This is a genomic window from Ramlibacter sp. (assembly GCA_019635435.1).
Lineage (GTDB): Bacteria > Pseudomonadota > Gammaproteobacteria > Burkholderiales > Burkholderiaceae_C > JAHBZM01.
Genome location: JAHBZM010000001.1, coordinates 3995623 through 4048393, shown reverse-complemented (window position 1 = coordinate 4048393; position 52771 = coordinate 3995623). Strand labels below are relative to the sequence as shown.

The 52771-nt window shown below is 65.0% G+C and carries 70 protein-coding genes and 1 tRNA gene (2 of these 71 running past the window's edge); 26 read left to right on the top strand and 45 right to left on the bottom strand.

All coding sequences use genetic code 11. The features are described from left to right. The 9 genes from KF796_19700 to KF796_19660 form a co-directional block, all read right to left on the bottom strand. Window positions 1-110: the 5' end (the start) of a hypothetical protein gene (locus KF796_19700; protein ID MBX3588863.1), read on the bottom strand. It extends 118 nt beyond the left edge of the window; only the first 110 of its 228 coding nucleotides appear in the window; the start codon lies at window positions 108-110; its stop codon lies beyond the left edge, outside the window. Beyond that, window positions 107-298, bottom strand: a complete 192-nt coding sequence (locus KF796_19695) for a hypothetical protein (protein MBX3588862.1) — start codon at window positions 296-298, stop codon at window positions 107-109. Before KF796_19695 ends, KF796_19700 begins: the two co-directional genes overlap by 4 nt. Window positions 299-389: 91 nt before the next feature. Next, window positions 390-1169: a DNA adenine methylase gene (locus tag KF796_19690; protein MBX3588861.1), complete on the bottom strand. Its 780-nt coding sequence runs from the start codon at window positions 1167-1169 to the stop codon at window positions 390-392. A gap of 195 nt (window positions 1170-1364) precedes the next feature. Further along, complete coding sequence (locus tag KF796_19685) at window positions 1365-1826, bottom strand: hypothetical protein (GenBank protein ID MBX3588860.1); 462 nt, start codon at window positions 1824-1826, stop codon at window positions 1365-1367. Continuing rightward, window positions 1823-2446, bottom strand: a complete 624-nt coding sequence (locus tag KF796_19680; GenBank protein ID MBX3588859.1) for a hypothetical protein — start codon at window positions 2444-2446, stop codon at window positions 1823-1825. The genes KF796_19685 and KF796_19680 overlap by 4 nt, the downstream gene beginning before the upstream one ends. Continuing rightward, window positions 2439-3182, bottom strand: a complete 744-nt coding sequence (locus KF796_19675) for a hypothetical protein (GenBank protein MBX3588858.1) — start codon at window positions 3180-3182, stop codon at window positions 2439-2441. The genes KF796_19680 and KF796_19675 overlap by 8 nt, the downstream gene beginning before the upstream one ends. Window positions 3183-3189: 7 nt before the next feature. Next, window positions 3190-4842, bottom strand: coding sequence for a hypothetical protein (locus KF796_19670; protein MBX3588857.1), 1653 nt, complete (start codon window positions 4840-4842; stop codon window positions 3190-3192). Window position 4843: 1 nt separating this feature from the next. Continuing rightward, on the bottom strand, window positions 4844-5788 hold the full coding sequence (locus KF796_19665) for a hypothetical protein (protein MBX3588856.1): 945 nt from the start codon (window positions 5786-5788) through the stop codon (window positions 4844-4846). Beyond that, window positions 5785-10824: a tape measure protein gene (locus KF796_19660; GenBank protein ID MBX3588855.1), complete on the bottom strand. Its 5040-nt coding sequence runs from the start codon at window positions 10822-10824 to the stop codon at window positions 5785-5787. The genes KF796_19665 and KF796_19660 overlap by 4 nt, the downstream gene beginning before the upstream one ends. A 19-nt stretch (window positions 10825-10843) precedes the next feature. Between KF796_19660 and KF796_19655 the strand changes: the two genes are divergently transcribed. Next, entirely contained in the window at window positions 10844-11002 is a 159-nt protein-coding gene (locus KF796_19655; protein MBX3588854.1) for a hypothetical protein, read from the top strand. A 3-nt stretch (window positions 11003-11005) separates the two neighbouring features. Here KF796_19655 and KF796_19650 read toward each other — a convergent pair whose 3' ends face one another. The 19 genes from KF796_19650 to KF796_19560 all read right to left on the bottom strand — a co-directional run bounded on the left by KF796_19650 (window position 11006) and on the right by KF796_19560 (window position 25302). Continuing rightward, window positions 11006-11194: a DUF1799 domain-containing protein gene (locus KF796_19650; GenBank protein ID MBX3588853.1), complete on the bottom strand. Its 189-nt coding sequence runs from the start codon at window positions 11192-11194 to the stop codon at window positions 11006-11008. Between the two features lie 152 nt (window positions 11195-11346). Then, complete coding sequence (locus tag KF796_19645; protein MBX3588852.1) at window positions 11347-11724, bottom strand: hypothetical protein; 378 nt, start codon at window positions 11722-11724, stop codon at window positions 11347-11349. 60 nt (window positions 11725-11784) lie between these two features. After that, entirely contained in the window at window positions 11785-12720 is a 936-nt protein-coding gene (locus KF796_19640; protein ID MBX3588851.1) for a hypothetical protein, read from the bottom strand. Between the two features lie 46 nt (window positions 12721-12766). Next, on the bottom strand, window positions 12767-12913 hold the full coding sequence (locus KF796_19635) for a hypothetical protein (protein ID MBX3588850.1): 147 nt from the start codon (window positions 12911-12913) through the stop codon (window positions 12767-12769). Window positions 12914-13065: 152 nt separating this feature from the next. Continuing rightward, entirely contained in the window at window positions 13066-13539 is a 474-nt protein-coding gene (locus KF796_19630; GenBank protein MBX3588849.1) for a hypothetical protein, read from the bottom strand. Continuing rightward, the gene (locus tag KF796_19625; GenBank protein MBX3588848.1) at window positions 13536-14072 is read right to left on the bottom strand and encodes a hypothetical protein; all 537 of its coding nucleotides are present in this window, start codon (window positions 14070-14072) and stop codon (window positions 13536-13538) included. Before KF796_19625 ends, KF796_19630 begins: the two co-directional genes overlap by 4 nt. After that, window positions 14027-14728: a hypothetical protein gene (locus tag KF796_19620; protein MBX3588847.1), complete on the bottom strand. Its 702-nt coding sequence runs from the start codon at window positions 14726-14728 to the stop codon at window positions 14027-14029. Before KF796_19620 ends, KF796_19625 begins: the two co-directional genes overlap by 46 nt. A 138-nt stretch (window positions 14729-14866) precedes the next feature. After that, window positions 14867-17164: a hypothetical protein gene (locus KF796_19615; GenBank protein ID MBX3588846.1), complete on the bottom strand. Its 2298-nt coding sequence runs from the start codon at window positions 17162-17164 to the stop codon at window positions 14867-14869. A gap of 79 nt (window positions 17165-17243) precedes the next feature. Next, on the bottom strand, window positions 17244-17471 hold the full coding sequence (locus KF796_19610) for a hypothetical protein (protein ID MBX3588845.1): 228 nt from the start codon (window positions 17469-17471) through the stop codon (window positions 17244-17246). Window positions 17472-17853: 382 nt separating this feature from the next. After that, complete coding sequence (locus KF796_19605) at window positions 17854-18774, bottom strand: hypothetical protein (GenBank protein MBX3588844.1); 921 nt, start codon at window positions 18772-18774, stop codon at window positions 17854-17856. Continuing rightward, window positions 18749-20281 (bottom strand): hypothetical protein, encoded by a 1533-nt coding sequence (locus KF796_19600; GenBank protein ID MBX3588843.1) that lies wholly within the window; start codon window positions 20279-20281, stop codon window positions 18749-18751. The genes KF796_19605 and KF796_19600 overlap by 26 nt, the downstream gene beginning before the upstream one ends. After that, entirely contained in the window at window positions 20278-21945 is a 1668-nt protein-coding gene (terL, locus tag KF796_19595; protein MBX3588842.1) for a phage terminase large subunit, read from the bottom strand. The genes KF796_19600 and terL overlap by 4 nt, the downstream gene beginning before the upstream one ends. A 191-nt stretch (window positions 21946-22136) precedes the next feature. After that, window positions 22137-22643, bottom strand: coding sequence for a DUF1804 family protein (locus KF796_19590; protein ID MBX3588841.1), 507 nt, complete (start codon window positions 22641-22643; stop codon window positions 22137-22139). A gap of 6 nt (window positions 22644-22649) precedes the next feature. Further along, window positions 22650-22934 carry a hypothetical protein gene (locus KF796_19585; protein ID MBX3588840.1) on the bottom strand — a complete coding sequence of 95 codons (285 nt, stop codon included), beginning with the start codon at window positions 22932-22934 and terminating at the stop codon, window positions 22650-22652. Then, a complete protein-coding gene (locus KF796_19580) occupies window positions 22918-23547 on the bottom strand; it encodes a hypothetical protein (protein ID MBX3588839.1) in 630 nt (209 codons plus the stop codon). Before KF796_19580 ends, KF796_19585 begins: the two co-directional genes overlap by 17 nt. Beyond that, window positions 23544-24023 carry a glycoside hydrolase family protein gene (locus KF796_19575; GenBank protein MBX3588838.1) on the bottom strand — a complete coding sequence of 160 codons (480 nt, stop codon included), beginning with the start codon at window positions 24021-24023 and terminating at the stop codon, window positions 23544-23546. Before KF796_19575 ends, KF796_19580 begins: the two co-directional genes overlap by 4 nt. Window positions 24024-24188: 165 nt before the next feature. Continuing rightward, complete coding sequence (locus tag KF796_19570; GenBank protein ID MBX3588837.1) at window positions 24189-24491, bottom strand: HNH endonuclease; 303 nt, start codon at window positions 24489-24491, stop codon at window positions 24189-24191. 11 nt (window positions 24492-24502) lie between these two features. After that, window positions 24503-24697 carry a hypothetical protein gene (locus KF796_19565; GenBank protein MBX3588836.1) on the bottom strand — a complete coding sequence of 65 codons (195 nt, stop codon included), beginning with the start codon at window positions 24695-24697 and terminating at the stop codon, window positions 24503-24505. Between the two features lie 14 nt (window positions 24698-24711). Next, a complete protein-coding gene (locus KF796_19560; protein MBX3588835.1) occupies window positions 24712-25302 on the bottom strand; it encodes a helix-turn-helix transcriptional regulator in 591 nt (196 codons plus the stop codon). A 285-nt stretch (window positions 25303-25587) separates the two neighbouring features. On the opposite strand from KF796_19560, the gene KF796_19555 reads away from it, so the two are divergent. The 22 genes from KF796_19555 (at window position 25588) to KF796_19450 (ending at window position 37249) form a co-directional block, all read left to right on the top strand. Further along, window positions 25588-25893, top strand: a complete 306-nt coding sequence (locus tag KF796_19555) for a helix-turn-helix domain-containing protein (GenBank protein MBX3588834.1) — start codon at window positions 25588-25590, stop codon at window positions 25891-25893. Further along, the gene (locus KF796_19550; GenBank protein ID MBX3588833.1) at window positions 25890-28043 is read left to right on the top strand and encodes a transposase; all 2154 of its coding nucleotides are present in this window, start codon (window positions 25890-25892) and stop codon (window positions 28041-28043) included. The genes KF796_19555 and KF796_19550 overlap by 4 nt, the downstream gene beginning before the upstream one ends. 67 nt (window positions 28044-28110) lie before the next feature. After that, complete coding sequence (locus KF796_19545; protein MBX3588832.1) at window positions 28111-28872, top strand: ATP-binding protein; 762 nt, start codon at window positions 28111-28113, stop codon at window positions 28870-28872. Further along, window positions 28873-29514, top strand: a complete 642-nt coding sequence (locus tag KF796_19540) for a hypothetical protein (protein ID MBX3588831.1) — start codon at window positions 28873-28875, stop codon at window positions 29512-29514. It abuts the gene before it with no gap. Next, window positions 29511-29930 (top strand): hypothetical protein, encoded by a 420-nt coding sequence (locus KF796_19535; protein MBX3588830.1) that lies wholly within the window; start codon window positions 29511-29513, stop codon window positions 29928-29930. The genes KF796_19540 and KF796_19535 overlap by 4 nt, the downstream gene beginning before the upstream one ends. Then, window positions 29927-30226 carry a hypothetical protein gene (locus KF796_19530; protein ID MBX3588829.1) on the top strand — a complete coding sequence of 100 codons (300 nt, stop codon included), beginning with the start codon at window positions 29927-29929 and terminating at the stop codon, window positions 30224-30226. The genes KF796_19535 and KF796_19530 overlap by 4 nt, the downstream gene beginning before the upstream one ends. Then, window positions 30223-30816: a hypothetical protein gene (locus KF796_19525; GenBank protein ID MBX3588828.1), complete on the top strand. Its 594-nt coding sequence runs from the start codon at window positions 30223-30225 to the stop codon at window positions 30814-30816. Before KF796_19530 ends, KF796_19525 begins: the two co-directional genes overlap by 4 nt. Further along, the gene (locus KF796_19520) at window positions 30813-31061 is read left to right on the top strand and encodes a hypothetical protein (GenBank protein ID MBX3588827.1); all 249 of its coding nucleotides are present in this window, start codon (window positions 30813-30815) and stop codon (window positions 31059-31061) included. The genes KF796_19525 and KF796_19520 overlap by 4 nt, the downstream gene beginning before the upstream one ends. Beyond that, the gene (locus tag KF796_19515) at window positions 31054-31320 is read left to right on the top strand and encodes a hypothetical protein (protein MBX3588826.1); all 267 of its coding nucleotides are present in this window, start codon (window positions 31054-31056) and stop codon (window positions 31318-31320) included. The genes KF796_19520 and KF796_19515 overlap by 8 nt, the downstream gene beginning before the upstream one ends. Window positions 31321-31328: 8 nt before the next feature. After that, a complete protein-coding gene (locus KF796_19510; protein MBX3588825.1) occupies window positions 31329-31649 on the top strand; it encodes a hypothetical protein in 321 nt (106 codons plus the stop codon). Between the two features lie 11 nt (window positions 31650-31660). Next, a complete protein-coding gene (locus tag KF796_19505; GenBank protein MBX3588824.1) occupies window positions 31661-32281 on the top strand; it encodes a DUF3164 family protein in 621 nt (206 codons plus the stop codon). Beyond that, entirely contained in the window at window positions 32278-32442 is a 165-nt protein-coding gene (locus KF796_19500) for a hypothetical protein (GenBank protein ID MBX3588823.1), read from the top strand. The genes KF796_19505 and KF796_19500 overlap by 4 nt, the downstream gene beginning before the upstream one ends. Before the next feature lie 64 nt (window positions 32443-32506). Next, entirely contained in the window at window positions 32507-33016 is a 510-nt protein-coding gene (locus KF796_19495) for a hypothetical protein (protein MBX3588822.1), read from the top strand. A 1-nt stretch (window position 33017) separates the two neighbouring features. Continuing rightward, complete coding sequence (locus KF796_19490; GenBank protein MBX3588821.1) at window positions 33018-33395, top strand: hypothetical protein; 378 nt, start codon at window positions 33018-33020, stop codon at window positions 33393-33395. A gap of 17 nt (window positions 33396-33412) precedes the next feature. Beyond that, window positions 33413-33697 carry a hypothetical protein gene (locus KF796_19485; GenBank protein MBX3588820.1) on the top strand — a complete coding sequence of 95 codons (285 nt, stop codon included), beginning with the start codon at window positions 33413-33415 and terminating at the stop codon, window positions 33695-33697. Further along, window positions 33697-33990: a hypothetical protein gene (locus KF796_19480; GenBank protein MBX3588819.1), complete on the top strand. Its 294-nt coding sequence runs from the start codon at window positions 33697-33699 to the stop codon at window positions 33988-33990. Before KF796_19485 ends, KF796_19480 begins: the two co-directional genes overlap by 1 nt. Then, window positions 33990-34331 carry a hypothetical protein gene (locus tag KF796_19475; GenBank protein MBX3588818.1) on the top strand — a complete coding sequence of 114 codons (342 nt, stop codon included), beginning with the start codon at window positions 33990-33992 and terminating at the stop codon, window positions 34329-34331. The genes KF796_19480 and KF796_19475 overlap by 1 nt, the downstream gene beginning before the upstream one ends. After that, a complete protein-coding gene (locus tag KF796_19470) occupies window positions 34318-35010 on the top strand; it encodes a hypothetical protein (GenBank protein ID MBX3588817.1) in 693 nt (230 codons plus the stop codon). The genes KF796_19475 and KF796_19470 overlap by 14 nt, the downstream gene beginning before the upstream one ends. Beyond that, window positions 35007-35705 carry a DUF2786 domain-containing protein gene (locus tag KF796_19465; GenBank protein ID MBX3588816.1) on the top strand — a complete coding sequence of 233 codons (699 nt, stop codon included), beginning with the start codon at window positions 35007-35009 and terminating at the stop codon, window positions 35703-35705. The genes KF796_19470 and KF796_19465 overlap by 4 nt, the downstream gene beginning before the upstream one ends. Beyond that, window positions 35702-35950 carry a hypothetical protein gene (locus KF796_19460; GenBank protein ID MBX3588815.1) on the top strand — a complete coding sequence of 83 codons (249 nt, stop codon included), beginning with the start codon at window positions 35702-35704 and terminating at the stop codon, window positions 35948-35950. The genes KF796_19465 and KF796_19460 overlap by 4 nt, the downstream gene beginning before the upstream one ends. Then, entirely contained in the window at window positions 35947-36333 is a 387-nt protein-coding gene (locus KF796_19455; GenBank protein MBX3588814.1) for a hypothetical protein, read from the top strand. Before KF796_19460 ends, KF796_19455 begins: the two co-directional genes overlap by 4 nt. A gap of 1 nt (window position 36334) precedes the next feature. Beyond that, window positions 36335-37249 carry a DNA cytosine methyltransferase gene (locus KF796_19450; GenBank protein ID MBX3588813.1) on the top strand — a complete coding sequence of 305 codons (915 nt, stop codon included), beginning with the start codon at window positions 36335-36337 and terminating at the stop codon, window positions 37247-37249. Between the two features lie 32 nt (window positions 37250-37281). Here the strand turns inward: KF796_19450 and KF796_19445 are convergent, their stop codons facing one another. Beyond that, a complete protein-coding gene (locus tag KF796_19445; GenBank protein ID MBX3588812.1) occupies window positions 37282-37518 on the bottom strand; it encodes a hypothetical protein in 237 nt (78 codons plus the stop codon). A gap of 29 nt (window positions 37519-37547) precedes the next feature. On the opposite strand from KF796_19445, the gene KF796_19440 reads away from it, so the two are divergent. The 3 genes from KF796_19440 to KF796_19430 all read left to right on the top strand — a co-directional run bounded on the left by KF796_19440 (window position 37548) and on the right by KF796_19430 (window position 39032). Continuing rightward, window positions 37548-37979: a regulatory protein GemA gene (locus KF796_19440; protein ID MBX3588811.1), complete on the top strand. Its 432-nt coding sequence runs from the start codon at window positions 37548-37550 to the stop codon at window positions 37977-37979. Then, window positions 37976-38374: a hypothetical protein gene (locus tag KF796_19435; GenBank protein MBX3588810.1), complete on the top strand. Its 399-nt coding sequence runs from the start codon at window positions 37976-37978 to the stop codon at window positions 38372-38374. Before KF796_19440 ends, KF796_19435 begins: the two co-directional genes overlap by 4 nt. 581 nt (window positions 38375-38955) lie before the next feature. Next, window positions 38956-39032, top strand: a tRNA-Arg gene (locus tag KF796_19430). Window positions 39033-39510: 478 nt separating this feature from the next. Here the strand turns inward: KF796_19430 and KF796_19425 are convergent. The 16 genes from KF796_19425 to KF796_19350 all read right to left on the bottom strand — a co-directional run. Next, a complete protein-coding gene (locus KF796_19425; GenBank protein MBX3588809.1) occupies window positions 39511-39825 on the bottom strand; it encodes a hypothetical protein in 315 nt (104 codons plus the stop codon). Between the two features lie 3 nt (window positions 39826-39828). Further along, a complete protein-coding gene (locus KF796_19420) occupies window positions 39829-40365 on the bottom strand; it encodes a hypothetical protein (protein ID MBX3588808.1) in 537 nt (178 codons plus the stop codon). A 2-nt stretch (window positions 40366-40367) separates the two neighbouring features. Continuing rightward, window positions 40368-41525, bottom strand: a complete 1158-nt coding sequence (locus KF796_19415; GenBank protein MBX3588807.1) for a hypothetical protein — start codon at window positions 41523-41525, stop codon at window positions 40368-40370. 316 nt (window positions 41526-41841) lie between these two features. After that, complete coding sequence (locus tag KF796_19410; GenBank protein ID MBX3588806.1) at window positions 41842-42084, bottom strand: hypothetical protein; 243 nt, start codon at window positions 42082-42084, stop codon at window positions 41842-41844. Between the two features lie 3 nt (window positions 42085-42087). Next, complete coding sequence (locus KF796_19405) at window positions 42088-42468, bottom strand: hypothetical protein (GenBank protein ID MBX3588805.1); 381 nt, start codon at window positions 42466-42468, stop codon at window positions 42088-42090. A 10-nt stretch (window positions 42469-42478) separates the two neighbouring features. Then, window positions 42479-43738: a hypothetical protein gene (locus tag KF796_19400; GenBank protein MBX3588804.1), complete on the bottom strand. Its 1260-nt coding sequence runs from the start codon at window positions 43736-43738 to the stop codon at window positions 42479-42481. Window positions 43739-43750: 12 nt separating this feature from the next. After that, window positions 43751-44344 (bottom strand): DUF2313 domain-containing protein, encoded by a 594-nt coding sequence (locus KF796_19395; GenBank protein MBX3588803.1) that lies wholly within the window; start codon window positions 44342-44344, stop codon window positions 43751-43753. Then, on the bottom strand, window positions 44341-45429 hold the full coding sequence (locus tag KF796_19390) for a baseplate J/gp47 family protein (protein ID MBX3588802.1): 1089 nt from the start codon (window positions 45427-45429) through the stop codon (window positions 44341-44343). Before KF796_19390 ends, KF796_19395 begins: the two co-directional genes overlap by 4 nt. Further along, window positions 45430-45774, bottom strand: a complete 345-nt coding sequence (locus tag KF796_19385; GenBank protein MBX3588801.1) for a phage GP46 family protein — start codon at window positions 45772-45774, stop codon at window positions 45430-45432. 35 nt (window positions 45775-45809) lie between these two features. Beyond that, window positions 45810-46343 carry a phage baseplate assembly protein V gene (locus KF796_19380; GenBank protein MBX3588800.1) on the bottom strand — a complete coding sequence of 178 codons (534 nt, stop codon included), beginning with the start codon at window positions 46341-46343 and terminating at the stop codon, window positions 45810-45812. Next, window positions 46340-47473, bottom strand: a complete 1134-nt coding sequence (locus KF796_19375) for a phage tail protein (protein MBX3588799.1) — start codon at window positions 47471-47473, stop codon at window positions 46340-46342. The genes KF796_19380 and KF796_19375 overlap by 4 nt, the downstream gene beginning before the upstream one ends. Further along, complete coding sequence (locus tag KF796_19370) at window positions 47463-48758, bottom strand: DNA circularization N-terminal domain-containing protein (GenBank protein MBX3588798.1); 1296 nt, start codon at window positions 48756-48758, stop codon at window positions 47463-47465. Before KF796_19370 ends, KF796_19375 begins: the two co-directional genes overlap by 11 nt. 31 nt (window positions 48759-48789) lie before the next feature. Next, entirely contained in the window at window positions 48790-50832 is a 2043-nt protein-coding gene (locus tag KF796_19365; protein ID MBX3588797.1) for a phage tail tape measure protein, read from the bottom strand. A 144-nt stretch (window positions 50833-50976) separates the two neighbouring features. Next, window positions 50977-51339: a hypothetical protein gene (locus KF796_19360; GenBank protein ID MBX3588796.1), complete on the bottom strand. Its 363-nt coding sequence runs from the start codon at window positions 51337-51339 to the stop codon at window positions 50977-50979. A gap of 3 nt (window positions 51340-51342) precedes the next feature. Next, window positions 51343-51717, bottom strand: coding sequence for a phage tail protein (locus tag KF796_19355; protein ID MBX3588795.1), 375 nt, complete (start codon window positions 51715-51717; stop codon window positions 51343-51345). A gap of 24 nt (window positions 51718-51741) precedes the next feature. Further along, window positions 51742-52771 carry the 3' portion of a phage tail sheath subtilisin-like domain-containing protein gene (locus KF796_19350; protein MBX3588794.1) on the bottom strand. 392 nt of this gene lie beyond the right edge of the window, so 1030 of the gene's 1422 nt are visible here — the last part of the coding sequence; its start codon lies off the right edge, out of view — the gene reads right to left on this strand; the stop codon is at window positions 51742-51744.

Genomic DNA, 52771 nt, shown 5'->3' with positions numbered 1-52771 from the left:
GGCTCTTTGGCCGCATGGCTGGCATGATTGGCCAGGGCGGCCTTCACCCGGTCGACCAGCTGGTCGCATAGCTGATTCGTCTCCTGGTAGGTTTGAGCGGCCGTTTTCATGCCGCACCCCCTTGGGCTTGCCCCTGCGCCTGGCCGGCTTCGTAGGCCGCCTGCAGGGCTCTGCGCAAGCCCACCACGCCGACCTCATGAAAGTCCAGCCCGTCCATACGTCGCTCGACCAGGGTCTCGATGTCCAAGTGCTGGCGGGCGATGGCGGTGAAGAGTTCGTCAGGGGTTTGCTTTTTCATGCTGGTCTCCGTGTTGCGATGACCCCAGTACCGCTCTGTTCCCCCACGCCAGCAAGCACCAATTGGAAAGCCAGACTGCGGTTGTCTGGCACTACCAATTCCGTATCAGCAGCTCGCCCTTTTCAGCTCTCCCGCGCCCCGAACCGCCCACCGTGTACTTGATCGCCAGCCGGCGCATCGTCAGCCCCTTGAAGGCCTGGCGCATCTCCGGGATGTCATTCACGCTCACGATCGCCTTGCCCTTGATGGTTCTCAGCAGCTCAGCCATGCGGGCGTACTGATCGAGGCCAAAGCCCACGCCGTACCCCTCGGTGCCCCAGTAGGGTGGATCGCAGTAGAAGAGCGTGTGCGGCCGGTCGTAGCGCGCCATGCAGGCCGCCCAATCCATGTGCTCCACCACCACCCTCGACAACCTCAAGTGAGCCGCGCTCAGATCCTCTTCGATGCGCAGCAGATTCAGGGCCTGGCTGCTCGTGGTGGCCACCCCGAAGGTCTGGCCCTCGACCTTGGCCCCAAATGTCAGCTTCTGCAGGTAGAAGAAGCGCGCCGCCCGCTGAATGTCAGTCAGCGTCTCGGGCGGCGTGGCCTGCGTCCACTCGAACAGCTTGCGGCTGGTCAACGCCCATTTGAACTGGCGCACGAACTCCTCCAGGTGGTGCCGCACCACCCGGTAGAGGTTGACCAGGTCGGTGTTCACATCGTTGAGAACTTCGACCTTGCTCGGTATCTTGTTAAAGAGCAATGCCGCTGCACCTGCAAACGGCTCCACATAGCAAGTATGCGGTTCGAACCACGGCAGGATCTCTGCCACCAGGCGGCGCTTGCCGCCAATCCACGGAATGATCGGCTGGGCCTTCAGCCCCATGCCCATCACCGCATCATCAAACACAACGCCGGCATCGTCCGGCACGTCCTTTTTTTCGGTCATCACAGTCTCGCCAATTCCTTTAACTACAATTCCCGCACCTGGTACCAGGTGGCGGGGCCTTTGGCCGAAACCGTGCGCAATCACGGCATAGGTGGGTGGCAAGGTGCTCCAACACCGAACCACTCGCCTCGTCTTTTTTTAGGGGGCTACCTCCCAGCCGTCCATATGCAGGGCCAGCTGATAGAGATCGCCGGGGCTGATGTGCCAGGACTCTTCCAGCCCCATTGCCTCCGCGCAGGCCTCAGAACAGAACCACCAAGCCCTATTGCTGACCCGCCAGGGGAACACCCAGCCCAACAGGCCAAACCAGTCGTATGGGGCTCCGACGTGGGCCTTGAACCAGGCCGAAGCCGTGTCGGCCGAGACGCCCGGCACCTTGATGAGCACCCAGCGGCCCGTGGTCAGGTCGACGGCCTTGCCGCGCACCCCGTGATCCCGGAAGCTGCTGGACCAGCACTTCTGCCCGCCTGACGGCTCGGGCAACACCAGCTCACAGTGTGAAAACCGGCTGCGCGTGCGCCAGCAGGTCAAGCGGTCAAACAGCAGCGCGTGATCGTTTTCGGCCAGGCGGCCCTTGTAGAAGGCGATGGTGATCGTCATGGCCGATACACCTCGTGGGGCTGGATCGGCGAGTCCAGGATCTCGAGCGCCCGGCCCACGCCAAGAATGGTCGCCGCTTCGAGTCCCAAGACGCCAGCTCTGGTATCGGCTCGGTCCAGATCGATGTAGTTCGCGGACATCACGTCTTGTTGGCTGGCCCGCAGCGCCGCAGCCTGAACACGCGCCGGCATCTCCGCCGCAGGATCGTCAAGCCCAGCAATTTCAAGCGCAATCTTTTCCGAAAGGACGAAACGATTGCGAAACGCAAGCACGGAGATGTGCCGTACCGCGACCGATGGCGGCGCGTCAAACGCTTCGCCGTCGTGGATCCACCCGGGGCCGACGGCGCCGCCAGCGCACTCGATCCACCCTTCCGGCGCGGTGAGCTGCAACGTCACATCAATCACCACGCCATTGACGACGCGAGCCCAACGCGGGACGCGGAAGACATCGTCGGCATAGTGCATGCCCACCTCAACGGGCGGCTGCGTTTGGGTCACGTCGAGCCAAAGGCCCTCGCCACCCTCTGGCGGTTGCTCCGCCCGGATCAGCTCCACGACGTGCGCGTCAAGGATGCGCGCCCACGCCTTGATGTCAGGCACTTCAACTTCTTCAAACATTGCCGTACTCCCGGATTTCAAGGTACCCAGCGCCGCCGTCACCACCCGGTCCACTGGTCGGCCCTGCGCCGCCACCGCCACCGCCGCCGCCGTAGTTCGCGCCGGGACTGCCGGCGGCCCCTACGGCACCACTGCCCGCGCCGCCCGCGCCACCGGCCCCGTAGAGGCTGTCACCGCCGCCGCCGCCACCACCGTAGCCACCAGCAGCGGCGCCGCCGGTGCCGAGGCCTGTAGAGGCCGCCATGCCACCCGGCGCGCTGCCGGTGCCGCCGGTCGCGTTGTTGCCACCGTCGCCGCCCTTGCCGCCCGCCACCCAGCCCGGCCCAGCCGTGGGGGCCACGCCGCCGATCGACACGCCTCCCGCTTTGCCGCCTGGCGCGAACATGCTGCCCAACCTCACGTTGCCGCCGTCGCTGCCGCCCACGCCCGCAGTGACAGACCCGGCGCCTGGCGCGCCCACCACGTACGTCAGGCCCGCGTCGGCGCGGAACCAGATCGACACAGGGGCGCTCGCGCTTCCAGCACCGCCGCCAGTGGTGCTCGCGTTGGCCGGCCGACCACCGCCCCCACCCGGGGGCACGAAGACGGCCTCACAAAGACCGCCCGGCACGGCGGGAGTCCACGTGCCGGTGCCGCTGGTGTAGCGGGTGGTCCTGATCGGCCCGCTGGCATCTGCGCCCGCCGGCCGCATGCTGTTGGGCGAAAACTGATGAGCGCCTGGTCCAAGAAAGTTCATGTTTGCCTCAGAAGTTGTTGACGAGCGCGCGCAGCTCGACGGGCGTGCACACACGCGGGTAGGGCATGACGCGCTCGATGGGGAATGCGAACTCAGACCCCGCAGAGCCAGGCACGCACGCGAAGCCCAAGGCTGTGACTGCCGGCATCAAGCCCGCAGCAGAGGTCTGCACGGCACCGCCTCTGGCAACCGCCAAAAAATTGCCGGCCGCAACGCTGAAGGCGATCACATTCCGGCCAGCAACGACGGCGCCAAGGTCGAAGAACGCCTGGTTCGCACTGGCTGAGATCGCCTGGGCGTACACGCCACCATTGATGATCGCGATCCGCACCAGCTCAGACCCACCCGCTCCTGAGAGCGCGAGCACATGCACGTCCGTGCCGATGCTGGGAACGTTCGTTCCGTCGAATGAGACCACCACCGTGTATTCACGCGGATTGATGATCGTGGGGTGGGCCGCCAGATCCAGCACGAGGCTGTCGGCCGCCAGCGGCACATTGGCGCCAGCGGTCGGGTAGTAGTTGGCAAAACGCTTGTCGGCCAGAGCAGGCTGGGCCACATAGGCATACTGCCCGGTCACCTGCGGGCCACCTGTCTGGCAGGCGTAAAGGTTCAGCGAGTCGCCCGGAGAGACTCCCGCCGTTGCCTGGATACGAAGGCGCCACCATCCACCGCCAAGGGCCTCGGCCGTCGCCCCAGCACCGACGAACTGAGTGACCACGCCTGTGGCGTAGTTGATCTCGACGCTGGCCACATTTGCCGCCGTGGTGAGGTTGTAGATGGCAAAGGAGTTCGCTTCGGTTGGGCCACTACCTTGTTTGACGGCGATGGAATAGAACTGGGCTGCTGCCGTGGCCGTGACCACCTTGATCGTTGTGCCTGTGGTGGACGTAGTCGCCTCGACCTTGACCCCGCTCATCAGTCCATCGGGACCTACGGTCGCGGCAGCTGTGAGTGCGGTATTTCCGGCGATCCAGTCAGTGGCCATCGTCTCGCTGTTGATCCCGATGTAATTGATCGCCTGCTCACCCCGGAAGCCCTTGCATCGCTTCGTGGCCGGGTCATATTCCACGGCCGTGAACTGCGCCGCCACGGGCACCACCAAACCGAAGGGGCTGATCGTGGTTTTGGGGGTCGAGCGGCCGTTGACGAGCCGCCTATCGATCTGTCCGCCCGCAAAATTGAAGAAGGCGGTAGGCAACAAGTCCGGCAGGCCGATCGCCTCGGCGGTGGGCAACATGCCGCTGATCCAGCGCCCACTCGTGTCAGCGGCCGGGTCGGTGTTGCTCACGCCGCCCACGTTGTCGATGTACGTTTGCCAGTTCGTCGGACTGAAGGTGCGCGTGCCGGCCGCGTAGTTGGTTCCATACACCCACAGAGCAGCGCTGGCACTCGCCGCCGCCGCCGCCGCGTTGGCCGCCGAAGCCTGCTCCGAGAGCGAGGCTGAATTCGCCAGAGCAGTGATCTCCGCCAATTTTGTGGCCACCCAGTTCATCCCGGCGATGAGGTAGGTACGCAGGGCAACGAGGGCCGCGACAAAGGGCACCAGCCAGGTCAACAATGCGTCGCCGCGCGCGGCGAAGTTTTCCCAGTCGGAGCGCTGCGGTACCGGCTCCGGTACTGCCGGGACTGGATCAGGGGCTACGGGTGGTGCTGTCATTTCAAATACCTTCGATTTGCAGGTTGGTGATCGCCTCTTTGGCGTTGTCGGGTGAGACCTCCGAGTCCATGCTCAGGCCCACAATCGTGTGCATCTTTGCGAAAGGGTTGTTGGCGTTCGCGATCAAGATCCACACAGCCGGGGTCGCGCGCAGGTCATCCAGCACGGCATCAACCTGGGCCACGATCTCTGTTTTTGTGACCAGGCTGGCGCTGACCTGGGGAATGCTGCGCAGCCGAGTCGTTTTGAGGTTGCCGAAAGGGCCGCGCTCGATGCGTGAGAGTTGGAGGCGCCGCACGCGCGAGCGGTATTGCAATTCGCCCAACTCGGTGGCGGTTCCGACTACCAGCTTGCCAAGCTGGATCTGGCCGGTTGCTTTGGTCAGTGTGATCGTGATCACGCCATCGGAGTACGGCGGCACGTCCAAACGGGTCACCACGTCGACCTGGCGCTTCGGCGCGAAAAAGTAATCGCGCCAGTGACGCAAGATCGACGCATCCAGGCTTTGCGGGTCGGGGTTAAAGACCACGCTGGCGCCAGACGTCTCGGTGATCGTCAGCTCGTCAGCCTGCACGCGCGTGAGGGCCAGCGACGTGATCCGGCCGCAGGACAGCACAATGGTCAGCGGCGAGTCGGCCACGGTCACCGTGTCCTCGTACATGTCGAACAACTTCCACGCGTTGGTGGCGCTCACGTCCGCCCAGTTGAGCGCGTCCTCCTCGGGCAGTGTGGCCGTGGTGCCGGCGATCAGTCGCTCAAACACGCGATGGATGCCCGCCGCCGATCGGATGCACCGTTCCTTGGCCGCGTAGGCCGCGTCGGGGTCCCACTCCGGGTAATCGTCCTCGGGCACCGTTGAGCTGACGATCATGCTGTCGGTCACGCCGTAGGGCGCGCCATTGTTCATGTTGGCGGCGTTGACTGGCGCGATCACAAATGCACTCATGCCGCCTCCGTCCTCACAAGTTGGCCCGGCTGGGTGTAAACAGCCCAGCCGTTGCGCATCAACCAATCAAGCGTCTCTCGAACTTCCTTGAGGTCCTTGGCCATTTGCTCTCGTTCCTTCTTGTCCGCCTCATAGGCCAAACGCATGGCGCGAAACTCGACAAGCAGCGCCCCGTCATCACCACCACCGCCGGTCGTTCTCACCTGAATGCCGTAGCGGTTCAGGATCGCCGACGACATCGGATCGATGATCTTTTCGCCCTTGTGGGCCATCACCGGGCCATCGCTGGGCAGGCCAGCCGAGCCCCCGCTGTAACTCGGAAGCCGCAGGCCGTACTGCTGTTCCCAGATGGCCCTGAGTTCGGGGCTGCGCTTGGCCGCCTCCAGGATCGTGTCCGTGGCGCGCAGATAGGTCGTGGAGCCGTCCGCGCCCATGTACGAGGCCATGTCGCCGCCAAGCCGTGTCCACTTCCCGGAGCCCCATTGCCCGCCCGTGGTCACGTCGCCCTCGGACATGGTCGAGAACCAATAAGCGAAGTCCGTGGTCGCCTTGGCCAGCTTGTCGGCCGCCGCCGTCGCCGTGTCGCGGTCAGCACCTGCGTAGCCCTTTGACAGTAGCTCGTACACCTGGCCAGCAAAGCCGGTCAGATTGACGTTCAACGCTTCGAGCTGGGCCACGGTCTGCTCGCCGGCTGCCGCGATCGCTTCCTGCACGGTCACCTGTGCCTTGGCCTTGTCCAAGACCGAGGTCAACTGGATCTGAGCGAGAGCCCGGTCCCGCAGGTACTCAATGCGGTCGACCGACTTGCTGGCGCTGGCGGCAATGAACTCCTTGGCCGCGTCGGCAACCGCATCAGCGGCGCCGGCATCGCCATTCAGAGCGGCCGTGGTCTGCTGGGCCAGGTTGGCCTTGGTATAGGCGTAGCTGGCCTGTGGGGTCGCCAGCTGCAGGCCTTCGTCGCGAATGCTCTTGATCGCGGATTCAATGGTCGCCTGCGCCGATCGCCACTGGTTGGCCGCCTCGCGCGCGGCCTCGACCGCCGCATTGGCCGATGCGATCTGCTGCCGGGCGACCGAGTCCGCGGACTGCGAAACCGAGCCAAGGAACTTGTCGATGCCGGCCGTGGCGTCAGAAGACAGCGTCGCCGTCTGTGCCTGGGCATCGACGCCGGCAAAGAACAAGCTCGCCGCGTCGTTCAGGCCCTTGAGCCGTTCCTTGAGCGCGTCGACCGTGTTGTGCGTGGCTGCAAAGGCCGGATTCAGGGCCAGCAGCTGGGCCGACAGCTTGGCTCCGGCCTCCGTGGTCTTGTCGATCGCCAGGTAGGCCTCGCGGAACTCCTCACGCGTGGTGATGGATCCGTAGCCCAGCTCCGTCATGGCCTGAGTTACAGCCTCCAGCGAGGCGGCCGACTTCTCCGCGTCGGTGTAGTAGTTGGCGATGAACGAAGACCAGTCTGAGGCGAACTTCTCGGCGCTGCCGGACTGCTCGATCAGCGAGGCCGCCATGTCAAATGACGCGTCCTTGAGCTGCTGCACCGGCACCAGCGAGCTGTTGACGATCTGGCGGAACGCGGTCACGTTGCTGGTCAGCGTGCCGATCTTCGTCGCGACGTCGGTAACGGCTTCGGCCGACGCCAACTCGGGGTCAAAGTCCAGCACCAGGTCCGCGATGCGCTTGGGCAGCGTGCCGGCCTCACGGATCGCGGCCTTGGTGGCCTCGTCATACTTGCGCAGGTAGCGCGTCGCGGTGATATCGCCAGGCGTGTACACCTGGTTCTCGCCGGTCTGGCCGTTGGACACCGCACCGGTCACCGTGTACTGCTCGGCGACGATCGTCGGGATCAGGTTCACGCTCGCCTGGATCACTTCGATCAGCGACCGCTGCACGTCTACCGCCAGATCCTCCGGCGTGCCGCTCATGTCGTTTTCGCGGCCGGTGAAACCAGTCAAGGCCAGCAGCGTCGGATTGATGCTGTTGTTCCATTGCTGGTATTTCGAGTCGAAGGGGCTGGTCCACCCGTAGTTGGTGCCTTCGCCGCTCTCACCAAAGGCCACACCGTTGCTCAGCCGGCCACCGGAGTAGACCCCGCCGCGACCCACATCACTGGTCTCGTAGGCCCCCTGGAAGGAGGCCAGCCGCACGTTGCTGCCGATCGCGGCCAGCGTCGCGTTGATGCCGGCGCCCACGCCGCCGATCAGCAGCTGGTTGGCGTCAGCAGCGGGGTCACCTCCTGATGGCCCAGACAGGAAGCTCGTCCTGCCGGTCGACGCGTCGTAGCCGTAGGCCCCACCCGAGCGCTTCTCGCCCTTGGTGTCCCGGTACATGTCGATCGCCGCGCTGACGATGATCGCGATGGCACCGGCCGACGCAGCCGCGCCGGCAAACCCACTGGCCGCCGAGCCGGCCCCCGCCAGTTGCGTGCCGGCGGGCGCATAGGCGCTGATGTTGTTCCCGATGATGGGGGCCGCGTTGCTCAGCCCGATCGACTGACCAAACCCGCTCGTCGCAAAGTTGTAGTACGCCCCGCCTGGTGCCGTTGCGCCGCTGCCAAAGTAGTTGCTCCACAGGCTGTAACCATTGTTGGCCACGCCGGCCGCGTTCACCGCCTTGCCGCCATACCCGAGGAAGCTGCTGGTCGCTTCAGCGATTGGGGAAATGAAGGGCCGCAGCACCAGGTTGCCAAACTCGCGCTGGATCCACGACTTGACCGAGCTGAAGCCGCCGATCAGCGCGTCCGTGATCTCGCCGGACTTCTGGCGCCAGATCTGCACGCTGGCCTCGGCCGCCTTCTTCTGCTCTTCGACTGTGCGCTTGCCGGCGTCCAGGCTCTCGCCCTTGGCGATCGCGTCGCGCAGGCGCACGTGGGCCTCGCGCTGGCGTTCCAGCGCCTCGATGTAGCCGGGGATGACGTTGTCCGTGGCCTCAAGGTCGGCAATGGACTTGTCCAGCTGGGCGATGGTCAAATTCACCAGCTCGTACTTGGCCTTGCCAAACGCCGTGTTCTGCGCCTCCTGGGCCACGACCTGGTCGTAGATGGCCTGCGTCGCCTGGCGCGTGCTCTGCAGCAGGGCAATCTGTGGCTGCGCGGCCAGCTCCTGCAGGTCGCGCTCGGCCTTTTTGGCCACGTTCACCCGCTGGGCGGCCAGCTCCTTCAACTGACCGTCCAGTGCCGCCTGCTCCTTGAGCGAGTCCTTCTTGGTCTTGACCAGCGCCAGTTCGGCGCTCACTGACGCGGCGTGCGCGTCGATCTCCTGGATCTTCAGATCCCGCTTGCGCTCGACGGCGGTCTGCTCACTGATCAGATCCTGCTTGCGCAGGCTGTCCACCGCGTCAATGCCGTCAGCCACCGCCAGCTGCTCAAGCCGGTAGCCCGATTGCACCGCCGCCACCTTGGCGTCGATGGACTTCTGGTGTGCCTCCGTGGCGTCCTTGGACTGTGCCTTGTCAAAGTCCGAGAGCTGCTTCTTCGTCTGCTTGTCCAGAGCGATCAGCCGCGCCGCCTGCTCCTTGCGCAAGGCCTCGATCTGGTCTTGCGACGTGGCGACGGCGATGCGGTTCTCGTACGCCTTGGCCAGCTCCACCGCCTGCTGGTTGCCCTCGTTGATGATGTCGTTGCGCAGCTTGACGTACTTGTTCACCTCCTCAAGCGGCTTCGCGCCAGGGAAGGGTGCCGTCGTCGCGCTGCCGGACAGGCGCCGCGCTTCCACTGCGTTGGCGCTGCCGTCCAGCGTGGCCAGCTCGCCGCGCAGCAAGGCAATCTGCTGGCGCCGCTCGGCCATCACGCGCGAGATGTTGTCTTGGGCGGCTTGCCGCCCCGCAGCGCGCTGGAATGCCGCTTCCGAGCGGACATTGGCCTCTTCCAGGGCCGTGATCGTTTCTTCAAGACCTCTGGCAGTCTTGTTGTAGGTCGAAGCCGCAGACGCGAGCGCGCCCACGCCCACGCCCACGCCCAACAGAATTGCCACTGCAGGATTGGCCGTCAGGGCCACTCCAACGGCGGTGACCGCGCTCGCTACTTTGGCGACGCCTGAAGCAATGGCGACGATCGAGGTGACGGCCGCCGCCCCACCAATGGTGCCCGCGATGATGCCGACTGCTGCCTTGTTGTTCTCGACAACCCTGCCCAAGGCATCAACCCCGTCAGCCACCTTGATGATCGCGCCAGCCAACCGCGCGCTCGCGTCAGTCGCCTCGTCAACCTTGCCAATGAAGTTCTGCGCCGCGTTCACGCCCACCTGGTAGGCGGAGCTGATCGTCGGCTTGACGCGGGCAAATTCGCTGTCCAGCTTGCCAGCGCTCTTTTCCAGGGCTTCGAGCACGGCCAGCGCCGAGATCTTGCCCTCTTGCCCATAGGCCCGCAGCTGGCCCACGGTGATGCCCATGCCGTCCGCGATCGCTTGAGCCAGGCGGGGCGTTTGTTCCAGCACGGAATTCAGCTCTTCGCCGCGCAGCGTGCCGCTGGCCAGGCCCTGGCTCAACTGCACCAGCGCGGCCGACTGGCCCTGCGCCGAGCCGCCGCCGATCGCCAGGGCCTGGCCCACCGCCTTGCTGACCACCAGCAGGCGCTCCTGGGTGTAGCCCAGGGCCTGGCCGTTCTTGGCCAGCGTGGCGTAGGTGTTGCCCAGCTCGTTCATCGCCGAGCGGGTTTCCTGCGCCACCTGGTACAGCTCGCCGCGCAGCCGGCGCACCGCTGACTCTTGGGCTGTAACTAACTTGAGCCGCGATTCCAGGGTCGAGACCGCGTCCACGGCCTGGATGACCTGGCCAGCCCAGCCGGCAAACAAGCCCACACCCAGCAAGCCGCTGGCGTAGTGACCCACCCGCTTGACGGCCTCGGCCAGGCGATCTGAGCCGTTGGCCGCCTCCTTGGCCTCCTTGCCCGCGCGGCTGACCTTGCCGCCCATCGTCTCGGTCTTGCGGCCGGCGTCTTCCGCCGCGCGGCCGGTCTTGGCCAAAGCGTCAGCGTTCGCGGCCTGGTCCACCACGAACGCTTTACCGTCCGAGGTGATCCTGATTGAGATGACGCGATCTGCCACTTTAGTTAAACTGCCGGTTATGGGTCTCTTGCTTCAACTCGCCTTCGCGCTCATTTGCGCACTCGTCGCTGCAGCCTTGCTGCCGGGGCCGCTGGGTGGCTGGTTGCTCATGGCGGTCCCTGCGGTCCTGGTGGTGGCCGGCGTGGTGGCCGCTCTGCGGTCCACCGTCCGGGGCTGAGACTCAGCCGTTCAGCACGCCCCGCGCCTCGTCCTCCAGTACCCGCAGCTGCCACAGCAGCTCTTTCCCGGGTGTCAGGCCCATCCAGTCCGCCACCGCTCTGACCTTGCTGTAGTCCAGCCCCTGGTAGTGCACGCCCCCCATGCCCACCAGCACCACCCATTGAGTGGCGCTGCTCATGAAGAGCTGCATGGCGTCCCAGTGCTCTGGCCATACCTCAAAATCCTCGCCGTCCTCCGGCTCCCCGCCGGCTTCTGGAATCAGCCGGTCAATGTCCACACCGAGAGCTGCGCACTGGCGCTGCAGCTCGTCGTCATGCCTGCTGGGCGCCGCGCCCCCGCCGCCTACGCTTGCGTAGTAGTGGCGGGCTGCGGCCCGGAGTTTTTTTCCGGCATCGAGAAGTAGTTGCCCAGAAAGGTCTGCACGGTGGCGGCACGCATGCCGAGCACATCGAAGACCTTGGCCATGTTGTCGGGCGTGAACGGCATCTGCGCGCCGCTTTCGTCCTCAAGGCCATCCCAGCCAATGAGCCAGTTGTCGACCACCGCTTGGTCCTTCATCTGCCCGGTGGAGACCTTCTGGATCAGCTGTTCGGCCTCTTCCTGCGTCGGGCGACGGAACTTCGCCTTGAATTCGCCCTTGATCTTTTCGCCCATGTCGCCGATCAGCTCGACGTGGACCGCCTGCCAGAAGAAGGGGAGCACTGCCAGTTTGAAACCCATGATTTACCTCGTGTGGTGTTTGCGTGAATGAATGCTTGTCGTGGTGCTGTGGCGCCGTGATCAGGTGAACTCGACGGACCACTCGTCGTTGCCCGCCGAAGTGGGCACGAAGCGCAGCGGCGCGTTGACCATCTGGATGCCGTCCTGGTTGGAGTAGGTGATCTTTCCCAGCTCCACGGTGCCGGTCGCACCGAAGGTGATGATGTTTCCAGGCACAGTGCCGTGCACCAGGCTCAGATCGCCCAGCGTCTTGGCCTCTGCCGTCGTGACCCAGTTTTTTATGGCCACGGGGGTGTTCTCGAACACGATGGAGCCGGTGGACTTGCGGTCCGTGATCTCCACTGCATCTACCTCGGTCAGGTCGCGCTTGACCACCAGGTTGCCAAAAGCCATGTCGAAGTGGCTGGTGGCCACGGTAATGCCGTGCAGCTCGCAGGTGGTGTTGGCCTTGTTCATGGCCAGCGGCTTCAGGAAGCCGGTGTAATCGGCCGTGGGCAGTGCCGTATCCGTCACCGGCGAGAAGAGGCCAGTGAACTCGAACTGCCAGACCGGCTTGCCCTTGGCGTCCAGCATCGGCTTGGCCTCGCCCCGCGTGCCAGCCATCACCTGGTTGATGCCGTCGATGTTGGTGTAAATCGTCACGGACTCGATCGCTTCGCTGATCGGTGAGTAGAGGACGCTCACGCCCACGTCGATGGTCTCGCTCACCGCACAGGCGCGCAGCAGGGGGGAGTACTTCGGGGCGGTTCCAGCCGCGCCACTGCCCGCCATTTCGACGTTGAAGCGCAAGCGGGCGAAGCGCGTGGCCTGGATGGCCCCGTTGTTGCCAAAGTGGGCCTGAACGTTGTTGCGCTCGACCTCTTCGCCGTCCAGCGGCGTGAGTTCGACGTCGCTGACCACCATTGCGTTGGCCGCGCCCGTGGGCACCGGGTCGGTGCCGTAGGCCGCCTCGATCTTGGCCAAAATGACCAGCTTGCGGAATTTCTTCGATGCCATGTTGAGGCTCCTTGACTGTTACTGGATGCGGGTCGGTTGATCCGCGTTACGGGAGGGGCTTGCCGGTCTCGTCAGCAGGCACGCGCTTGCCGTTGACCATCACGAAACTGCCGCCTCGCCCGTGGTGCTTGTCGCGCGGCACTGCAGGGTGGTCCTGGGGCGGCACAAAGGCGGGGTCGTGGCGAGCTGCCACGGCTTGATTGCCGGCAGCGGGAGCAGGCGTGGGCGCGGGTGCGGGCGGCGCAGCGTTGCCTTCGGAAGACGCTACGGCTGCGGGGGCGCTGGATGCCGCGCCAAGGGCGAGGGCCGTCATCACCACAGGTGAGAGTCGGTTCTGGTGCTTGTTCATAGGTAGCTCCATGTCTTCAGTTGCAAAAGGGCGCTGTGGCACAGCACGCCGCAGAAAAGCACGGGCCCAGAGTCGATGACCTGGACGCCGTCTTCGCCGTCTTCCACCGAGTTCTGCTCACAGACACCACCCAAGGTCGGGTCTGCGCGCACAACGTCGCGGTACGCCTCGATCAGCTCGTCAAAACGCAACGCGCTGGCCTGCTCGTCGTTCAAAGCCATGTAGCCGCGCCACCGCCAGGTGTGCACGTTCACCACCGTGCCGGTGCTGACGGTCTTTTCTTCCGTCGCGGCACGCTGCAGCCACCAGCCGCGGATCTGCTGGTCCTCGCCATCGGGCGTGGTCACGAACAACTCACGGAACTTCGCTTCCGCCCGCGCATAGCGTTCGTAGGCGTGCACCAGGCCAATGCCAGGCACTGCAGCCATTTGCGCGACCACAGCGGCGCGAATGGTGGCCAGATCGCTCACGAGGCACCTCCCGGCAGGCGCTGCGCCAGGCGATCGGCCGCGTCCTCAAACATGCGCACGATCTGCCCCTCCAGGCGCTGCAGGGTCTTCTCGAAGGGCCGTTGGGCTGGCGTGCCCTTGGTGGCGATCTTTCGGGCCACCAGGAAGGCAACACTGCGCGCGCGGCTGGCATCAACGCCCAACACTTCGCGCACCCACGGCACCAGGGCCGCGACTGGGGGCATGTGCGGGCGGGTGCCCAGCTCCACAAACGCGGCCGATGGCTGCGTCGAGCCGACCACACCCAGCACGCCCGCCGGCTGGCTGAAAACGTCGCTCGTGATGCTGGCGGCAGTCAGGCCCGTGGCGCCGCGCGGCATGGCCTCCTTAACCTCGCGTTCGTACAGCAGGGTTGCCGTGGTGGTGGCCGCCCGCATCTCCTCGCGCGCCAGCTCGGGCGCCTCCCGCCAGGCGCGCTCCAGGATCTGCAGGGCCTTGGCGCTGATGCTCACATCACACCCCTGGTCAGGCTGTTGCGCGTGCGGCCAGGCCAGGCCGACACGCTGGCAGCTGCATCGCCACCGCTGCCGCCGCCTGCGCCGCCCGACTTGTCCGCGAGGGGGTCCACCTTGCCGATGCCGGCGAAGTAGGCTGCGCGGTACTCCTTGGCGCGCCAGGCGTAGTTCCGGGCGCGGCTCTCGGTGTTGGAGCCGTCCGCGCCGATCGACGCGTCGCGCTCGCCGCTGTACTTGGTCGCCAGCTGCTTGCACAGCACATGGGCGGCATAGCTGGCCACGGCTTCACGGTGCACGGGCGGGATGGTGTCGGCCGGCTCATCACCGTCCGCCAGCAGATGCGGCGCCGCATAGGTCACGCGCACCACGGAGCCGATTCCCAGGGCATATGGCACCGCCAGGCGCTGGCCGAGGGCGGTGTCCACATACAAGGCCATGTCGATCAGCTCCAGAGGCTGGCGGCCGATCGGGTACTCAGCCTGCCGGATCCAGGCGCCGTCCGCCCAACTTTCAGGCAGCGGGCCGTAGTAGCCCGTGGCCGCCCAGGTCACGTCCTCGGTCAAATCCCGCTCCACGTCCTGGCTGTAGCGCAGGCGCGCCAGCTCGATCGCGGTGTCGCGGTCGGCAGACAAGATGGCGCCGCTTTCGTCGCGCACCATCTTGTCTACAAGCGTCTGATAGTCGGCCAGGGCCATGATCGGGTGGGTCTTTAACTTGGGTGGGTTTCACAAGGGCACTGAGCAGTGGCCTTGTGAAACCCGCCCCGTTGCCGGGGCGGGAGTGGCACCGCGACCTTCACGGTGCCCGAGTGCGCTTGCGCGCGGACTATTCAGTTACGCCACCACCGCCTTGGTCGCGCAGCGGTAGTCGGCCACTGCACCGCCGTAGATGTGGCGAATCTTGTAGGTCAGCTTGTCGGCCGCGAACATGGAGCCCACGTTCGGCATGTCCTGCACGAACAGTTCCGGCTCTTCGCGCCCGTCCAGGAAGCCGATCTCGATGCCCGGGATGTCCATCGGGTCGGCCACCGTGCACCAGTCATTGGCGTCGGTCCAGTACCAGACCGGGATGATGTTCATCGTCATGGCCTGGATGAACGTCTTCTCGTTGTTGGTGGACAGCTTGAACAGGTTGACGGCGGCTTCCTGCAGGTCGACCGGCACCACCAGGTTCTTGGGCGCGATGCCGATGCGATCGGCGCTGGTCAGCTCGGTCTGCTTGAGCATCGCCAGGCGATGCGCGGACAACGACGATGCGTCCAGGGCTGCAGTGAACAGGTTGGCGTGCGACGCGTGGAAGAACGCGACCGTGTCATAGACCGTCGGGTTCGTGCGCAGGAAGTCGAAAACGAACTTGGCCAGCGTCCGCTTGGCGGCGCGCGACAGCTTGATCGGCACCCGGCGCACAACGCCGGCATCGTCGTTCTTGATCATCTCCAGCGTGATCGTCTCCAGGCCGCCACGCTTGGTCACGCCATAGGTGGCCTTCTCGTCGCCCGGGCTGGTCAGGGCGGTGTAGTCCGCACCTTCGTTGACTGCGGGCAGATCGCCGTAGCCGCCAAAGCGCGTGCGCTCCTGCGTGCGGAAATCCGACACCGGCACCACGTCGGCGATCTGGCGCCAGCCGTCAAAGTCCACCGCAGCCCGGTAGTCAGCCAGCATGCGGCGCGTGATGCTGTCACCCAGCACGTCGTCAAAGGTGCCGGAGCCCAGCGCTTCGCGCATGCGACTTTGATCGCAGTCGCGCACGCGGCCCGTCACTTGGCGGTCACCCGTGATCTCGATGTAGCACTCCTTGATCGACTGCACGCGGCCGTGGTCCTTGTGCGTGGGGTCGAAGAAGGCGTCCAGCATGTCCGCCACCACCAGCGATTTGTCACCCACGACGACGGAGCCGGCACCGAACATGGGCACGCGCACCGTGCCGCTTTCGGTGAAGCGCCCCAGGTACTCGCCTTCGTCCTTGATGGCCGAAGTCACGTCCGCCTCGGTGAACCGCTCGCGGCGGCCGAAGTCGGCCAGCAGTCGGTCCTTGGCGGGCTGGGGCAGCTTGCTGCCGTTGATCGTCGTCACAGCGGCCTGGCGTGCCTGGAACATGGCCAGGTCGGCGCGGGTCAGCGGCGTGGCATCGCCAGCAGCTTCGGCCACGCGGGTCTGGCCACCAGTCTCGCCGGTCACCAGGGAGCCGCAGACGGCTTCGTGCAGATTCACCAGCTCGTCATCGCCAATGGCGTTGGCGTCGATGGTGGCGTGTTTGGCCGGGTCTTTGGCCTTGATGGCCTCCAGCATGCGTTGCTTCCACAGGGGCATAGCAGTTTCTCCTTGGGGTGGTTCGTCGGCGGCGGCTTCGGTCAGACGATCCAGGCCGCCACCAGCGCCCGGTTCGACAATCAGGTCAACACTGGCCACCTTGGTGAACCGCGTTGCTTCGCGCACGGCCTTGCCGCCGCGCGTGGATTTCTTGGTCTTGGCAAAGGCGTCGATCGACAGGCCCAGCAAGTCCTGCATGTCGCGCTTCACGGCTTCGGTCATCTTCTTGACCACGGCGTCCGTGGGGTCCAGCGGCCGGAACGTGCCGACCAGACGGCCCGAGTCAGGGTCTGCGCCTTCAACAAACCGGACGCCGTAGATCCCGCCCACCAGGTTGCGCACGTCTTTGCCGCCGCCCTTCAGATGCATGTCGTCGCTCTTCACGAACACACGCACGCCTTCGAACAGAGGGACAGCCTCCTTGAGCGCCGTGTCGGGGTAGTAGTTGCCGTTACGGCTGGCGCCCGAGCGCACGAGGGTGACTTCGATGGCGCCACTACCGTCCTGGGCCTCGGAGAAGCTCTCTTCCACGGCTTCCTTGACGCGCGTTGCAGCTTTCACAGGCGCGAACGTGGACACAACCTGAATCGGGTTGGTCAGCACCATCGTCTCGGTGCCGTTCACGTCCTGCAGGCTGAAGCCGTACTGCCAGTTCTTGCCGTCCAGCTCGACCACGATGCGGTCGCTGTACATGGCCGTCAGACTGACGTAACGGCGATCGCCGGGCAATTTGCCGGCATTCACGACCGCATCCACGGCGCCGCGCGCCATGTCGATCAGCGACCTGAAGTCGCGCTCAGGCGAGGTCGCGGCCTCGCGCATGGCGACCTCGACGGCGTCACGCGTGTGCAGGCCGCCGGCAGCAGCCAGCGCGGCGAGAAGTACGGCAATCTTCATGCGATCAGTCCGCAGAGCTGAACTTCTGGCCGTCCTTCGTTACCACGACCACATGCGTGCCGTAGTCCCGGAACGACAAGACCTCGTTGGGTTCAATGGCCACGAACTTGTCGTATTCCTTGAACTGGGGCTTGCCTGCCGAGTCAGTCACGGGCGAGCCGTCGCGGTTGGTCTTGGGCTCGCGCACATGCACGGTGCGCTTGACGAGTTTGGCCGCATCGGCGGCGGTCATGGCCGTGGCGGCCTGGGTGTCGCCGTCGCCGGCTTTCGGATTGGTGCCTGTCATGGTTCGCTCCTGGTTGATCGGTCAACTTGAGGAACGAACTGTGCGGTGGGGCGCACAAATAAATAAGGCCGACGCGTGTCGGCCTCAGGGTTGCTGGGTGGCTTTTTCAGCGTAACACAGGAACTTGCTGGAAGGGATTCTCGGCATGCTGTAACTCTGATCCGGCCGCGCCGTGACGGGTATTTGTGAATCCTGCCAGGTCGGTCGGGGTCAAAAGTGCCGGTTCGGCTTGAGTTAAAGCATGGTTAAAGGGGGTCTGCGGCGATCCCGGTACGGTTGTGGCGTCGATGGCCTCCAGCGCGTTGTAGGCCCTAAAACCCAAAACCCTTTAACTCTGGCGCATGCCGGCGCGTTTTGCCGCCTGGTCCAGGGCGGCCTTTCGCCCATCAAGCTGCAGCTCCCGGCCGGTGAACGGTTTGGCCCCCGGCGTCATCACCTGCCAGTTTTTCATGAACGGCAGCGACAGGCACCCGCAGTTGATCACCTCCTCGATCGGCGCCGTGGGGTCGTGCGGGTGCATCATCTTCACCGGCCCGTTGTTGCTGGGCAGGACGAAGGGCTTGGACACGTCGACCACCTGGCCGTCGATCGCGTCGTGATTCCACCGACTGTGGATCTTGCCGCTGCGCCGCCACTGCTTCTGCAGGCCCGGCACGATGGCCACCGCCTGTTCTTGCCGCTGGTTGGTGGCCAGGGCAAATGCCCGCCCCACCTCTGTGCGCACGATGGTGGCGGCGCGCTGGGGGCTCTCGGTGCCCAGCAGGCGCTGCACGGCCTGCATGGCGGCGAACGGGGTGCTGGCCCCAAGGGTGACCAGGCTCAGCTGATTTCCGATTTTGCGGCTTGCCTCGGCGCCAACGTCTTTCAGGCGAAGTTCAGTGAAGCGGCGCAGACTGGTCAGCATCTGGGTATCGAGCAGCGGCAACTGCATCTCCACATTCAGGCCGGCGGCCGCCAGCGGCTTGTCCACAATGTCTTCGCCCTGTTGCCACAGCTCGCGCAACGCGCCGTCCGCTACCGTGGCTGCGCGGCCCGTAGCGCCGGCCAGGAGCGTGGTCACCTGGTCAAGGATCTGCGTCAGCTGCCACTGCTGCCAGTCAGCGGGCTGGCTGGCCAGCAGCGTCAGGATCTGGACGCGCACACTCGCCAGCTCACCTATCACCCTCTGGTTGCCTGCCAACAGGACGCGGCCCCGCTCGCCCAGGCGCTCCTTCAGAGCGGCTTCAAACGCTTGCTGCTGCGGCGTCACGCTTTGCCTTGGGATCACGCTGGCCGGCCGCCATTGCCGCGCGCTCGTCGGCCGTCAGGGCAAACGCGTCATCCTTGGCGCGTTCCTTCTTGCGCTGGGTGGCCTCTTCCTTTGCCTTGGCCAGCTCAGCCTTTGCGTCGATCTGCTGGCCGAACCGTGCTGCCACGTCGGCCACCAGTTGCAGGCCGCGCTCCTGGGTGAGCAGGTCGTTGTCGATCATCATCACCACCGTGGTGGCCACCGTGCTCATCGCCGAGGCGAACTTGGTCAAGTCCTTGTTCGCCAGCTCCGGGAACACCGCAGTGACCTTGCACCGTTCGTCGTCGGCCTCTGATTCGAGGCGCGCCCCCTTGATGATCACGATGCGGCCAATCTCCTCCAGCATCAGCTTCAGCATGGACTGGCGCGCCGTGTAGATCTTCATGGTCGGGCCGTCCATCTCGCTGGCGGCGGCCCTGTTCACGTCGCCGCCGCCCCCAAACCAGTGCTCCGGAACGGTGGCACCGCCCAGCACGTGGTTGCGCAGCAAGCGGGCGCTTTCGCTTGTGTCTGCAGCCTGCAGCTCGGGCGTGATCGCTTTCAGCTCAATCTGGTCGTTGTGAACGAACTTGCTGTTGGCTGCAGGGGCCTTGAACTTCTTTTCGTACTCTTCCACGGCCTTGGGATCGCTACCTTTCATCGTCACGTCCCACACGAAGCTGCGCAGATAGCTGATGCGGTCCAGCTCGTTGAACAGGAACTCGTCATAGGCGTCCAGCCAGTCCATCTGGGCCAGCAAGTCACTGCGGCCCCTGCTGCCGTTGGGCAGCTTGTTGATCTGGTACAGCAGGCACTCTCCGTCCTTGAAGTCTTCTTCACGGATCTTGATCGTCGCTGCACTGAACAGCTCTTCGTCTTTGCCCGGGAGGGCCACCTGGTACTTGTAGCTGCGGCCCCTGGTGTCCTTCTTGGTCACAACGCCAATCGGCTGCTCGGGGTTGCCCGGATCCATCACCACGGTGGCGATCTGGCGCGGATCCAGATAACCCAGGCGGGTGAAGCCGCTGGCGCTGTTGACGTTCAGGATGTAGCACTGCTCGCCCAGCAGACTCAGGCCGCGCACACGGCCGGGCAGCTTCAATGGCCAGTTGTTGATCGGATCGTTCCAGAATTTGTCCAGCAGCTTCTGATGCTCGGGGTCTTCACACTGCAGCGTCACGCCCTCGGCCAGCAGGTAGGCCAGCGGCAGCTCCACCAGTCGGTTGGCCAGCAGGTTGCTTTGCCACAGGAACTCGGCCAGCTTGGCCATCCGATCCTGTGCCACGGGCGCGAGGTCGCGATCGTTGTACTTGCTGACGCCTTCGCCGCTCAGACGCCTGTATCCGGGCTCGTCGCCGCTCTGTGCGCCCGCCGCCTCGGTCACGCGGGCAGTGGTCTGCTGTGCAGAAGGAGTGGGCGGCAGGTCGGCAGTGTCTGCGACGGGGTCAGCCCCTCGCAACCATCCGGCAATGCGGGTACGAAGGCTCATGATGATCTCCTGAACATGCGCGCCGCCTGACGGCCATAACGGTCGCGCGCAGATTGTTGTGTTGTGTCGGCGGACTGCGCTGCAGCGGCAACGCCTCCTGTAACTGCCAGCATCCAGAGCATCTGCACCATGTCCGGGCCGTCGTCGTGGTCGGCCTTGGGGAAGTGCTTGAACTGGTGGATCAGCGTGGTCTGGCTGCTGTGCAGCCGGATCAGGCCGTTGTGCATGTGCGGCTGCAGCGACTCGATGCGCAGCACCTTGTCGGTGATCGGGATCAGCGCGCGCGCCGGCACCGGCACGCCCAAGGCCGCGCTGCGCTTGATCAGCTCGGTGCGCAGGAACTCCTGGAACTGGACCGCCTCGACGCCCCAGACGACGCAAGCGTATTCCCGCTGCAGCTCGATCAGGTCGCTGATGATCCGGTCTGGTGTGCGCTTCTTGATCAGCGCTTCCACCACGTCCATCACGCCCGTCTCACGGTTGAAGCCGCCCACGCCCAGGGCGCTCGGGTCGCGGCTGGCGCCTTGGCGGCCGAGCGACGGGTCGCATGCGCCGTACATCACCCACTCGGCCAGCCGGTTCACCCAGAAGCGGATGCTGTTGGCAAAAGGGGCGTCGTCGCCGCTGGTCGGGTCGTTCTGCTGCTCAGAGTCAAAGGCATCGTGCCCCTCGCGTGCCCGCTTGATCATCAGCTTGACCAGCGGGCGCACTGCGGGCCAGCTCACGACCGCGCCGTGGTCCATCTCGGCCTGGTGCTGGTGGTACAGCGCCATTGCCGCACTCATGCCAGCCTGGGGATCCTCGGCATTGAGCAACAGCCCTTCGAACTCCTCCCACAGCTGCATATTGCTGGGCCACTGGATGACGGCCTTGAACACCTTGCGGTTCCACAGGGGGTTGCGCAGGAAGCGCGCCAACACGCTGTCATAGTGCAGCACGGTGCCGACCAGGAACGCATCCATGCTGTCGTCGGGCGGGCCGAGGTTCAGCACACCCTTGGTCACGAACCGTTCCAGCTTGTCGCGTTGCGCGGGCGTGTTGACGTTCTCGTCGTTCTCGATGTCATCCAGTACGGCGAAGTCGGGGCGGTGGGGGCCGTGCCGGCGTCCGCGGATCTTCTTGTTCGAGCCAAAGGCTTCCACCTTGCGGCCGTCACGCGTCACGATCACACCAGCCCGCCAGACTGGGCCTTGGCCGACCTGGTCAGGAAAGTCGCTGGCCAGGCGCGGGTTTGCCTCGTACTCGGCCTTGATCGCCTCCAGCATCTCGGCCGCCTGCTCAAAGGCATCCATCACGATGATCGGGTACCACTTCACGCCCGTGAGCAGCATCCAGAGCACTGCGCTCATGCTGATCTTGGTGGACTTGGCCTCGCCACGGGGAGCGGCCATTGCGTCCCGCTGACCTTGAGCCGAATGGACGATCTGCGGGATCCGCCGATAGACGTACTTGTGCATCTCACTGGGCTCGGCTTTGCCGTAGTGAGGGAAGTAGGTCCGGTCGAAGTACTCAAACCCGGTTACAGGGTCGAACACCTTGCGGCGTCGCTCGGCGATCGCGTCCGGGCTGGTGTCCCACCCGTCGAGATCCGCGTCGATCTGCTTGCGCAGACTCTCGGCCAGCTCGGCCAGGCCGTCGAGGAACTGTTTACTGCTCTTGGCCATGCTCAGACGTACCGCCACCAGCGTTGGATGCTCAGGAACAACCAGGTAAACGTCCAGCCGGCGCGCCAGCCCGGCGGGGGCTGCGTGCCCCACTCTGGCCAGAGGCGCCAATACCCTGGCCACCATGCGACAACGACCTGCAGGCCGATCTCCCGATCAGGTTCGTGCATGTGCAATGCCATGACTGCCTCTCAGGCGTACGCCTTGGCCAGCTCGGCCCCAAACGGCTCCAGGATGGCCAGCAGGGCGGGCACGTGCTTCGGGTGCTTGGTCTGCGCAAACTGCGCCAGGCGCTGCAGCACGTCCAGCCCGATGGCCTGGCGGTTCAGTTCCGGCGCCAGGCGCTTGAAGCTGTTCATGGTCTTGTTCAGGCTGTCGCCCATGCTCGCCAGGATCTCGGCGCGCTGCATGGCGGTCAGCTCCTTGCTGTCGTTGCTCTTGAGCAAGTCCATCGTGGCCTGGTGCTGCACCAGGTAGTCTTCCAGCAGGCGCTTGGCCAGGTTACTGAAAGTCTCGTCGCCCATCGCCACGGCCGTGCGGGCCGTGTCCCAGTCGTCGCCCTGGTCGGCGGCATCTTGCTTCCAGCGGTTGGCCGTGCTCCGGGGCACGCCCAGCTTCTTGCAGGCCGCGTCCATCGCCAGCCGCTGGTAAACGTACAGGCTGCGTAGTTGGGTGCGCTTCTCCGTTGCGTGAGCCATTGCTGCTTACTGGCCGCCTCGCGACGTCCACCAGGCCTTTGCGCCTTCGACAATCAAGGCCACACCCAGAGCCATTGCCCCGCCCGAGGCCGCGCCCAGCACTGCGGCCTTTTGTTCGACCGTGCGCAGGCGCGCGTCCAAGGCCGTGAGCTGGCCTGCTTGCTCGTCCAGCCTGTCGTTGACCCCCGCCATCTCGGTGTTGAGCTGGTCCTTCAGGCCGTCGAGCTTGCCGTCGATGCGCCCGAGCAGGATCAGCTCGTCGCGTTGGAAACCTTCATTGTTGTTGGGCATTGGTCTTCTTTCCCTTGAGAAACTCAATCAGATGGCGGTACCGGGCGCGGTCTTCGGCGCAGGACTTGGCGTTGGCTTCGTGGTTGTCCCAGGCGTCGTCGGCGTAGAGGCCTGAGCTTTCGGCGCAAGCAGCTTCGGTTCCGCTGGCAGCTGCAGCAGCGCCGCAGGCACCAGCGGGCACGTCACGCCCGGCGAGGGCACTGTTCCACATCCGGATAGCGCCCAGGTTGAAAGGAGGAGGCTCATCAGGTTCGGCAACCTGTATGACCAGGCACCCCGGCGCCGTGGCGTCTGCGGCAGGGGCTGCGTCTGCAGCCGCCACAGGCGGCACCACACGCGGCGCGCTGTACAGGCCATTGCGCGCACGCAGATCCTTGAAGCGATCCTGAAGCTGTTCATAGCGTTCCTCCTGGTCTCGGTGTTCGGTCAGGTAGAGCGTGGTGGCCTGGTCGGCCCGCAGCGCTTCTGCCTGGTAGTCGGCCTGGGCCTGGGCGTTCCGCTCGGCCTGCTTGGCCTGCCAGGCGTTGTTGGTGGCGCGCGCGCCCCACTGGTATCCGCCCGTCACAAGGGCGATCACGGCCACAAGCAGGGCCAGTGCGCGGGCGGCCGTCATTGCTGCACCGCCATGCACTGCTTGTGTCGCTTGAGCTGTCGCTCCCACACGCCCCAGCACCGCTTGTTGCCCGGGGTGCTGCAGTCGTAGCCGGCGGCAAATCGGTAACGCAAGAGGGCGTTACAGGCCGCGACGTAGTTGCCCGCCAGGATCTCTCGCCGCATGGTTGATGCCTGCCATGTGGGCATGCCGTATTGCCCGACAAAGTCCATGTACAGGTCGAACTCGTCCGGGTACAGCTTGGCGCCCGGCAGGGAGGCGACGAAGCGCCGCACCTCGGCGTTCATGAGGTTGCGCGCAAGATCGGTCGCGCGCTGGCGTGTGATGGTGTCGCCCAGCTTCACAGGGCGGCCGTCTTCGTACCTGGTGGATCCGTAGCCGATCGTCGGCACGTCCCCCTTGGTGGGGATCATGGCCTTGTCGACGAATCCCTCCGACACCATCCAGGCGCCGAATCCAGCCGCCGACACCGACATGGCCGCGACAGCAACGCGCAGGACGCCTGCAGCGCGGCCGAGCTGTCGGCGCAGGCTACCAATGGCACGTCGGGTGGATCTGAAAAGCATCCCCGGACTGTGCCGGGCATACCCCCAAAAACTAAGGCCGACGCGTGTCGGCCTCAAAGCGGGTTTTGTCTTTTTTTAGGGTAGCACAGGGGTGCGGGGCTTGGCCTTGAGCCGGCGGCACTCACGCACGTCGGTGCGCGTCTTGATCCTGTGGGCCTCGACGGACAGCCACTGCATGTTGCTTTGCTCGTCCGGGCCGGCCGCACACAGCGGCACGATGTGGTCTACCTGGTAGCCGGGGCAGGATCCACGGCGCTGCCCGGTCGAAGGGCATGGGTGATGCCGCTTGAACGCTTGCACCTCGGCCGCCGATCGCCGAACGCCAGCGGCTACTGGCACCGCGATCGCGCAGGCCAGTGCCAGCGCAAGCGACCGCATAACGCGGAGCTTCACTGGTCGACGATTTGCCGGGCAACTTTGTCGCGGGCCGCGTTCTCGATGGCCTTGGGGATGCCGATGAGCGTACCGAGGCCGATTCCCACGTACCAGGCCCAATGGGCACCGGGGTAGAGCACGTACACACCAACACAGGCCGCCACTCCGATGGCGAGCGTCCATAGCGTGATCCGATCTGAAGTCTTCATCGCCATCCTCCTTGTCAAAGTTCCCCGCCGTGCCACACCACGTGGCCCGATATCCGCAGCTCAGCCGCCTTCTCTGGCGGCAGGTGCTGCGGCTTGTATGCCTGGTTGTAGCTGATGATCTGCAGCCCACCTGTCGCAAAGTCTCGCTGCAGAAGTTTCACATAGTCAAGGCCATCTAGCTCGATCACATAGATGCCGTCTTGCTGCATGGTCCGGGCGGCCGTGTTGACCAGCAGGATATCGCCGTCGTTGATCTTGTCGGCCATTGAGTCGCCTCGCGCCCGGATGATTTTCGAGTGGTCGGCGGCGATGCCCTTGCTGCGCAGCCAAGCCTTGCGAAAAGCAAACTGACCGATCACGTCATGGTCGCCATTCAGTGAGCCACCGCCCGCGCTGGCCTTGACGTCCAGCATGTCGACCAGGACGAACTCGTCTGATGCGCTCATGCGCGCATCCCTGCCTGTTACGAGCCACTGCACCGAGTGCTCGCCAAGCTCCGCTATCCGCATGAGCTGGGCCGCGTCAGGCAAGGTCTCGCCGCGCTCCAGCTTCCCAATTGTGTTGATGTGGACATGCAGCTTGTCAGCGAAGTCCTTGCGCGCCATCGATCCACGGCACGCGCGGATGCGATCACCAATCTCGTGTGAATACGCCGAGATGCGATCGCCGTCCGCGTCGGCCTTCACGTCATAGAACCCGCGAACATCTTCAACAGCGTGGTGCGTAGGTACACCCTTTTGTGTGTTCATGGACACATTAAATCATGCAGCCACGCCGAGCACATCCCCCTTTCGGAGGAGATTGAGTTGTGACAAATACACATTTGTGGTCGAAAACACTCATACGGGTATCTACGGAGCTTGCTGATGCACTCGAATGTGTCTATCATCATGCTCATGGACACAAAAAAATGTACAGCGGACGCTGATTGGCACCCTGCGGACATCAAGGCCGCACTCGAAAAGAGAGGTGTCACCCTTCGTAAGTTGGCAAAGGAGCACGGGTACTCCCACTTTCAGCGCGTCCTGTCCACGCATTGGTGGGCGGCCGAGCAGATCGTTGCCAAGGCGCTGGACATGAAAGCCGATGAAATTTGGCCTAGCCGCTACAAGGAGCCGCGCACCAACGCCAAGAAGCGCACGCGCAATATCTCCGTTACACGCACGGGCCGCATCGTCATTGAGGCACGCGCATGACCTGGCTCACCGCACGCGAACTCGCCGGCCTGCCGGGCATGCCGGGCTCCGAGCGCCGCACCCGCGACAAGCTGGCGCAGCTGCAGGTGCCCATCCGTTCCCGCGCCGGCCGGGGTGGTGGCCAGGAATACGACTGCACTGCGCTGCCCGCTGAGACGCGCCAGGCCCTGATGATCGACAAGATCGCCCAGGCTGTGTCGGTGGTGGCCGCACACGCCGAAACCGCCTCGCCTGAGTCAGCGCCTGTAAACCTCCCGGTCCCTGTGGGTGCCCGCCGGCCACCCAGCCAGGCCGACAAGGCCGTCGCCGATGCCCGGGTCATGCTGATCGCCCGGCTCGAAGAGCTGGCCGGGATGCAGGGCACCAAGCGCAGCGCCTCCCTGTTGTCTTTGCAGCTGGCCAGCGGCCAGGCCAGCGCCGAACTGCTGGCCACGGCCCGCACGGCCAATCAGCGCCCCCGGGATGCATCTGTCAGCCAGCGCACTTTGCTGCGCTGGCTCAGCACCCACCGCACCCAAGGATGGTGGGGCTTGCTGCCCGCCCAGGCTGATGCCAGCGCCATCGAGGTCGGCGACGACGTGGCCGCCGTGCTGGGTCGGTATCACAGCAAGGACGCCCGGTACCGCAACCTGAGCGCCGCCGCGATGGAGGTCAACACCGAGCTGGGCAACGAGCCCGACGCCTGGCGCAACCTGTACGCCCGCGCCCGGCGCGCCTTGCCCAAGGTCAACCGGGTCGACCTGATCAAGGCCCGGCACTCAGGCGCCGAGCGCGCCGCCAAGCTGCCATTCAAGAGGCGCGACACCAGCGTGTTAAAGCCGCTGGACGTCTGGCTGATTGACGGGCACACCTTCAAAGCCAAGGTGCGCCACCCTGACCACGGCGCGCCATTCGCGCCCGAAGTGACCGTCGTCAAAGACGCGGCCACACGCATGATCTGCGGCTGGTCCGTGGCGCTGAGTGAGAACGTGATCGCGGTGGGCGACGCGCTGCGCCACGCGGTCGGCCGCTGCGGCACCCCCGCCATCGTCTACAGCGACAACGGCGCGGGCGAAACAGCCAAGCAGATGGACTGCCCTGTAACCGGCATCATCGCGCGCCTGGGTGCCGACCACCGAACCGGCATTGCCGGACACCCGCAGGGCCACGGCTTGATCGAACGCGGCTGGCGCACCCACATGATCAACTGCGCCCGCCAGTTCGGCTCCTACCAGGGCAAGGACGTGGACAGCAACACGCTGCGCAAGGTCAGTGCCGAGCTGGCCAAGGAGCAGCGGGCAATCAGGCGGGCCGAGACCACGGGCGAGGTGATCCAGCTCAGCCACAAGGCCCCCACGTGGAAGCAGTTCATCGATGCCGTCCAGGCGGCCGTGGACAAGTACAACCACGAGCACCGCCACCGCAGCCTGCCCAAGAACGGCCAAGGCAAGCACATGACGCCGGCCGAGGCCTGGGCCGCCATGCTGGATCCAAGCCTGCAGCACAAGCTGGGCGAGCTGGAGCTGCGCATGCTGTTCATGCCGGCCGTGCTGCGCACCGCCAAGCGCGGCGAGGTCACCTTCCTGAATCAGACCTACTTCTCCAACGACCTCATGTCGGTGGATGGCGAGCAGGTGCGTGTGCACTACGACATTCACGACCCGGCCTTCGTCATGGTCTTCACCACAGATGGCGAGTTTGTCTGCGAGGCGCGGTGGAACGCCAACCGCATCGACTACTTCCCCAAGCCCGTGGTCCAGATGGCGCGCGAGAAGCGTGTGGCTGCAGCCGTCAAGCGGCGCGAAGGCCAGATCGAGCTTGCTCAGCGCGAGCTGCAGGGCACATACAGCCCCGCGAACGTTTTTGCCCTGCCGGAACCATCCGCCCCCGTGGTGGTGGTGCCCCCCCTGGAGGTGTCTGTCTCCTCCCTCCCTTTACTTTTGCCCCCAGGGGCGCAGCCGGTGCAAACCGCTGCGGGCAGGCCTTTCTTCGATGCGCCCAGCGAGCGCTACGAGTGGCTGATGCGCCACCGCGACGACTGGTCGAGCGACGACGCCGCCTGGATCTCGGGCTACGTGCAGGGGGAGGACTACGAGGGGCTGCGGGACTACTTCACCAGCCGTGGCATGGACTGGAACGACGAGGCAGCAGGTTTTAAGAGTGCCCGGTGAGGTTGCCGCCTCACCGAGCGTGTGCATTGGTTACAGCAGAGCAACTTCAACACGTGGGGATCATGACATGAAACAAGGATTCGTTCAAACCGACAACTTCCGCCGCCTGCGCGATGCGGAAAAGCTGGTCGCAAGGCGCGGCGCCCGCGAGGCTGGCCTCGTCATCATCAAAGGCGTGTTCGGCGTCGGCAAGAGCAAGCTGACGGAGCGGTGGGCGGCAGACAGCGGCTACGTCTTCGTGCGGGCCAAGGAGACCTGGACCAAGCGCGCGCTGCTGGACGAGCTGGCCGACGCGATGGGTCTGGCCAAGGGTGGTCGCAATCAGGAGGTGCAGGCACGCATCATCACCAAGATCGGCATCGACATGGTCCCGATCATCGTTGACGAGGCCGACCACCTGGTGCGCAGCACCGCCAGCCTGCTCGAAGTCCTGCGCGACATCACCGACGTGACCGGCACCATGTGCTTCCTGGTCGGGATGGAGCACTTCCCCATGAAAGTGGCCCGCTATGGCCACATCGCCAGCCGGGTGGCCAAGGTGGTGGAGTTCGAGCCGCTCAGCCTCGGCGACGTGAAGGCCACCGTGACCGCCAAGGCCACCCAGGGCACCGCGCAGAACGCGCCGGCCCTGCCGATGGACGATGCCTTGATCGAGGAAATCCACCGGCAGGCGAGTGGTCGCATGCGCCTGGTCCTCAACGCCATCGCCAACATCGAGCAGTGGGCCGAGGCCAATGGCTGGAAGAAGGTCACCCTTGGCGACGTCAAGGGCAAGGCGCTGTGCACGGAATTCTCCGGCGTGGCCCTCGGAAAGCGCCGGGGCGACTAAATGGGCGCCTCGGCCATCACTGCCAACGCACCTGGCGCAGACGATTTGCGCTGGGTTACAGCGGCCGCCCTGGCCGCAATGGCGGCGCGCGGCCTGCGCCAGGGCAGCGTGTTCACCTCTGCCGACCTGGACGCCTGGGTGCCCCAGCTCAAGCTGCAACGCAAGCGCGCCACGGCCACCACGCGCCTATGTGCCCTGGGCGTGGTCACCTGCGAGCGCCGGGTCGATGTCGCCAGCGGGCAGACGATCGGCGAATACACGGTCACGAAACAGGGCGCAGAGGCCATCCGAGCCACCGTAGCGGGGCACGTGCACAAGAGCGGCCCCAAAGGCCCGCACGCCCAGCGCAAGGCCGTCCAGCCCCACACATTCGTGGCGCGGCTGTGGGCACTGATGCGCGCCCGCAAGCTGCTGGACGCCGAGACCGCTGCCGCGACCCTGGTGGACGCGGGCGGCGATGTGTCACAGGCCGCCAAGACGGCGCGCCGGTACTTCCATCGCTGGGTCGATGCCGGCGCGCTGGCCGAGAGCGCGCAGCGCGTCAACGCCCACGGCACCAGCAACGGCTTCAAGCGCTACGTCCTTGTCAACGATTGCGGCCCTGTGCCGCCCCATTGCCCCCCCAAGAAGAAGGTCGCATGAGCTACATGAAGGAACCCTGGTTTGCGCTGCTGCAGGCCGCCGGGAAGACGCACAAGCGCGCCAAGCTGGCCCTGATGCTGGGCTTGAGCGCACCGGTCATCAGCCAGGTGCTGAACGGCTCTGGCAAGTACGGCCAGGGCACAGCCAGCACGGACAACGTGGCCGAGAAGGTGGTCCACACCTTTGGCCGCTACCCATGCCCGCATCTGTCCGAGCAAACCGGGTTCGGCGACCACGCCGTGGAGATCACGGCCGACCAGTGCCGGGCCTACGCACACCGGCCCGCGCCGGCTGGTAGTCCGGGTGACATGCAGCACTGGCAAGCCTGCCAGCGGTGCCCACACAAGGCGCATACCGCGCCGCCGATCGCGCGCGAGGTCAAGCCGCGCAAGTCCCGCAACCAGGAGAACACATGAAGCTCTTTAACTCAGTACGCGCAGCTGCCTCGCGTGCCCGTGGCGGCACCCACCGCCTTTTTCAGGTGGTGCTGTTGGGTGGCCCTGTGGGTGTCATCTACGCGGCGAAGCTCTGGTGGCTGCGGCGCCGTGCCGCGCAGATCAGCCTCTACATCCACCGCGAGCATGAACTCCACAGGGCCAGCCTGGCATCCCTCAATCGGGAATTGAATGCCGTCATTGGCGCTCAGCAGAGCACCAATGTCGCGGCGGCTCAGTTCTGGCGCTGGTGCGACCGGCAGGCGGTGAAGTCATGAGCAGCAAGATCGGACGCCCAACGGGCGGGGCGTACAAGCCACTCAAAGGTTCCATTGCTGCGCGCGTGAGCTACTGGTTTGCCATGAACCGTGATGAGCAGCTCACACGCAACGATGTGGTGGCGAAGTTTCAGGTGCTGCCCGCCAGCGTCGACGGCAACTTGAGCCGGCTGATTGAGCAGGACTGGCTGAAGCGTGATCGTCTGGCAGACACGAGTGTCGTCTTCGTCGCTGGCCCTGCGTTGCCGCCTGCGTCCGACTTGGAGCCGCTGGTAGGCCCCAGCCCTCGCGATGACCTGGTGCAGGCCCTACGCCCACCGTCCAACCTTCGGGGCCGTGTGCCCATCCTTGACCTCGCCTCGGTCCAGATCGACAAAGGGGTGCCGATGCCGGTCTCGCGGGGGAAGTTTGGCCAGGGCGCGGCCAGCGTGCTCTTGAAGATGGAGATCGGCGACAGCGTGTGTCTGCCTCATCGCCAGGCGGCCGCACTGCGCGACGCGTACAACCACATCAAGAAGGAGCACCCCACGCGCAAGTACGCGCTGCGCAAGGTCGACGACGACAGCTCACGGCCGTGGAGAACGGAATGATCCACCATGTCGAAGCCGACGACGTGACATATCCCAGCCTGTCTGGGTACATGGTTGCGTTGACTGCGCTGGTGCCAAAGCGCGGGGCAACTGTCACGACGGTCGCGCTCGCAGCTGCCAGCAAACTGACCGAGGCGCGCGTGCGGATCGAGCTGCAGCCGCTCGTCGATGCCGGCTCCCTGGCCTATGACGCGCTGCGTGACACCTACAGTGCGCCAGCCCAGCCGGAGGCCGCTCATGGCTGATCTCCAACAGCACGCGAACGAAATGCGGCGCATCGCCAACGAGATCAGCCGCGTCATTGCCAAAGAGCAACACGCCGTGACGCTTGATGCCCTGATGCTGGTCTACAAGTCATTGGCGCTTCACTTCCCGTGTTGCACACGGGGCTGCGCGACGCAGGCATGGGCCACGGCCCAGGAACTGGCACAGGCCAGCAATCAGCCTTCTGAAACGGCGGGCGAAGCGGATCCGTCCGCCCGCCCAGCTCGTCACTTGCATTGAGGCCCGTGATGCAGACCGCTCAGCTTCTCAACGCGCTCAGCCGCCACCTTGGGTGCGCACAGGGTATCCGCGCCAAGGACCTGGCGCGTGAGCTGGGCAGCACCGGTACGCGCCAGATCCGCAAGGGCATCAGTGCGCTGCGTGACGAGGGCGTAGCGATTTGCGGAACGCCATCGACTGGCTACTACATCGCCACCACGCCGGACGAGCTGCAGCAGACGCTGGCCTTCCACAAGAAACGCCTGGAACACGAGGCGCGGATCGTCCGCCATCTCGAGGCCCTATGCACTCCTGCCCTGAAGGGGCAACTACTTCTCAACCAAGCCTGAAAGACCACCAAATGACCGAAGTTAAAACCACTCCCGCCGGCTACTGGGAAGACGCCCAGGGCAACCTGGTCCCCACGTCCAAGATCAAGGACATCGACAAAGATCGCAGCAAGACCGTGCGCGACCTGTGCACGCAGGCCAAGAAGCAAAGCGAGGCGCTCCTGGCCTTCAAACTCGCGGCCATGCAGGCGGTGGCCGACTTTGTCGAGCGCAGCCTGGCCGAATACGACGTCAAGACCGGCGGGGCCAAGGGCAACGTCACGCTGCTGTCGTTCGACGGCCGTCACAAGATCACGCGGCAGGTCGCCGAGAACCTTGTGTTCGATGAGCGCCTGCAGGCGGCCAAGGCCCTGATTGACGAGTGCATCCACACCTGGTCCAAGGGCAGCAACGACAACATCAAGGTGCTGGTCAACCAGGCGTTCCAGGTGGACAAGGCCGGCAAGATCAACACCGGCCGGGTGCTGGCCCTGCGCTCTCTGAAGATCACCGACGAGAAGTGGCTGCAGGCCATGCAGGCCATCAGCGACAGCACCCGGGTGGCCAGCACCAAGGCTTACGTCCGTTTCTACGAGCGCGATGACGCCTCAGGGGAATACGTGCCCATCGTCCTGGACGTTGCCGGCGTATGAACGACCCGCACCTGATCTGCGCTGGCTGCGAACTGGCCGAGGCCACGACGCAGCAACCGTTCTGCGATGCCTGCCGGGCTCGCCTGGCAGCGGCCGGCCTGCTGCCTGAGGCCCATTCCACCGAGCCGGTCAAGGTCCAGATCGGACCCACCGATATCTGATTTCTCCACTGGTCGTTGTTGGCGACCCCCTGGCTTCGGCCAGGGCCCTTTTTGAAAGGCGATCATGACCATTAACCTCAAAACCTCGCCCGAGCAGCTCAAGGAAATGCTCGAGGCCGTCGCATACGGCAGCAGCCAGACTTTGACAGTCACGCGGCCCATGCTGAAGCAACTGATCGAGGACGTCGCAGCCGGCCATGTGCTGCACGCGCTGATCAACAACCCGCACACCGACGAGTTCCTGAAGGCGACTCGCCTTGAAGCCGCTCACCAGCGCGACCGCTGGGGCGAGGCCCACGATCGGGGCAAGAGCGCCGAAAACTGGTTCTGGCTTGTTGGCTACCTGGCCGGCAAATGCTTGCGCGCGGTCATCACCGGGGACAAGCCCAAGGCCCTGCACCACACCATCAGCAGCGCCGCCGCCCTGTCCAACTGGTACGAGGCCATCAAGAAGGACGAGACCGGGTGCGGCCACGGTGCCGATGCCGACATCAAGCCCGTGGAGATCGCCCGCTTTGAGACGCGGGCTCTGCCGGTGGTCGGCCTGGCCGAAGACGTCTATTCGGGGCGCTGACATGGACATCGTTGAAGCCAAGAGAGTGCTGGCCGAGGTGAAGTTCCCCGGCTTCAGCTTCTTCATTCACAACGCCTTCGCTGATGGCGAACCGACATACCTGCAGGCGTCGTTCGACGCATTCGACAACGACCGGCCTGGTGTCATTGAGCGCCAGCTAACGCGCAAGTGGCTGCTGTCGCGTCACATGACGCGAAGCGAGCTGGTGCAGACTGCATTGAAGTGCGTCCTGACCAGCGTCGAGCATGAGGCTCGGGAGCAGTTCACGTACAAGGGCGCGCGCGTCTTCGGGCCGCACTTCGATGTCGAGGCGCTGGCAGCGTTGGCCCTCGCTGGAACGCAGGACGTTCGCGCGGAAGCGCCCGGGGAGCGCGTATGAACTGCCGGCCCGACCAAATGGCATGGATCGTGGTGCCCAAGCATCAGAACCTGCGCGGGATCGAGCAGCTCAACGGCCGCATCGTTCGCACCATCCGCCTTCTGCCAGGCATGGCAATGCCAACGTGGGAAGTGACGCCAGGTCAGCGGGTCCAGATCACCCAGCGGAGCAGGGATCCGCACGGAGTACTTCTGCAGCCTGGTGACTGGGCCATTTGCGATGGCATCCCCGACCACTACCTTCGCCCGTTTGATCCGAAGAGCGAGCCCGAGGTCATCGTGCGCGAGCTGGAGGCTGTCTGATGGCCACCAAAACGCCTGACCTTTGCCGTATCCGGATCGGCTTCTATTCCATGCTGCTGCCAGCAGACAAGGGCTTGAAAGTCATGGCTCTTCTGCAGGGCGCCTTGGTGTGCACCGAGAAATACGACACCGGGGCACACGTTGAAACGTACGAGATCGACGAGCCGGTCGCGCTTGAGCTGACGATGGTCCGCGCAAACCAGGTGCGCAGAAAAGTCGAACCGACAGACCGACACCCTGTTATCCACGCCATTGGCACCGAGCCGCTGAAGCTCACCCATAGGGGGTCTTGATGCTGAAGCGCTCATGCGATGCCAACCACTGCGGCGTCCCCACGCCGGCCAGCAAACGCATGTGCCCCAAGCACTGGGCAATGGTGCCGGTGTCAGTCCAGCGCCGCATCTACGCAGCCTGCAAGGTCTACGTGACCTCGGCCGAGCGTCTATCCAGTGTCGAGTTCCTGGAAGCCTGGGCCGACGCCGTTGAGTACGTCGCCATGCAGGAAGGGCGTCTCACCCGCAACGCCTATCGCAACCTGGCCAATTGGGTGAGGCGGAGGCAGCTGGGCACAGCAGACCAACCGGACGCCAGGTTGCAAGCCACAACAGGAGAGATCAACGATGAAAAGCCCTGAACACGCATTCCAAACGGTGGAGCACTTCGTGGAGATCACCGTCCGGGCCAAGCTCGGAACCTACGAGACCAGCGCGCTGCGCAAGCAACGCGCATCTTGCACGGCCGGCGAACAGCAAGCCGCCGAGGCCTTGGGCCGGAAGGTCTTCGGCGTCGAGTTCGTGCGCGTCGAGCCCTTCAGACCGGCCACGGTTCAGCATGGGGTCACCTTCTGGCATATCTACTACCGCGACACGGAAGCCTTCATACAGACACCCAGGCTCAAGACCCGCCCCGATCTGTTGCGGCAGTGGCTCGACGACGTGACTGGCACGAACAGCCCCAATGACACCGTGGTGCTGCCACGTCAACAAGCCCGCATGTGGGCCGAGGACGCCATTGCGGCCCACGAGCTGGCCGCTGCATGCGTCGTCGCCGCAAAAGCCCATCCGACGCAGCCAACCGTGCTTGTTAGGGGTGTTCGGCGTTTCAAGTCAAACGCCATCGTGGCGCATCTTCTCGACCACGGTGGAATCAACATGGATGACCTCGCCAGGCTTCCATTCAGCGACGAAGACCGCCGCCAATTCGCCCAGCTGATCGGCTTCAGCGTGAGCGGGTATCAAGACCTGGACTACGCCCAGCGTGATCCGCAAGACTGCAGTGATTCGCCTGGTGCCGGCGAGCGGGAGGGCGCATGAACCGCGACGACGCCATCAAGAAGATCAAGAAGTGCCTGGCGCTCTCTCGCAGCGCCGAGCCGCATGAGGCGGCTGCGGCCATGCGCCAGGCCCAAAAGCTGATGCAGGAATTTCGTGTCGATGATCACGAACTTTCCATGATCGACGTGCGAGAGGTGAGTGTTCGGGCCGCCAGCATGGCCCCCAACGTTTGGGACGTGATGTTGGCCGCCATCGTCTCGGACGCATTCGGCTGCACTCACTTTGCCTCTATCTCCGGCGCTTACAACGACGCCGGCAACTACGTGCGCAAACGTGAGTACGTGTTCATTGGAGTTGATGCAGCGGCCGACGTGGCCGCCTATGCGTACCAGGTGCTGGGCCGCCAGTGCTCCCGGTCGCGGCTCGCTCACATTCAGAAGCAGCCGAAGAACTGTAAGCCCATCACCAAGACCGCGCGCGGCGATGCGTTTGCAAATGGCTGGGTCTACGGCGTGCGCGAGCTGGTGGAGCGCTTTGCATGTGGTGACCAGGACAAGGCGCTGCTGCTGGCCTACAAGACCGCGAAGCACCCCGACCTCAAGACCTCCAAAACGAAGAACAACGCCGGCAAGGTCAAGGACAGCGGCCACGTGCTGGCTGGTATCAAAGCCGGCGAAAGCGCCCAGCTCAATAGGGGCGTGAGTGGCATTCCAGAGAGGGAACTTCTGGCATGAATCAGTCCCGCCTTGGCTCCCTGATCGAAGCCGCAATGAACACCGCCATAGGCCTGGTCATCAGCGTGCTCGCCAACCAACTGATATTCCCCCGGTTCGGGTTTCACCCCAGCTTGGGCGAGAACGTCGCCATCAGCGTCATCTACACCGGAATCAGCATTGCCAGAGGGTACTGCCTGAGGCGCTGGTTCAACTTGCGGCTGCAACGTGCGGCCGCTCGCCTCGCTACGAGCATCAACTCATGACCAACGACCACATTCAGCGCGTGCTTGCAATGGCCGGGAGTCTCTCCAAAGACGATGCACGGGGCATGGCCCGGTATGTGAACGAGGCCGCCTCCTTGCTCGCGCAGATCGCCAAGTCAGGCGGCGCCATCAGCATCGCCGACGAGGCGTCGTGGGAACTCATCCAGTCCGAATGCCGATGGCAGGAGTTCAACGGCGTGAACTGGTACGAGGTTCACCCGACTAACCTGAGGCTCGATTTGAATGGTGAGGACGAGGAGATTTTCCAAAGGGTTTCCGAAGCCGTCTCTTACCTCACGTCGCGCGGGCTGCTGGTTGCTCACCCCGACAACGCGACGTTGGTGCGGCAAAAAGACCCTGCGTCGCCCGAGGTTCGAGGCTGATATGGATGTCGCCGATTTCTTCGCCGGTATTGGCGGGTTCACCGAGGCGGCCGAGCAGGCCGGTTGCCGCGTGAAGTGGGCCGCCAATCACTTTCGCCCGGCCGTCGACAACCATGAGATCAACCATCCAACGGTTGAACATGCCTGCCAAGATCTTTGCCAAGCTGACTGGGGCATCGTTCCGCGAGTGGATCTGTTGTGCGCCAGCCCTGCTTGCACGGGGTACACACCCGCTCGTGGAAGAGACCGGCCGCACCATGACGCTGCTCGGGGAACCGCCTGGGCAATTGTGGACTTTCTGGAATATCAGCGGGTCCCTGCGGCCCTCATTGAGAACGTCCCCGCTTTCGCAAAATGGCCGCTCTACAGGGCATGGTGCTTCGCAGTCCATTCCCTTGGCTATGCCATCAGTCCCTATATCAGCGATGCCGCCGATCACGGGGTACCTCAAAACCGAAAGCGCCTGTTCATAGCGCTCACGAGATCCAAGCACCCAGTGCAGCTTCAGCTCCCGCAGAGGCCGCATGTGCCGGCGTCTTCATTCATTGACTTTGCTACGGGCAGCTGGTCACCAATCGTTACGCCGAAGCGCGCTGTAGCTACCCTGCGCAGGCTTGAGAACGGGCGTCGTCGCTTCGGTGAACGCTTCCTCGCGCCGTATTACGGGCGGGGGTCCGGCGCGACAGGTCGCGATTTGGCCCGGCCGGTCGGCACGATCACCACGGTCGACCGATGGGCAGTGATTGACGGGCAACGCATGCGAATGATGCTGAGCACCGAGGCGCGCGACGCGATGGGTTTTCGGAGGGACTACGTCCTTCCGAAAGATCACAAACTGGCCATGCTCGGGCTCGGTAACGCCGTAGCGCCTCGGCAGGCTCAGGACTACATCGAAGCCCTAAGGAGCGCGCTGTGAATAGCGACAGCCGGTTCGTGATCGCTAGCGCATCAGAATGTGAACAGCGACCAGGCAGCTTGCTGTTGGCTCCAAAGCTTGTCCGCTTCGGCTTCGAGGCGTTCGGCCGTCTCGATCAGCTCGATCGACGGACCTGTGCCCTGGCCGGCTGCGCATTGCGCGTACGCCTTCGTGACTTCCAATCTGGCGGCGCGCGCGGCTTTGTACGCGGCGTTCGCTTTGTCGCTGAGATCGTTCAACCTGGCCTTGTCATTGCTGGTCATTGTCATCGTCACCCCCGTGGTCTGGAGCCTCAAGTATGGCAGTAGCACGCAGGGCCGTTGACCCATCGCAGCGGCGCAACGAGCTGGCTCAGATCCACATTGCCGTGGCCGCCCTTGGCTGGTCCGAGGCCGACTACCGCGCGATCCTTCAGGCCAAGACTGGCCGATCGTCAGCTGGCGATCTGGACAGCACTGGCCGCCGCCGCTTCCTGGACCACCTTCGCCAGTGCGGCTGGCAACCCAAGCCCCAAGGACCGCGCCTGACCAAGCAGCAGTGGCTGATCCAGCGCCTGTGGAAGGACTTGGGCGCAGCCGGAGCCCTGGAAGACAAGAGCCCCGCCGCGCTGAATCGCTTCATCAAAGCCCAAGGCGGCCCCGATGACATCCGCTTCCTCGGCACCAGCCACGCCAGCCTGGTGATCGAGGCGCTCAAGGGCTGGCTTTCTCGGGTGGGTGGCAGGAAGTGAAAAACTGGGCCGACCTGTCGACGGACCTGCTGCCAAAGCTGCTGCAGGACTTCGTGCGCCTGATCGGTCTTCAGGCCACCATGCTGCTCGTGGAGCGCTTCGGTGGCCTGCGGATTTACATCCCACTGAACCCTACGGCCGACCATCACTTTGCCCAACTGATCGGCTTCGACAACCTAGTCAAGCTATCAAGCGAATTTGGCCGCGAGACGCACTTCGAGCTACCCAAGGCCCAGCAGGCGCTGCTGGCCGTGCGCAATGCCAAGATGCGGTCGGAATACGGGCCGAAATCCCTGCGTGTTCTCGCCGCCGAACACAACCTGACCGAGCGCCAGGTAACCCGCATCGTCGGTGCCGACACCTCCAATGACGCCCAGTCTGCGCTATTTGAGTGAGCCGATCGTCGCCCCGTGCCTGCCCAGCACTCGCTGGGCTTTTTCTTGCGCGGGCCAAATAGTTAAAGTCGGACGGCCAGCAACCGGGCGTCCGACTTTAACTGCGCACCTCGAACGCAAACCGCGTCCGAGTTCGGTAACTCGGACGTTTTCAGCGTTGCGCCTGGAATCGCTGCAAGCCCGCGTGGCACAAAGGAAAAGTGAAGTCGGACATGAAAACCCGTCCGAGTTCCGAACGTCCGAGTTAGGGGCGGGCCCAGCACGGGCCCTCGGTAAGGGCGCTGAGTGCCTATTTGCGTGGCGTGGCCCTGATTCCCCAATGAAAGCGGCCCACGGCGCGCACCAACCGATCCGACCCATGATCCGCCCGCAGATAGGCGCACGACGCCCGCCACGGCCCGTTTTGGGGCCTCGGTGGCCCATTTGGTGCCAAAGCCCCTGAGCCGGCTTTCCGCCCCTCATTCCCCCGAAGACCCGCGCCAAATAAGGCGATGGCCGTTTTTTCTTTAACTCTGGTCGGGTGTCAAAACGAGCAGTCCCCCACAAAGGCCTGCGGCGAACGTGCTATAATTGCAGGCTTAGCGGCTGTAGCTCAGCTGGATAGAGTACTTGGCTACGAACCAAGGGGTCGTGGGTTCGATTCCTGCCAGCCGCACCAACATTGAAGAGGGTTAGCCGAAAGGCTAGCCCTCTTTTCTTTTGGCGATGGCCAAGGCCCATCCTCCCGCCACGGCCGACAGCGCACAGGCGCAGGTGTAAGCGGCCGCGTGAAATCGAACTTGTGGACGCATGGAATTGAACTATAGGCGATGCGTCCGGGCCGACTGAGGATGTCCCGGAAGACCGGTGGATCCCGCACCGAGCGGCGCCGTCGAAGAGGCGATACTCAAAATCGACCCTTCAGATCGCGCTACACGGCCCGAAAAGGGGCTGTGCAAGGGGTTGGGTGCGGCAAAGGGTCCGGAGCGGTTCTGGCGCCTCCAGAGCGAAGGGCTGCGCCGCCCGCCCCTATCCGCGGGGCTATCGGCTGGCCTTCCCGTACTGAATTTTTAAAGAGCGTTTGAACGTTCCTTGAACTAGCCATAAACACCTTCGGTTGATGGCTCTCCAGGGCGCTCAGGCTACGAGGTGTTGCGTCACTTGGACCGCCATCCCCCCCGGTCCCATTCGATCCAGCGGGCGCAGTGCCCCGGGTCGATCTTGTCCAGCCAGCCGCACAGGACGCAGCCCCAGCGCTTGCCATCCAGCTGGGCCTTGGCCGCGCGTGAGCTGATCGTCTCGTCCTCATCGCCGTCAAGGGCGGCGTTGGCCAGCTGGTCCACGCTGATCGCGCAGCGCGCTGCCTGCTTGCGCAGCGGCGGCAGCACCGCCGCCACCAGGCAGACCAGCAGCCCCCACACCATCGCGGGCAAGAGCAGCAGCACCATGATCGTTTTGCGAAGTCCGGTCATACATCACCCCTCAGCCAGTAGGAACACAAAAATCTGAATGCCCGCGAACTGCATCTGCATCAGTGCCGGCAGATCGCTGTTGATTTCCTGCTCGGTCACCCGCCACACGCCAGACTCGGCGAACGGCGCCACCACGGTGGCCAGGCCGGCCACCATCGGCGCCGGCAGCACGCGCTCCCGGCCATCGCGCGAGCGCACCGGCATCAGGAACGTGCTGGTGATCGGGATCACCGAATCGTTCGCGGCGCGCAGCTGGGCGTTGATCGTCAGCGTGGTGCCCACAGGGCAACGCACCACGGCCAGGTCGGGCTGCACCGTGGTTGCGCCGGGATTGCTCGATGTGATCTCAGTGACCACCAGCCTGGGCCGATGGTCGGGCTCAGGCGCGGGCGCAGGGGGCGGCGCAGGGGGCGCAGGCTCGGGCGCTGGTGCCATGCCCTGGGCAGGCACGGCGCCTGGGTAATGCGCCGCCACAAAATCAGCATCGCCCTCGATGCTGTTGATCACGTTGCCTTCGCCGTCCAGGATGTTCCACCGCATGATCAATACTCCACGATCACAATGCCCTGGCCGCCGTTGCCGCCGCGCATGTAAATGTTGAGGCCGCTGGCCGCGCTGGCCGCGCCGCCGCCACCGCCAAATCCACCATCGCCGCCAGTGGCGCCAATGCCGTCCGTCGTGCTCAGGTGCACCGCTGCGCCCCCACCGCCGCACACCAGCGCCGTCGCGGCCGTCACGCCCGCGCCGTTGGTAGACATGCCTAGGCGGCCAGCCGTGCCGGCACCGCGCGAGGGGCTGCCGGTCGCGTTCCACACGTCGGTCACGAAAACCACGCCCTGGCCAACACCAATCAACGGCAGCAGCAGGTGCCACATGGGCACATAGGGCACAGCGCCGGCATCCTCGCCCGCGAACACCTGGAAAGCGCGATTGCGCACACCGCCCGCAACCGACGTGTAGCCGCCAGAAGCTGGCGTGATTGCCGAGCCGCCAGTGCCGCCGCCACCGCTGGCGAGGTACTGGCCCGGGAAGCCAGCGTCGCCGGCAATGTCGCCGCCGTGATACCCGCCCACACCGCCGCCGCCCGTGGCCATCCCCAGCACATCGGTAGCGCCCATGCTGATGATGTCGCCGCCCCGGCCGCCGTCGCCGTAGTGATGGCCTGCAGCGCCGCCGCCCATCGCGTGCGCCGAGGTGGCCGGCGTCGCCGACACATCAATCGTGCCGCCTCGGCCCCCTGAAAAATTCACGTCGCCACCAAAGCCCTGGCCAGGCGCGCCCACCACACCAGGCGAACCTGCGCCCGTGCCAACGGTGGCAACACCGCCACCCGTGGCGCTGATCACAGAGCCAAATGACGTAGTGCCACCGGCAGTGGCCGCCTGCGGCACCACCGTGCCGTTGTACTGGATGCGGCCCAAGCCGCCAGCGCCTGGCGTGACCAGGAACGCATCGCCCGCCGACACGTCAACCGTCTTCAGCGCGAAGCCGCCCCCGCTGCCGCCAAAGTTAGGCCAGGCCTTGCCGCTGCTCGCGTGGCAGCTGCACAGGCCGCCAGAGCCACCGCCGATCACCGTGACGCGGATTTTGCTGATGCCGGTGGGCACTGAGAACGTGGCGCCGGCAAGGTAGGCGATGACCACGCCCTGACCAAACGGCATCAAGCCGCTGATCGTGCTTTGTGTGATGCTGCGCCCCATGTCAGACCCCTCGCTCCATCCCGTGAGCGCGGGCAGACACACCCGCCAGCTCGGAATAGACAGTCACCGATTCGCCTGGCCCAACAACAACCGCAGTCTCATCAAGGGAACCCCCTGGCGGCACGGGCGCGTTGTAGTCAAACCAGTCCTCTGGTCGAGGCGGCCAAGAGCCGATGGCAATTCGACACTTTGTCGTTTGATTGCCGCGATTGGTCATGCGGATATTGCACGTCCGCAGCTTGTCAGGATCGACCGTGAACAAAAGAGTTTCTGTGGCTGCCGCGAGGTCCGCAGAGCCGAATTTTCCTGAAGCCATTTAAATCTGCCCCCACCAATAAAGCTCCTCGGTGCGACCAAACTTAATGTTGATCGCCTCAAGAAGCTGTGTGTTGTTCAACTTGGCCAGCGTGAGCCCCTCGCTCAGGATCACCGCCACGATCTCTTCCTGCAGCGCGTTCAGCGCCTCGGCGGTCACCTGCGTGGCCGCCTGGCCCAGCGCCGGGTTGCCGGCCTGGTAGAGGCCGCCAGGCGTTGCGTCGGGTGAATCAATGCGATGCATGGATCACCCCACGTTGACTTCGTCAGGCTGCACCACCGATGCCGGCGCCGCCGCCTGCTGCAGCGCCGCGATCTGCGCATCCTTGGCCGCCAGCGCCGCCTCGTGATCCGCCTGCAGCTGCACGATCTGCGCATCGCGCGCCGCAATGGTGGCCAGCGCCGCCACATGCAGGTCTGTCAGCACCTCGCCCAGCGGCACACCGCCCTCCACCGGGCCATCAGTCACTGGCGCGGCCGGGCTGGCCGCCGCCGTGCCGGGCATCGGCACACCGTCCTTTTCCACCCAGCCCCAGGTTTTGACGTGCGCGCCCTGCAGCAGGCCGGTGGCTGGGTTCCATCTCACCAGGAATTCATACGGCACGCGCCGCTCGATAAGTTTTGGCATGTTGGCCCTTTTAGGTTGAAGTGACGGTTTCCCAGCCAGCGGCGCCGCCGACCTTCATCTTTCCCAGCGTCGTGTTGAAGTACACAAGCCCAGGTGCCCAGGCGGGTTCGGTGCCGGTCGTGAAGTCGCCCAGATTCAGCGTGCCGGTCAGCGTGGCGTTGGTCATCGTCGCGCCTGAGTCCGTAATGCCCAACACCGTCGTGCTGTTTGAGCTGTCGCGGAAATTCATGGCGGCGCTGCCTGAGTTCCAGAAGCGGATACCGCTTCCGATGCCGGTTGAAATCTGCAAATTCGCGCCGCCTCCGCTGATCACAAAAGCTGTGCCAGCACCGGCCAGATCGGCGCGGATCAGATCCGACGACAACACCCCCACCGGCCGCACAGGCGCTGCAATCGAGAGCCCGGTGGCCGACATCGTCGCGGCCACACCACCACCGACCAGAGTGGCGGTCGATCCCGCTAGGCTGATGGGGGCAGGTCCGGACTCGGCCGCGTCTGCTGCATCAATCAGCACGCCAGCCCCGGCGCCTGCAAGAACAGCGAAGCGCATCACATCTGACACGCTCGCGACGTCGCCTACTCGCAGTGTGTACGTTCCGGCAACCCCCCGGATGTAGCCCGAGGGCGCGCTGATCTGGCCGCTAGCCGCAAAGGCCCCGACCAAAGCCGCACCACCACCAGCATACAAACGCAGTCGCTCGACCAGGGCGCCGTAAGCCGCCGCACTGATCACCACGTCCCCGGCATGCGCACCAGGCGTGCCGTCAGTCAGGCTCGCGGCGATGCGGCCGAAGTCGTGGTAACTGCCGCCGTCATCCCGCGCGCGCATGAGCACGCGCCCGCCGATCCCCACGGCCACGGCCCGCGAGTCCTCGGCCAGCACCTCGCCCGTGCTGTTGCGCACCACGAGCTGGCCCGACACCTGCACCTTACCGGCAGCGTCCTGCAGCACCTGGCGCGGTCCCGGCACAGTGATGTAAACCGCTTTCGTGCCCACGCCAAAATTCACGGCCGCATTGCCGTTGCTGCTGCTGATCACCGTGGTGCGCGTCAGCTGGTTGTCCGCGCTGTAGGTGCCCAGGCCGGTCTCAAATTCGCCCGTGCGCTGGCCGTTGCCGTTGATCGCTGCAATGCCATACAGCACCGTATCGCCCACAGCGCACACCTGAAAGAACGGGCGAAAGCCCACCAGCGGCCCGGCCAATGCCAGCGGCCCCACGCCCACCGTGGTCGTGGTTTCCATCACGCAATCAGCAACGATTAAAGCCATATCAAATAGTCCTCAACAGATCGGCAGCATGGCCACAGGGCCGGCCGCAATCGGCGCATGCAGCGGGCTGCTCGGCGCCAGGTCGCTGCTGTAGCCGAAGACAGCACGCGTATGGGCGGGCTTCAGCCGATCCATCCGGCACTCCAGCTCGCCGCTGCCCCATGTTCTCAGGCGGTCGCCAGCGCGTGCCGCGCCGGCGCGGAACACCTCAAGGTCCAACAGCGGACCATTCATCCGCCACGTATAGTTCCCCAGCTCATCAATCGTGATCGTCACGCCCATCCGAGCCGCCAGCTCAACGAAATACGTCAGGCTCAGCCCGCCCTTGAGCGTCCACCGTTCCACCACGGCCGCCACTCTCTCTTGGACCGTTTGCGACGCTGGGCTGCAGCAGTCCGGGAGGCCGAGAACACGCTCCCAATCGCCAAGCGTCACATCCGCTTTCGCCGGGTCTTGCTCAATAAAAATAGAGCCCACAAACTGCTCAGCATCTGCCAATGCCGCCGCGGCCAGGCCTGCCTCGCGCAGGATCTGCGGCGCCCCCGGGTCATACGAAACGGGTGGCAGGCTCGCCACCAGGGCGTCGCGCAGAGTCAGCTCGCTCATAAGGTGATCCCCACCGCGCCCAACTGTGCGATCTCCAGCGTGTCCGCGTCGACCACGGTCGCCACATTGGCCGCCGGCGCGATCACGCTCACATCGGCCACGCCTGGCGTGTCGCTGATCAACGCAATCACCTTCGCGCGCACCACCGTGTCACCCGGCGCCATCGTGCCGATGTAGGCCGCCAGCGCGCTCTCGGCCGCCTCTGCAACATCCGCCAAAAAATACCCGCCAGCCAGCGTCACGGTGGCCGTCACAGCCACCGTCACGGCGGTCGGCGCTACCGCCACAAACCCGCCCGTCGCCATGCCAAGCGGCCGACGCGCGTCGATGTACGCCTGCACATCGTCAATCAGCTCGTCGCCCGGCAGGCCCGTCGCCGGCAGCGGCGCCACGTCCACCGTGCCCACGCCGCGGCGCAGTGGGTAAACAAACGCCCGCACCACGCCAGGCACAGCCCGGGCCCAGCGCTGGTAGTCCGCCGCATTGCCGCCGGCTGGCGGATTGCGGAGCTCAAACAGCAGGCGGTCCAGCAGGGAGCCATCGCTCTCCGTTGCCAAGCCGCCGCCCATCACCATAATCGTCGCGCTCGTGATCGAGATCGGCGGGTTGGGCATGCTGCTCAGCACTGCAGCGCCCAGGTTCGCCGCCTCGCCCGGCGCAACCGCCGCCGCAGGCACATCCACCGTCCCACCGCCGCCGACCAACGCCTCTGCCGTCGTCAGGTACTGCTGACTCACACCAGCTGCCGTAGCCGCAGCAGGGCAATCCACGGCTGTGCCCAGTGGCACCGTCGCGCCCGGCACTCCGGCAAACCGGATCGTCCCGCTGGCGGACACAGCCGCCTTGCGCACCAGGCCGCGCTGGTAGGCCATGCGTTCCATCACATCCACGTCCGCCAGGTCCGGAATGCTCTGCCGCGCCACCCACGCTTGGTGGGCATAGAGCTGCTCCACCACGCCCGCCACCGCCGACGCGCGCACAAAGTTGTCGCTGTCGGAGCCAATCGGCGCATCCGGCTGCAGGCCGCGCACCGCGGCCAGATAGGTCTCCCGCACCTGGTCAAACGTGGGTACAACAAAGCCCATTTAAGCCACCTTCACGATGTAGTCAAAGCCATGCTCTTCACCCGCGGCGTCTACAAGCTCGACGCTCAGCAGCAGTCGGCCATCCCGAGGCTGCACCGTCGTCACCGTCATCCGGCTTACCCTGCCGTCAACCACCATCGGCTGCAACGCCTGCTCCGCGTACTGCTTGGCCAAGATGCCCACTCGCGGCAAATCCTTCTCCCGCTGCAGCTCGTGCAGCCGCGAGCCAATGCTCCGGTCCGCCCACCAGCTGCCCAGTGGCGTCGCAATGCGGATATAGGCGGCATTCAGCAGGCCCGGGCGCAAATCACGCACCAGCTCCGCGCCTTCAAACGCCGGCAGCACGTAGTCCCGGGTATAGGGGTCCACAAAAGCGTCGCTCAATGCGGCCCCCCTGTGTCGCCCGGGCCCGGCGCAATGCCGCTGTGCACGTGGTGCGGCAGGCTCACGCCTTCACCCACCACATCGCCCACCACGTCCACGCGGCCGGCTACCGTCAAGTTGCCCGTCAGATGCACCAGCGGCGCGTCAATCTCCACGCGTGTCGCCGCTTTCACCTTCATCTGCCCGTCCTGTTTCAGCCAGACGTAGTCGCCCCACTGGTTGTAGATCGCCATCTCGCCCGCTGCGTCCAGCGCCAGGCGATAGGTCGGCTGCTCGCTGGCCACAATCACCGCGTGGCTCGTACGCCCCCCCAGCGGCACCACAATCACCTGCGTCCCGGCCGGCAGAACCGAGGTCAAGCCAAATTGCTGAAACAGCTCAAGCCCTTTCAACGCCTCGCCATCCAGTCCCTCGCCGCTCGCCAGCTGGATGCCGCGTTCCAACTGGTCGACCTTGACCAGCGCCCGGAAAGCCTGGCGCATCCCGCGCATCGCGTCACCCACAGCACGCTTCACCGCATCAGCGATCACGTTCCACCTCCCGGCCGAACCGACGCATCCACCACCTTGCCCGGCAAGCTGTTCTTGCCGCGCCGGTGCTTGCGCTTGTGCGGGTGCGCGTCCAGCGTCCACACACCGTCTTCCTTCAGGCGCAGCCGCGTGATCTGCCCCTTCTTGCGGTCAAGAATGAAAGACCGACCCATCAAAAAGAACACCCCGTCGATGTCGTGCGGCTCACTGATCACGCGAACACGCTGCCCCGGGCGCCACAGCGGCGCCGGCGCCGGGCCCACCCGGTGACCCACCACTTCGGCCTGCAGCTCAAAACCCTTCAGCCGGCTGTCGCTGATCAGCTTGCGCCCGCGTGCCCGGGCAATAGCCTCGGTCTGCGCCTCGTGATCACACAAAATCTTCGGCCGGTAAACCGGCACGCCCGTGTCTTCCACCGTGGCCCGCACGTTGTGTTTGCCCACGCCGCTTGTGGTGCCGCTGTGCGCCTGGCCCAGCACAGTCACGGTGCTGAAACTCTCCGAGATATCGCGCTTGCGCCGCAGAATCGTCATGTTGTTGCCACGCCCGCTGCGCCGCATCACAAGCTCCGCAACCGGCTCACTCGCATAGTCCGGCCCGCCCACCACCAGGGTGCCGTCCGGCTCAAACCAGGGCCACAGCCCATTCGCCTCGGCCGCGCGCTGCAGCGCGCTCCAGGCCGAGTCGCCCGGCTCGGTGCTCACGCGCTCGCGCAGGAACTGCTCCTGCGCATCAATGCGCACCTTCGTCACACCCAGTGGCCGCACCACTTTGGCCACCACCTGGGCCAGCGTCTGCTGCGTCGCCGTGAACACCGGGGCACTGCAGTCCAGCAGCACGCCCGCGCCGTCCCGGCCGCACAGCTCCAGGTCCCGCCGGTCCTTCGCCGCGCCGTCCACCATCTCGTCGCAGATCCCGCTCAGCACCAGTTCGCCGTCCACGTGCAGCGTCACCGCAGCGCCAGGCTGCACGCCCGCCGGCAATGCATCGTCCGTCAGCCCAAGGCTCACGCGCCAGGCATCCGCCGGCTTCAGCAGGTCGCTCTCAACCTCGTAGGATTGCCAGAAGGCTTGCGTCAGACCGCCAATCGTCAACTTCAGCTCCGAAGCCGTGGTGCTGCTACTGGGCATAAGTGCGCACCTCCTGCCGAGCGCGCACCAGCACCTGGCGCCCCCAGCCATTCAGCCGAGCCAGCTCCGGCGCGCGCGTCGCATCGCCGTACAGGGCGTGGGCCACCAAGCGCCAGTGCCCCCCAACCGGCGCCGGCCGCGTCACCAGCGGCGGCCGCAGCCGGATCGCGTCCAGCGCCAGATCTTGCACCGCCACGGCCTGACGCTTCATCGCATCCACCAGCGGCCCGGCCTCGTCCGCTTCGTAGCTCACCCGCACCTGTGTCATCGCCGCTTGCAGCAGCTCGCGCGCCGCACCGGCCACGCGCTCCATCTCCGGGGCCAGCAACACCTTGTCGTCCACCTCGGCCACCAGTACCATCGCCGCGGCTTCGGCCACGTAGCAGGCGCATGCCGTGCGCACAAAGGCCTGCACCACCGCGCGGTCCTGCGCAGCCAGGCCCGCCACCTCCGCCGCCGCCAGGGGCTCGGTATCGTGGGCATCCGGCAAATCCTGTGCCGCCGGCGCCAGGCCTTCGGCAAACGCATAAAAGTCCGTCAGGCGCGGCTGCTGCAACTGCGTCGCCAACGCCCCCACCGCGTTCACCACCACCGCACCGGCCACCGCGTCATAGCGGTCATTCACCCCACCAAAAGGCAAGCCCTGAAACGCCCGGTCAATCACCGCCAGAAAGTCATGCGCCCACGCCTTCGGGTAAATCAACGGGTCCAGATCACTCAAGATGGCCCGCAGTGGTGAGAAGTCCAGCGCCGCCTTCAGGCGCTTCATGGCGCCTTCCAGCGCCGTTTTCAGGCCGTTCAAACGCGGCAGCGCGCTCACCTCGCTCACGGCCGTCAGGTGCTTTTGCAGCCCGCGGCTGCAGATCTCGCGCGCCGTGTCGGCCTGCGTTGTCACCACGTCCGCCTTGTCCACCGCCGTGCGGCTGAACACCGGCTCCAGCACCCCATCCTCGGTGAACGCAATCGACACCAGCGCGCCGTCCACGATCTCCGCCGAATGGTCCACCGACCAGGTCCGCACCTTCACCGTCAGCGCGCCAAACACCGGGTGCACCAAAGCGCCGGAGCCGCGCTGGCGTAGCGCCAGCACAAAGTTCTCCAGAGCCGTCTCATAGTCGTCGCCGCGGAACACAGCCTTCACCCGGATTTCCGCCGCCCGAGTCCCCATGTCCGCCAGGTGCGCGCCATCCAGATACGGGTACTCATGCACCGCCAGCGCGTGGCCACCTTCATCGCCCACGGCAAGCATCTCAAAAGTGAGCCCGCGGAATTTCGCGTCCAGCATGCGGTCAAGCCAGGCCATCGCTGTGTCACTCCTACTGCCGCCGGGCGTCGCGCGACACCCGGTTGCTGATCTGCTCGATGGTCAGAAACTCTGGAGCATCAATCCGCACCAGCACCTCCTGCGGGCGCTTCGCTTCGGCCATGAGCGCCTTCAGGTCAATGCCCACTGATGCGCCGCTTGATAGCCCACCCTGCGCCTTGGCGCCCAATTCGGCCGGAGTGATCGACTGACGCGACTTCACCCCAAGTCCCAGTGGATCCACTTCATTTTGCTTCGCCAGCGCGTCCTCGCTGATGAGGGACTGCTGGGCATCCTTGCTGCCGAAAAACGCCAACACCTGGGCCACGCCGCGGCCGATCAGGTTGTCTGCAGCCGTACCCTCAATGCCCTTGTGAATGAGGGTCCCTGCGCCATAGCCGGCGGCCCCAGCCACACCAACGCCTACGGCGGCACCAAGCATGCCGGCAGCGGACATGCCGGCGCCTGCAGCGCCAGCCGCCCCAGCTGCACCAGCAGCGCCCGCGCCCGCGCTGGCCGCACCGCCCGCCATTTTCGTCAGCCAGCTGGAAATTGACAGCGCCGCCAGCGCCGCGGCCGCCGCCCAAGCGGCCAGCGTCACACCGGTAATTGCTGCAGCCGCGGCGGGGTACTCCTTCGCCAGGCCGGCCAAGCCCGCCTTGCTGTCCGCCAGCACCTGGTTCACGCCCTTAAGCGCGTCGTACTGAGCGTTCTGCAGCGTGTTGCTGGACTCCTGGTCTTTCATCGCACTGGTCGCCAGCAGCGTGGCCTGCGCCACATCGCTCTCTCCACTCGCGGTGGCGAACCGTTTCGCCATCGCATCAAAGCCGCTGCGGTCGTTCAAGATGCCCAGCAGCCCCATCAGTGCCTGACGGTCTTGCACGAGCTTGCCAATAGACTTGCCCATCATGATGTCGGTCATTGCCTGCAGCGTCCGCGCCTTCTCTTCGTCGCCCTTGGCCTCCTTCAGTTTTCCCTGCAGCGCTGTGTAGGCTTTGTCTTGCTGAGCGGTTTTACCAATCAGGTTCATGAACGCATCGATCGGATTGACTCCTTTCTCACGCGCGGCCGCGAGCGTGCCCGCGAGGTCAATGCCTCGACCGCTTGCGTCCATCTGCAGTTTTCTCGCGTCGTTTGACGTATCGAAGCTGTTGATCTTGCCCAGCAGGTTCACTAGGTTGTTGCCGGCCTCCGCGCTGCCGCCTGCCGTGTTCGCCGCCATCTGATTCGCGGCCAGCAGCACTGCGAAGTCTTTTTGACCTGACATGCCAAGCATGCCCTTGGACATCGCCATCTGCTGCGGCAGCCAGCGGGCCATGTCCTTGAACTCAAACGATCCGGCCTGTCCCGCAACCAGGGCCATCTCAAGAACCTTGGGCAACTGTTCCGGCTTGATGCCGTAAGTCTTCTGGGCCTTCACCGCGATGTTCGCTACATCGGAGGTATTTGAATCGCCAGCTGCGGCAAACTTCGCCACCGTCGGCAGCATCGTCATCGCAGCTTCGCGCTCCACGCCCGCGGCAATCATGGTGCGCAGGCCCGTCAGTGCATCCTCGCGCGTAACACCCTCTTTGGTTGCCCCGCGGATCGACTTATCCAGCTCGCGCTGTCCCTCCTGGCGGCCCGCTACGGTCGGGCGGTCGTTGTACGCCGTGTTGCTCAGCCGCGCCAGCTCCAACTCGTAGTCCTGGGCGCGCTGCAGCGGTTGAGCCAGCACCATCTTGCCCGCCTGGAAAGCAGCAAACACCCCTGTCGCGCCCTGGCCGATCCGCTTGTAGCGTTCAAACGTGTCCGCCAGAGATCGGCCCAGCCCTTGTGTTTTGTGTTTGGTCCGATCCGCCTCGTCGCCCAGCTCGCGCAACTGGCTCTTCGCCCGCCGGGCGCCCTGTGCCTTGTCCCCCAGTTGTTCCAGGCCCTCGCCGGTTCGCTTGCTGGCGCCTTCAGTACCGCCAAGAGCGCGCTCCAGATCTTTCAAGTCCTTTTCAATCGCGTCGATGCCTTGGCGCAGAGGGCCAATCAATCGATCTTGCAACCGCAGGACAAGGGCGAGTTCCATCAGGCTTTCAGGGCTTTTTCAATGACTTTTTCAGGCGACGCGAGACCACGCGCTGCGTTCCACCTCTCGCTGAGCGCCTGCCGTGCATCACGTCCATCAGCTCACTGAGATCGTCTGGGTGCATGGCCATTGCGCTCTGCTCACTCACGCCGTGTTTGGCGCACCAGGCTCGCACTGAGAACCACCATCCCAGGGCAGCCCTCCGCTGAGCAACTTTTTTTTGAGCCGAGCCTCCGCGTCGTACAAGGCGTCCAGATCGTTGGGGTGCAACCCCAACACCATCTCAAGAGAGATCGCCTCCTGCGGCAGCGTGCCCAGCTTCACAAACTGGCGCGCCAGCACGGCCACCGTCAGCTTCAGCCCTCGTGCGGCGCCGTCGGCCATATCGGCCACCTCCTGGGTGGCGATGATGTTGTCCTCTACGGTCGGCGGCCGCAGCTCAAACGCCTGGTGCCGCTCCCCGCCCACCGTCAGCCCGATGGGCAAAATGCCAGTTTCGACGAGCATGGCTCACTCCTGGACCTTGCGCAGCGCATGCATGTTGATGTCAACACGCGCCTCGTTGTCCACGCTGTACTGCTCGCCCACGTCCACGGTGAAGCAATCCAGGTAGCTCACCCGCTGGCCGCCGGCCAGCGGTTCCTGAGTGATCTTGGCGCCCTCGATGTTGGCCCAGTCCGGCATACTCCCGTTGACCGGAACAACCGCGGTCGCCTTGATGTCGAACTGGCCGATGCCGCGGGTAAAGCCCTTCAGCCGACCGGTCCGGTTCATCGTCTTCACCGGCTTGCGGCCCGTCATGTCTTTCACATCCAGCGAAGTGATCTCGATCTCACGACCGTCGATCTCCAGCACCACAGCGCCGACGTATTCTTCCAAAGCCATTGCGTTACTCCTTGTGGGTTGTGGTTACAGCATCAGGTCCAGGCGACCCGCGAACACATGCAGGCCATTCACCACATCCACCGGGATCTTGGCGTTCAGGCGGTTCGGGTCTTGGCTGTCGCGTTCAACGATCAGCCCGTCCTTGTTCGCCTCGACCTCCTCGACAATCTCCAGCTCCTCGAGCTTGAAGAGCACATCGAGCAGCTCGCTGCGCACGCGCTTTGGCGTGCGCGCCGACAATTTGTCGCGCGGGAAGCGCAGCGCAATCCGCGTGCGGCAAGCCAGCCGCACATAGTCCATCGTGCGGATCGTGGTCAGGTCCAACCAGGCGATGTCCGCGATCCCGGCCGCGTTCAGTGTGTACGTCGTGATGGCGCGCACGATCTGAACCCGCTCCCCGGGCCCGACTTCGAGCGGTGTCACGCCGTTTGCCAGGCAGGTTTCCTGCTCCGTGCGGCCCAGGCGCGTTGCCATCGGAGGAGGCACGACGCCCACGAGCTCCAGGGTGTTCAGGGGCCGGGCCGGATCTTCCTCGCTGCTGATCACGGCAGCGTAGGCCGCTGCCAGGTCACTCGGCAAAGTCGGCGTGCTTGGCAGCAGCGCCCCCGTGAACCGTTCGTGCTGCACCTGGCCCGCAAGAGTCGTTGCGGCCGACAGCGTCCCTGTCGTGCCGTAGACGCAAATCGCACCACGCTGCTCGATCGGCCCGGAGCGGTCCGTCACGTGGGTGCGAACCGCCGTCAACGCGGTTTGATTCGCCCAGGGAGTTACCAGAATCTCCTCGCTGTTCGTGAAGATCAACGGCAGCTTCGCCGTCAGGTCAGGGTCGTTCAGGCCCCCGGCCATAGCCACCTTGACCACAGTCAGGCCGGCCGCTTCACTCGTGCAAGAGATCGCCACGGAATTGCCGGTGGTTCCCTTGTTTTTGGCGGTGATCGTCAACACACCAGTGTCGGCCTCAACCGCCACCGGCAGGTCGACCAGCTTCTCCAGCTCGACAACCAGAGCGGCCGCCACCGCCGTAGCAGTCGCGCCGCTGGCCACAGGTACGGTC

Excerpts from the sequence above, each read along its gene's own strand:
- KF796_19445 (MBX3588812.1), bottom strand. The coding sequence starts at position 37,518 with ATGACAATGACCAGCAATGACAAGGCCAGGTTGAACGATCTCAGCGAC.
- KF796_19545 (MBX3588832.1), top strand. The coding sequence starts at position 28,111 with ATGAAACAAGGATTCGTTCAAACCGACAACTTCCGCCGCCTGCGCGAT.
- KF796_19540 (MBX3588831.1), top strand. The coding sequence starts at position 28,873 with ATGGGCGCCTCGGCCATCACTGCCAACGCACCTGGCGCAGACGATTTG.
- KF796_19655 (MBX3588854.1), top strand. The coding sequence starts at position 10,844 with ATGGGTCTCTTGCTTCAACTCGCCTTCGCGCTCATTTGCGCACTCGTC.
- KF796_19400 (MBX3588804.1), bottom strand. The coding sequence starts at position 43,738 with ATGGCTTTAATCGTTGCTGATTGCGTGATGGAAACCACGACCACGGTG.
- KF796_19485 (MBX3588820.1), top strand. The coding sequence starts at position 33,413 with ATGGCATGGATCGTGGTGCCCAAGCATCAGAACCTGCGCGGGATCGAG.
- KF796_19440 (MBX3588811.1), top strand. The coding sequence starts at position 37,548 with ATGGCAGTAGCACGCAGGGCCGTTGACCCATCGCAGCGGCGCAACGAG.
- KF796_19530 (MBX3588829.1), top strand. The coding sequence starts at position 29,927 with ATGAAGCTCTTTAACTCAGTACGCGCAGCTGCCTCGCGTGCCCGTGGC.
- KF796_19470 (MBX3588817.1), top strand. The coding sequence starts at position 34,318 with ATGAAAAGCCCTGAACACGCATTCCAAACGGTGGAGCACTTCGTGGAG.
- KF796_19365 (MBX3588797.1), bottom strand. The coding sequence starts at position 50,832 with ATGGAACTCGCCCTTGTCCTGCGGTTGCAAGATCGATTGATTGGCCCT.
- KF796_19560 (MBX3588835.1), bottom strand. The coding sequence starts at position 25,302 with ATGGCGCGCAAGGACTTCGCTGACAAGCTGCATGTCCACATCAACACA.
- KF796_19665 (MBX3588856.1), bottom strand. The coding sequence starts at position 5,788 with ATGAGTGCATTTGTGATCGCGCCAGTCAACGCCGCCAACATGAACAAT.
- KF796_19570 (MBX3588837.1), bottom strand. The coding sequence starts at position 24,491 with ATGCGGTCGCTTGCGCTGGCACTGGCCTGCGCGATCGCGGTGCCAGTA.
- KF796_19620 (MBX3588847.1), bottom strand. The coding sequence starts at position 14,728 with ATGGCCCTGGCCGACTATCAGACGCTTGTAGACAAGATGGTGCGCGAC.
- KF796_19405 (MBX3588805.1), bottom strand. The coding sequence starts at position 42,468 with ATGCCAAAACTTATCGAGCGGCGCGTGCCGTATGAATTCCTGGTGAGA.
- KF796_19415 (MBX3588807.1), bottom strand. The coding sequence starts at position 41,525 with ATGGGGCGCAGCATCACACAAAGCACGATCAGCGGCTTGATGCCGTTT.
- KF796_19565 (MBX3588836.1), bottom strand. The coding sequence starts at position 24,697 with ATGAAGACTTCAGATCGGATCACGCTATGGACGCTCGCCATCGGAGTG.
- KF796_19550 (MBX3588833.1), top strand. The coding sequence starts at position 25,890 with ATGACCTGGCTCACCGCACGCGAACTCGCCGGCCTGCCGGGCATGCCG.
- KF796_19575 (MBX3588838.1), bottom strand. The coding sequence starts at position 24,023 with ATGTCGGTGTCGGCGGCTGGATTCGGCGCCTGGATGGTGTCGGAGGGA.
- KF796_19420 (MBX3588808.1), bottom strand. The coding sequence starts at position 40,365 with ATGCGGTGGAACATCCTGGACGGCGAAGGCAACGTGATCAACAGCATC.
- KF796_19360 (MBX3588796.1), bottom strand. The coding sequence starts at position 51,339 with ATGCTCGTCGAAACTGGCATTTTGCCCATCGGGCTGACGGTGGGCGGG.
- KF796_19600 (MBX3588843.1), bottom strand. The coding sequence starts at position 20,281 with ATGAGCCTTCGTACCCGCATTGCCGGATGGTTGCGAGGGGCTGACCCC.
- KF796_19640 (MBX3588851.1), bottom strand. The coding sequence starts at position 12,720 with ATGGCATCGAAGAAATTCCGCAAGCTGGTCATTTTGGCCAAGATCGAG.
- KF796_19425 (MBX3588809.1), bottom strand. The coding sequence starts at position 39,825 with ATGACCGGACTTCGCAAAACGATCATGGTGCTGCTGCTCTTGCCCGCG.
- KF796_19670 (MBX3588857.1), bottom strand. The coding sequence starts at position 4,842 with ATGACAGCACCACCCGTAGCCCCTGATCCAGTCCCGGCAGTACCGGAG.
- KF796_19510 (MBX3588825.1), top strand. The coding sequence starts at position 31,329 with ATGCAGACCGCTCAGCTTCTCAACGCGCTCAGCCGCCACCTTGGGTGC.
- KF796_19460 (MBX3588815.1), top strand. The coding sequence starts at position 35,702 with ATGAATCAGTCCCGCCTTGGCTCCCTGATCGAAGCCGCAATGAACACC.
- KF796_19535 (MBX3588830.1), top strand. The coding sequence starts at position 29,511 with ATGAGCTACATGAAGGAACCCTGGTTTGCGCTGCTGCAGGCCGCCGGG.
- KF796_19500 (MBX3588823.1), top strand. The coding sequence starts at position 32,278 with ATGAACGACCCGCACCTGATCTGCGCTGGCTGCGAACTGGCCGAGGCC.
- KF796_19580 (MBX3588839.1), bottom strand. The coding sequence starts at position 23,547 with ATGACGGCCGCCCGCGCACTGGCCCTGCTTGTGGCCGTGATCGCCCTT.
- KF796_19585 (MBX3588840.1), bottom strand. The coding sequence starts at position 22,934 with ATGCCCAACAACAATGAAGGTTTCCAACGCGACGAGCTGATCCTGCTC.
- KF796_19455 (MBX3588814.1), top strand. The coding sequence starts at position 35,947 with ATGACCAACGACCACATTCAGCGCGTGCTTGCAATGGCCGGGAGTCTC.
- KF796_19675 (MBX3588858.1), bottom strand. The coding sequence starts at position 3,182 with ATGAACTTTCTTGGACCAGGCGCTCATCAGTTTTCGCCCAACAGCATG.
- KF796_19680 (MBX3588859.1), bottom strand. The coding sequence starts at position 2,446 with ATGTTTGAAGAAGTTGAAGTGCCTGACATCAAGGCGTGGGCGCGCATC.
- terL (MBX3588842.1), bottom strand. The coding sequence starts at position 21,945 with ATGGCCAAGAGCAGTAAACAGTTCCTCGACGGCCTGGCCGAGCTGGCC.
- KF796_19590 (MBX3588841.1), bottom strand. The coding sequence starts at position 22,643 with ATGGCTCACGCAACGGAGAAGCGCACCCAACTACGCAGCCTGTACGTT.
- KF796_19450 (MBX3588813.1), top strand. The coding sequence starts at position 36,335 with ATGGATGTCGCCGATTTCTTCGCCGGTATTGGCGGGTTCACCGAGGCG.
- KF796_19610 (MBX3588845.1), bottom strand. The coding sequence starts at position 17,471 with ATGACCGCCGCCGATGCGGCCAAACTCGTCAAGCGCACCGTGCATGTG.
- KF796_19555 (MBX3588834.1), top strand. The coding sequence starts at position 25,588 with ATGCTCATGGACACAAAAAAATGTACAGCGGACGCTGATTGGCACCCT.
- KF796_19695 (MBX3588862.1), bottom strand. The coding sequence starts at position 298 with ATGAAAAAGCAAACCCCTGACGAACTCTTCACCGCCATCGCCCGCCAG.
- KF796_19520 (MBX3588827.1), top strand. The coding sequence starts at position 30,813 with ATGATCCACCATGTCGAAGCCGACGACGTGACATATCCCAGCCTGTCT.
- KF796_19615 (MBX3588846.1), bottom strand. The coding sequence starts at position 17,164 with ATGCGCGAGGCCGCGACCTCGCCTGAGCGCGACTTCAGGTCGCTGATC.
- KF796_19650 (MBX3588853.1), bottom strand. The coding sequence starts at position 11,194 with ATGCAGCTCTTCATGAGCAGCGCCACTCAATGGGTGGTGCTGGTGGGC.
- KF796_19390 (MBX3588802.1), bottom strand. The coding sequence starts at position 45,429 with ATGGGCTTTGTTGTACCCACGTTTGACCAGGTGCGGGAGACCTATCTG.
- KF796_19645 (MBX3588852.1), bottom strand. The coding sequence starts at position 11,724 with ATGGGTTTCAAACTGGCAGTGCTCCCCTTCTTCTGGCAGGCGGTCCAC.
- KF796_19410 (MBX3588806.1), bottom strand. The coding sequence starts at position 42,084 with ATGCATCGCATTGATTCACCCGACGCAACGCCTGGCGGCCTCTACCAG.
- KF796_19395 (MBX3588803.1), bottom strand. The coding sequence starts at position 44,344 with ATGAGCGAGCTGACTCTGCGCGACGCCCTGGTGGCGAGCCTGCCACCC.
- KF796_19505 (MBX3588824.1), top strand. The coding sequence starts at position 31,661 with ATGACCGAAGTTAAAACCACTCCCGCCGGCTACTGGGAAGACGCCCAG.
- KF796_19525 (MBX3588828.1), top strand. The coding sequence starts at position 30,223 with ATGAGCAGCAAGATCGGACGCCCAACGGGCGGGGCGTACAAGCCACTC.
- KF796_19515 (MBX3588826.1), top strand. The coding sequence starts at position 31,054 with ATGGCTGATCTCCAACAGCACGCGAACGAAATGCGGCGCATCGCCAAC.
- KF796_19495 (MBX3588822.1), top strand. The coding sequence starts at position 32,507 with ATGACCATTAACCTCAAAACCTCGCCCGAGCAGCTCAAGGAAATGCTC.
- KF796_19375 (MBX3588799.1), bottom strand. The coding sequence starts at position 47,473 with ATGCCCAGTAGCAGCACCACGGCTTCGGAGCTGAAGTTGACGATTGGC.
- KF796_19480 (MBX3588819.1), top strand. The coding sequence starts at position 33,697 with ATGGCCACCAAAACGCCTGACCTTTGCCGTATCCGGATCGGCTTCTAT.
- KF796_19355 (MBX3588795.1), bottom strand. The coding sequence starts at position 51,717 with ATGGCTTTGGAAGAATACGTCGGCGCTGTGGTGCTGGAGATCGACGGT.
- KF796_19690 (MBX3588861.1), bottom strand. The coding sequence starts at position 1,169 with ATGGGCATGGGGCTGAAGGCCCAGCCGATCATTCCGTGGATTGGCGGC.
- KF796_19370 (MBX3588798.1), bottom strand. The coding sequence starts at position 48,758 with ATGCTGGACGCGAAATTCCGCGGGCTCACTTTTGAGATGCTTGCCGTG.
- KF796_19685 (MBX3588860.1), bottom strand. The coding sequence starts at position 1,826 with ATGACGATCACCATCGCCTTCTACAAGGGCCGCCTGGCCGAAAACGAT.
- KF796_19475 (MBX3588818.1), top strand. The coding sequence starts at position 33,990 with ATGCTGAAGCGCTCATGCGATGCCAACCACTGCGGCGTCCCCACGCCG.
- KF796_19465 (MBX3588816.1), top strand. The coding sequence starts at position 35,007 with ATGAACCGCGACGACGCCATCAAGAAGATCAAGAAGTGCCTGGCGCTC.
- KF796_19490 (MBX3588821.1), top strand. The coding sequence starts at position 33,018 with ATGGACATCGTTGAAGCCAAGAGAGTGCTGGCCGAGGTGAAGTTCCCC.